Below are 49,238 nucleotides of genomic sequence, written 5' to 3'. Positions count from 1 at the left end.
CCAGTTGCTCGCCGTCGTTGCCCGTCCAGCCCTGGGATCGGGCCCAGGTCACGGTGTGCGGGCCGGAGGCCAATTCTTCGACGGTCGCGGCGGCGGCGGAGTCCTCGACCCGGTCGACGATCACCTGTCCGAGATGGCCGGCGTTGCCGGTGGCTCCGGCGATCACCCGGCCGTCGGAGATGATGCCGCCACCGACGCCGGTCGACACCACGAAGACGATGGCGTTGCGGACGCCGCGGGCCGCGCCCAGCCACAGCTCGGCCAGCGCGATGCAGGTGCCGTCCAACCGGAGCCGGACGTCACTGAGTCCGGACGACTCGCGCACCACGTCCACGATCGGGAAGTCGCGCAGCCCGGTCAGGTTGATCGGCGAGATCGCTCCCAGCGGCAGGTTCAGCGGGCCGGCCGATCCGATACCGGCGGCGGTCACGTCCGGCCACTGCGGCGAGGCCAGCGCGGGCCGCAGGGCGGAGGCGAGGCTGGCCGTCGCGGCGTCCGGGGTGGACGCGCCGGTGGCGCCCATCGCGGCCCGGCCGCGAGTCCCCTCGATAATGGTGCCGGCGGCGTCGATCAGGGCCGCCTCGACCTTGGTTCCGCCGAGGTCGATCGACAGCGCAGTCGTCATGGCGGCACCGTAGCCTGATTCGATAGCTCAGAGTAGGAGTTCGTTGTTCATCGAGCTGACCAATACCCCCCGCGACTACGCCTGGGGTTCCTACGACGGCGTCGCCGCGTTCACCGGCCATCCGGCCAGCGGCGAACCCGAGGCCGAACTGTGGCTCGGCAGCCACCCCGGATCACCCAGCCGGACGCCGCGGACCTTCCCGCCCAGCGAGGGTGGCCACGACACGCTGCGGGACTGGGTGGCCGCCGAGCCCGGGCCACTTCTCGGCGACCCGGACGCCGTCGAGCTGCCGATCCTGCTCAAGGTGCTCGCCGCCCGGACGCCGTTGTCGCTGCAGGTGCATCCCAGCCCTGCCCAGGCGGCGCAGGGTTACACCGACGAGGTCTCCCGCGGCATCGGCGTCGACGCGTTCAGCCGCAACTACAAGGACCCTTATCCCAAGCCGGAGATCATCGTCGCGGTCACCGACTTCGAGGGATTGTGCGGGTTCCGGCCCAGCGCCGAGGTGGCTGCCTTCGCCGCCGACCTGGCCCGGCTGGCGGCCGACTCCAGGCTGACGCCGTCCAGCCCGGCGCTGTCCCGGTTGCTCGGCCTGCTGGCCGAGCCCACCGCGATGGAGCCGATCGTCGACTGGCTGCTGTCCGGCGAATCGTCGGCGGCCGACGGCGTGGCGCAGGTGATCAGCCTTGCCGGCTCGCCCGAGGCCATGCACACCGCCAGTGCCGCCACCTTCCGAACCATTCGCGAACTGGCGGCGCACTATCCGGGTGACCCCGGGGTGGTGATCGCGGCACTGCTCAACCGAGTCACCCTGCGGCCGGGGGAGTGCCTGTTCGCCGCGGCCGGCGTCCTGCACGCATACCTGCACGGGGTCGGCATCGAGCTGATGACGGCCAGCGACAACGTGCTGCGCGGCGGGCTGACCCCCAAGCACGTCGACACCGGCGAACTGCTGCGAGTGCTGTCCTTCGACCAGGGCGGGCCCTCGGTGCTGGCGCCGCGGCGTCCGTCGGAGAACGTCACCGTGTACCAGCCGCCGGCGCCGTTCGCGCTGACCGTGGCCGAGGTGACCGGACGCCCCGAGCCGTTGCCCGGCGGTCCCGCCATCCTGCTCGTCGAGCGGGGCGCGGTCACGGTGACCGGCACGGACGCCACGGTCACCCTGGGGCGTGGTCAGGCGGTGTTCGTGCCCGCGTCCGAGCCCGAGATCACGGTCAGCGGAAACGGACGGCTCTGGCTGGCGACCGCCTCAGCTCGCCATTCGGGCCGCACGCTCGTCGACCGAGGAGCGCCGGCCGAGCGCTAGCGCGACCGCGGCGCTCAGGTCACCAGACCCGGCCGGTGCGCCGTCCGGTTGCTGCCAGGCGACGTGGCCGTCCGGCCGGACCAGCACCGCTCCAGTTGCGCCGAGGCGGTAGGTCTCCTCCAGCCGACCGTCGGTGTCGATCAGTTCGGCGCCCACCCGGTAGCTGACGACCGGAACGCCGGCGAGCGCCAGCTGCTCCGCGGCCGCTTGCCAGCCCTCGCCGTCCGGCCCGACCAACAGGACGAGGGTCTCGCCGACCAGGTCGAGCGTCGAGATCCGCCGTCCGCCGACCTCGATCCAGGCGTGCGGCGCACGGCTCCCCGCGAGGCTGCCGGCACCGATCACATCGGAGTCGTAGGTCACCCCGAAGTCGTGCTCGAGGGCCTTGGCGCCGCCGGTGCCCATCGCGGTGACCAGGGACGCCTCAGCGTTGGCTCGGCCGACCGGACGCCGCTCCTGGTCATAGGAGTCCAGCAGCGGCTCGCCGGCCAGGCCGCGCACCGCCCAGGCCAGCTTCCAGCCCAGGTTGTGGCCGTCGGCGATGCCCGTGTTCATCCCGGTGGCGCCGCGCGGCGTCGTCCGGTGGGCGGCGTCGCCGACCAGGAACACCGGTCCGACCCGCTGCGGGCAGACGTACGCGGCGCCGAAGTCCCAGGGGAACAGTCCCTCGACCCTCGGGTTCAGTTCGTTGCGGCCGGTGACCGCACGCAGCCGCGCGACCATCCGCTCGGCCGGCCAGTCGGCCAGCGTCTCGCCGCGTTCCGGATGCCACTCGATGTCGTAGATCCAGCGGTTCCGTTCGCCGCTGGTAACCAGCATGCCCTCGACGCCGGGCCCCACGGTCATGGTCAGCACGTGTGGCGGATCGGCCGCCAACCCGCTGAGGTCCGCGTGGAACAGCAGGCTGAGGTGATTCCCCTCCGAGCCGAGATCGATGACCTGGACCCCCAGCAGGTCCCGGACCGTGCTGCGGGCACCGTCGGCGCCGACGACGTAGCGGGCGGTGATCAGCTCGGGTCCGTCCGCGGTCTGCAGCTCGGCGGTGACCGGTCCCTGGTCGAGGCCGGACCAGTGCAGATCGGTGAGCCGGCGTCCGAACCGGGCCTCGGTCCGCCAGCCGTTCCGGGGATCCAGCAGCTGATCGAGCAGGAGCCGCTCAAGACGGTCCTGCGGGTAGACCGCCATCCCGCTCGGACTGACTCCGGCCAGGTCGTCGGCTTCCGGCAGGCCCATGTCGATCTCGTCTCCGGGCACCGGCAGCATCGGCGTGATCCGCATGGTCAACCGGGCCGGCTGCGCCTCGGTGAGCACGGTCTCCTCCAGGCCCCAGCCGCGCAGGATCTCCATGCTCCGTGGCCGTAGCCCGGTCGCCTTGGGAAAGCGGGACAGGCCCGGATGCTTCTCGACCAACAACACGGACGCCCCGTGCCGGGCCGCGCTGATGGCGGCGCTGAGGCCGGAGGGTCCGGCCCCGACGACCAGGACGTCCCAGTCGGTTGTGGTGGTGTCTTTCGACGGATTGGCGGGCATCTCGGCTCCTTGGTGATCGGTTGCGTTTGTTCGCGATCACCACTGTCCGGTTCCGGTCGAGGCTGCCGGATCCGTGCCGGGTACGGAGTTAAGGACGTGCTTCCCTACGCCGGCTCCGACTCCACTACCGCCGCCCAGGCGGTGAGCTCGGCGCGATTGGTGGTGCCCGACTTGACCAGCAGGTTGGCGATGTGGGTCTCCACGGTTCGGGTGGAGAGGAACAGCCGGCCGGCGATCGCGGCGTTGGTCGCGCCGTCCTGGATCAGCCGCAGCACGTCGACCTCGCGGCTGGTCACCCCGGCCGCCCGCAGCCCGGCGGGCACCGTCGCATCGCCGCGGCCCCGGCGGCTGGGTGCGCCGGCCGCCCGCAGCAGGTCACGACAGCGCCGCGCCAGCAGGTCCTCGCCGGCCTCCTCGAAGGCGGCCAGGTCGATCCGGAGTTGCGGCACCGGGTCGCCCCAGCCGTCCGCGATCGCCGACTCGAGGACGAGCAGGCGCAGGAACCGCCGCCACCAGGGCACCGGAGCCAGCAGGGCGTCCCCGTCGGCCAACGCCGCCTCGGCCCCCTTGCCGTCGCCGGATCGTCCGGCGACGACGGCGTCGGCGTAGCGGACGGCGCCCCGGTTGGCGCGGCGCAGGCCGGCGGTCTGATCGGCGAGGACCGAGCGCGGCTCGGTGGCGTGGCCGTGCACCACCGTCTGCACCAGCACCCAGGCTCCGAATATCGCGAGCGGAGCGGATGCCAGGTGAGCCGCGATCGGACGCATCGCCTGGTTCAGCAGTCCGGCCGACCTGGGCAGGTCGCGGCGGACCAGGGCTGCGAGGGCACGGTTGCCGACCACCTGGGAGCGGTTGTCCGGCGGCAGGCCGTCGACTTCGGCCGGGGCACCGCCGAACTCGTCGACGGGCTCCTCCCCGGTCATGGCGCGGCGGGTGCCCAGCAGGATCTGCGCGGTGCTGGCCAGGAACGGGATCCGGGCGAGGCGCCCGAACTCGGCGAGCCGGGTCGCCGGACCGGTGTCGCTGGACGGCCCGTCGTGGACGAGCAGGTGGTCGGTGAGCAGCAGGTCGGCCTGCGCCGCCCGGCCCAGCATGCCGGCGTCCAGGGCGGTGTCGCGCAACTCGGCGATGGCGTCCGGGCTCTCGTCGAGCAGCATCTCGATCGTGCCCATCCCGAACAGCGCCTCCACCCGCCAGGGCAGCAGCCCGTTCTCGCCGGCCACCTGCGCCGCCTCCGCGAAGGCTCCCCGAGCGGCCTCCGGTCGGGTGGGGCGCAACGCACGGGCGTGTGCGCACAGCGCCTCGCACAACTCGGCGGGCCTGCCCTCCCGGCGGGCGAGATCGATCGCGGCGACCGCGTGGCTCTCCGCTTCGGCGAGCCTGCCGGCCGCGTGGGCCGCGTCCGACAACAGGATCAGCGAGGGGCATCCGGGCAGGCGTCCGGCCCGGGCGACCAGCTCGCCGACTTCGTCCCATCGACCCGCTTCGACGGCAGCCCGGGCGAGCCGCAGGCACAGCTCGGCATGTTCCTCGCCGCGGGCTTCGGCGAGGACGGGTCGGCCGAGTTCGAGGGCGTCGGTGGCGTGGCCGTCCAACACGAGCAGCGCCACCCTGGTGGTCGTGGCGGCCACCCGCCGGCGTCCGGTTCGCTCGGCGTTGGCAAGCAGTTCCGCTGCCGTCCGCAGTCCGCCGACGGCCATCGCGGCACGGGCCTGGTCGAGCCACAGCTCGGCCGCCCGGTCCGGTTCGCCGGCCGTGATCAGCAACTCGGCGGCGGTGCCGGCTCCCTCGTCGGGATCGCGGGCCAGCAGTTGATCGACGACGGCGCGGGCCAGCGCTCGTCGTTCCGGCGGCAGCATCGTCGACCAGATCACGTGACGGATCAGGCCGTGCCGCCAGGCGAGCTCGCCGGCGTCAAGGGTCAGCAGGTTCAGCTCGACCGCCCGCCGGAACCCCGCCGCGGCATCGGCCGGCTCGACGCCGGCCGCGGCGGGAATCAGGTCCCAGTCCGGGTGCCTACCCATCACCGCGGCCGCGGCGAGCAGCTGACGCTGGTCGGCGGAGAGCGCGGCGAGCCGGGCATGGACGAGCGCGGCGAAACCGGTCGGCGCGAGCCGGGCGCCCGGGTCGCTGTCGGCTGCCGCGGCGGCCAGCTCGGCCGCCACCAGCGGCAGGCCCTCGGCGCGTTCGGCGATCGCCGCGACGGTCTGGGCCGGAAGGTCGCGGCCGGCGCCGATCAGGGCGGTGACGGCGGCGTCCGGCAGGCGCGGCAGGGTGAGCCGGGTGACCGCGGGGTTCGCCGCCAGCCGGTCCAGCGCCGGCGATTCCGGCCAGTCCCGGCGTCCGAGCGCGAGCAGCACCGGGTGGCCGGGGATCCGGTCCAGCAGATGCTCCAGCACCGCGACAGTGTCCGGGTCGGCGTCCGAGGCATCGTCGAGCACCAGGACGCCGAACTCGGCACCTGGCCCGATCAGGATCTGCAGGATGCCCTCGGCGACCATCAGGGCGGGGTCGACGCCGGCGTCGGTGGGTTCCTCATGGGGTGTGCCGAAGCCGGGCACCAGCCGGTCGACCGCGGCCCGGTACGGCCGGAGCCCAGGCGAGTCGCGGATCGCCGGAGACCGCCACGGATCGATCAGCGCGTGGGCCAGCGGTCGGTAGGGCCGGCCGGACGCCGCCGCGCGTCCCCACAACACCCGTCCCCCGGCGGCGGTGACGCCGGTTCGCAACGCGTCCAGCAGGGCGGTTTTGCCGATTCCCGGCTCGCCGGAGACCATCAGCGCCGAGCCGTGGCCGTGGCGGGCGTCATCGATCAGCCGATCGAGAACGGCCAGTTCAGCCGACCGGCCGACCAATGGCTCGGCGTCGGACCGCGCGGGGGATGGCCGGTCAGGCAGCTCACCGGGACTCGGGGTGGCCGACACCGGTGCGGATGCGAGCTCGACCGGCGGCGACTCGCCGGCGTTGACCCCGACCGGGGCGATGAACCGGTAGCCCCGGCCGTGCACGGTCAGGATCACCCGCTGCGCCCGGCCGTCGTCGTCCACCGCCCGCCGAGCCTGCTTGATCCGGGTGCTGACGGCGGTCTCGCTGACGAACCGGCCGCCCCAGACCTCGTCCATCAGCTCTTCCTTGCTGACCAGCCGGTCGCGGTGCCGCAGCAGATAAGCCAGGACATCGAAGGACTGCGGCTCCATCGGCACCCGGACGCCGGCCCGGCGCAGCTCGAAGCCGGCCGGGTCGAGTTCGAAGTCCCCGAACGCGACGGCGCCCGGCCCATCCGGTCGGTTCGTCGCCTGCCCGCCGTCCACGGGGAACATCTTGGTGCATTCCCCACGGAGCAGCGCAACGGCGGGAGGACGACAGACTCGTCCTCCCGCCGAGGCATCCCGCCATCCGGATGGCCGTTCAGCTCACCGCATTGGTGACCGTGACCAGCGTGTGCACGTAGTCACCGCCGGCGCCGTCGGTGTACACCCAGAACGACCGGGTGGTGTTCGGGGCGATGTCGACGTCCACCGCAGAGGTGACCGTGCTGCCGTGCCAGTAGAAGCTGAGCGCCTGGCGGTCCTTGACGTGCACCGTGCCGGTGCTGTCGGTCTCGGTGACGTAGAGGTTGTCGGTGCCGTAGGTGTCGTCGGCCTGCTTCGAGGTGACGAAGACGTTGCCCAGGTAGGAGGTCGGGTTGGCCTCGCCGGCATGGATGGACTGGGTTCCGGTGCGGTACGACGAGGCGTCCGCCTTGTGGAAGAGGTTGTTCTGATGAACGTTGAACTGGAAGCTGGCCGTCACCGTGTGCGACTTCTGGTAGGTCGGCGAGGTGGCCTGCGCCTGGCCGGCGGTGCCCAGCAGGGCGGCCGCGGAGAGGCCAGCGGTTGCCAGTGCCAGGCCGGTGCGGGCCAGCGTCTTGGTTGAGAACATGTGGTGCTCCTTGGTGTGAGCAGGCGCGCTTTCGGTCGCGTCTGCGGTCGGTGTCCCGCGGCTCTTCCGCGGCGACAGCGAGAACTCTTCCGGTCCCGGCCCGGCGGAACTTGGCGGCGGTGTGGAGAGACCGTGGCGAACTCGGGCGACGTGGGATGTGCGATAGTCCGGACGTGCGTACCGCCTTGTCCCGGATCGATCCGGTGGCCCTGGTGCTGATCGGGATCGCCTCGGTGCAACTGGGTGCGGCGTTCGCGAAGGATCTGTTCGCGCTCAGCACGCCGACCGCGACCGCCTGGCTGCGGCTCTGCTTCGCCAGCCTGATCTTCCTGACCTTCGCCCGGCCCCGGCTGCGCGGACGGCGTCCGCGCGAGTGGGCGATCGTGGCCGGCTACGGCCTGGCCCTGGCCGGGATGAACTGGGCGATCTACGCCAGCTTCGCGCGGATCCCGATCGGGGTCGCGGTCACCGTGGAGTTCCTCGGGCCGCTGGCGGTCGCGGTGGCCGGTTCGCGGCGTCCGCGCGATCTGATCTGGGTCGGGTTGGCCGGGCTGGGCGTCGCCCTGCTCGGCTTGCAGCCGATCGAGGCGGACTGGATCGGCCTCGGCCTGGCGCTGCTGGCCGGAGCGCTGTGGGCCGGCTACATCGTGCTCGCCGGGCCGACCGGACGGCACTTCGAGGGCGTCTCCGGGGTGACCGTGGCCAGCATCATCGGTGCGGTGCTGCTAGCGCCGGCGGCGCTGGTATTCGGTGACCCGGTGTTCAGCCCGCACGTCCTGTGGGTGGCGCTGGCGGTCGGGTTGCTGTCGTCGGTGATTCCGTACGGACTTGAGATGGTGGCGCTGCGGCGGATGCGGCCCGGGCTGTTCGGCATTCTGATGAGCCTCGAACCGGCAGCCGCGGCGCTGTTCGCCCTGCTGCTGCTGGGCGAGCGGCTCAGCCTGATCGAGTGCGCAGCGATGGCGTGCGTGGTCGTCGCCAGCGTCGGTGCCACCCGGTCCGCCGGTCCCGCCGTCCAGCCGCCCCGGGACTGAGGGTCGCGGTCGCGCCTCAGGGCAGCGGCGTCGGGGCGGGCAACACCCGCGGCCCCTTCACCCCGGCCTCCTTCATCGCCTGGATCGCCCCGTCGAGGATCGCCCGCTGGACCCCGCCCTGTTGGTTGGGCTGCGTCTTGGCGACGATCCGGATCGTCAGCCGGCCTGCCTCGACGGCCTGGACGCCGACCACCTTGGGCTCTTCGAGAAGCACCTGCTCCCACTCCGGGTCGGTGGCCACGGCGACGACCACGTCGTGCAGGATCCTGGTCACCTTGGCGGAGTCCTCGGAACTGTCCACCGGGATGTCGATGGTGGCCGTCGACCAGCCCTGGGACTGGTTGCCGACCCGGGCGATCTCGCCGTTGCGGATGTACCAGACCTGGCCGTCGCCGTCCCGCACCCGGGTCACCCGCAGGCCGACGTCCTCGACGGTGCCGATGACGTCGCCCAGATCGACCAGGTCGCCGACGCCGTACTGGTCCTCGATGATCATGAAGATGCCGGAGAGGTAGTCCCGGACCAGGCTCTGGGCGCCGATGCCGAGCGCGACGCCGCCCACGCCGGCGGAGGCCAGTACCGGGGTGAGTGGCACGCCCAGGGTGGCCAGCACCGTCAGCACGGTCAGCACCGCGATCACCACATTGGTGAGGCTGCGCAGCAGCGAGCCCATGGTGGCGGCCCGCGCGGCGTAGCGGGCCAGGTGCAGCGGCTCGTCCTGGCTGCCCTGCGAACGGCGCCGGTGGGTGGCCCGGTCGACGGCCAGATCGGATGCCCGGCGGATGGCCCGGACCAGCAACCAGCGGCCGACCAGCGCAATGACCAGGGTGGCCGCGATGATCAACGGCGTCTCCGGCCAGTTCCACTCGATCACCTGCGGCATCATGGCGTCCATTCTCCCGGTCGGACGCCGCCGCCAGCAAAGCGCCGCTGCCGGTACCCGGTATGCGCCCGGTAGCGTGCCGGGCATGAGTCAATCCCGGGTTGCCCTGGTCACCGGAGCCTCCCGCGGGCTCGGCGCGGTGATCGCGCGCCGGCTCGGTGCCGCCGGCTGGGCGGTGGCGGTCAACTATCGCTCGGCCGCCGAACGCGCCGAGCGGGTGGTCGGCGACATCCGGGCCGATGGTGGCCGGGCGGCGTCCTATGCCGCCGACGTGACCGACGAGGGAGCGGTCGCCGACCTGGTCGCACGGATCGAAGGCGATCTCGGCCCGGTGCTCGCCGTGGTGGCCAACGCCACCGGGCCGCAGCCGAATGCGAACCTCGACGAGCTGACCTGGGACGCCTACCTCGACCAGTTCCGGTTCTTCGTGAAGAGCCCGACGCTGCTGGCCCAGGCGGTGCTGCCGGCGATGAAGCGGCACCGGTTCGGACGGCTGGTCCTGATCGGCTCGGACATGGTCGACCGGGCCTTGCCCGGCTCGTCCGCCTATGCCGCGGCCAAGGCGGCCGAGGCCGAACTGGTGAAGGTCTGGGCCCGCGAACTGGGTCCGCACCGGATCACCGTCAACCTCGTCGCCCCCGGTTGGATCCCGGTGGAACGCCATGTCGGCGCCGACCCGTCCGGCTATCTCGGTGAGGTGCCGCTGGGACGGATGGGCACCCCGGACGACATCGCCGGCCTGGTCGCCTACCTGGCCTCGGACGCCGCCGGCTTCGTCACTGCCCAACGGGTCAGCGTCAACGGCGGCCACACCATCGGGTGACCAAGAGAACCGTCCCCGGTGACCAAGAGAACCGTCCCCCTGGTCACCGGGGACGGTTCTTCCGGTCACCGGGGACGGTTCTCCTGGTCACTTCACTCGGGGGTCAGTCTTCGCCGAGGTAGGCGCGCTTCACCCGGTCGTCGCCGAGCAGTTGCTCGCCGGTGCCGTCCAGGGTGATCTGACCGACCTCGAGGACGTAGGCGCGGTCGGAGAGCTTCAGGGCGGCGGCCGCATTCTGCTCGACCAGCAGGATCGTCACGCCCTCGGACTGCAACGCCCGGATGGTCGACATGATCCGCTGCATCATCAGCGGGGAGAGCCCCATCGACGGCTCGTCGAGCATCAGCAGCCGCGGACGGCTCATCATCGCCCGGCCGATCGCCAGCATCTGCTGCTCGCCGCCGGAGAAGGTGCCGGCCGGCTGGCTGCGCCGCTCGCGAAGGATCTCGAACAGGTCGTAGACCCGGTCCAGGTCCTCGGCGATACCGGCGGCGTCCGAGCGGGCGAACGCGCCGAGCATCAGATTGTCCTCGACGGTCAGCCGCGGGAAGATCCGGCGTCCCTCGGGCGAATGGGCCAGGCCCTTGACCACCACCTTGTGGGCGGGGGTGCGGTCGATCCGTTCGCCCTCGAACCAGATCTCGCCGGACTCGGCGCGTAGCAGCCCCGAGATGGTGCGCAGTGTGGTGGTCTTTCCGGCGCCGTTGGTGCCGAGCAGCGACACCACCTGGCCCTGCTCGACGGCGAAGCTGATCCCCTTGACCGCCTTCACCTTGCCGTAGGCGACCACCAGATCCTTGACCTCAAGCATCGTCCGCTCCGTCCTCCGAATCCGGGGATCCGATGTAGGCCTCGATCACCCGCGGATCGGACTGCACCTGCGCCGCCGTCCCCTCGACCAGAGTCTTGCCTCGCACCAGGCACAGGACGCGGTCGCACAGATTGAAGATGAACCGCATGTCGTGCTCGATCACCACGACCGCCAGCCCGGAGTCCCGGATCCGGAAGATCAGCTCCTCGGCCTGCCGGGTCTCCTGCGGGTTCATTCCCGCGGTCGGCTCGTCGAGCAGCAGCAGCTTCGGATCGGTGGCCAGTGCCCGGGCGATCTCGAGTCGGCGCTGGTCGCCGTAGGGCAGGTTCCGGGCCAGGTGACCGCCCTGGCCCTTCATCCCCACGTACTCCAGCAGTTCGGACGCCCGCTCGCGAGTCTGCGCCTCTTCCTGCCGGTACTTCGGGCCACGCAGGATCGAGGTCAACGCCATCGACGAGGTGCGGCAGTAGCGTCCGACCATCACGTTCTCGAGCGCGGTCATGTTGGGGAACAGCCGGATGTTTTGAAACGTCCGAGCCATTCCGGCCACCACGACCTGCCGCGGCTTGGGCGGCAGCAGCTGATCGGCGAACCGCACCTCGCCGCTGGTCGGCTTGTACAACCCGGTCAGGCAGTTGAAGAAGGTGGTCTTGCCGGCCCCGTTCGGGCCGATCAGGCCGACGATCTCGCCCGAATGCACGGTCAGGTCGACATCGTCGACGGCGACCAGGCCACCGAACCGCATGGTCACGTTGCGGGCGACCAGCATCTCGCGCTTGCCGACCTCATGTCCGGACGGCGCCGCCGGCGTGGGCGGCAGGCTGTCGGTGGTCATCGGCGCTCCTCCGCGAATTCATACGGCAGATCGTCGCCGATCTCGTCGACCAGATCCTCGTCGTCGGCATGGAACTCCAGCTGCCGGCGGCTGTTCGGCACCATGCCCTCGGGCCGGAACCGCATCATCAGCACCATCAGCAGCCCGAAGATCAGCATCCGGTACTCGGACAGGAACCGCAGCTTCTCGGGCAGCAGCTTCAGCAGCGTCGCACCGATCAACACACCGAGCACGGTGCCCATCCCGCCCAGCACGACCGCGGCGAGCAGGAAGGCGGACTCCAAGAAGATGTACTGCTCGGGGGTCACCGAGACGTCCACATGCGCCTTGACCGCGCCGGCCAGGCCGGCCAGGAAGGCGCCGCCGGCGAAGGCCAGCAGCTTCAGCCCGAAGACGTTGACGCCCATTGCCTCGGCCGCCTTCTCGTCCTCGCGGATGGCCACCCAGCCGCGTCCGATCCGGGAGGTGTTCAGCCTGGTGAAGACCAGCACCACGAAGGCCATCAGCAGCAGCATCAGGAAGAAGTAGTTCGAGAACCTGCCCAGCGGGATGCCGAGGACGGTGTGGACGGCGCCGAAGTCGAAGCCGAACAGGTTGAGGTCCGGGATCGCCGGGATGCCGGACGAGCCGTGCACCAGATCGGGTCCGTCGGAGCCGTCCAGGTTGTTCATGGTGATCCGGAAGATCTCGCCGAAGGCCAAGGTGACGATGGCGAGGTAGTCCCCGCCGACGCGCAGGGTCGGCGAGCCGATCAGCAGGCCGAAGGACGCCGACACCAGACCGGCGATCAGCATCACCACGATGAACGGCGGCTTCCAGTCGATGGTCGCGAAAACCGACTCGCTCAGCGTGGCCGCGGTGAAGGCGCCGGCGCCCAGGAAGGCGATGTAGCCGAGGTCGAGCAGGCCGGCCAGGCCGACCACGATGTTCAGCCCGATGGCGGTGGCAGCGAACACCAGCACCTGGGTGGCGATCGACATGTTGGCGTCCGAGCCGTTCTGGGTGAACGGGAACAGGAAGGCGACCAGGAACGCAGAGAACACCAGGACCGAGCGATGCCGGCGTCCGATGGCGCTCAGCCAGGCCCCGACGCCGGCAGTCAGGATGATCGCCACCACGGCGGCCAGCAGCACCAGCAGCACCACGAAGACGCCGCCGTCGTCCTGGTCGAGGGCGAAGGCGGCGCTGAACAATCCGATCGCCAGCAGGGCGGCGATGGCCAGGATCTCGATCCAGGGCCGGGACGCCGCCCGGTCCAGGCTGGGCGCCCGCCCGGGGTTCAGCAGCCGGGTGCCCGCCGCGGCCGCGATCGCTGCGGCCAGCGCGATCCAGGCGCCCCACTCGACGTTGACCAGGCCGCCCAGTTCGAGCGCGACGGCGACGATCACGATGCCGATGTAGCCGAGTTGTCCCCAGCTGCCGGCGCGGGCCGCGCGATTCCAGCCCACCCGGTGGATCACCCGGGGACGTCCCGACGCCCGCGGGGTGCGGGCGGCCACGATCCCGCCGGCCAATGCCAGCACGGTCATCACCCCGAGCCCCAGGCCGAGGAATTGCAGAGTGGAGGGGCCGAAGAGGTAGGTCATGTTGTCGAGCGCGTCCGACCCGTAGGCCCAGGGCAGGTAGGCCGACAGCGCGAACACCGCCGCGCCGGCCAGCGCGAGCACCCGGCCCTTCGCGCCGTGGGCACGTTGCAGTTCGGGGGTGATCAGGGTCGACATCTTCATGCCCGGTCCACCACCTTCGCGCCGAGCAGGCCCTGGGGCCGGAAGACCAGGATCAGGATGAGCAGCACGAACGCCCAGACGTCCTTCCAGGACGGTCCGCCGAACTGGCCGGGGATCAGCGTGGTCGCCATCGCCTCGACCACGCCGAGCACCAGGCCGCCGACGACAGCGCCGTTGATGTTGCCGATGCCGCCGAGCACCGCCGCGGTGAAAGCCTTCAAGCCGGCGAGGAAGCCCATCCGGAAGTCGATGTTCGCGTAGCGCAACCCGTGCGCCATCCCCGCGACCGCGGCCAGCGCGGCGCCGAGGGCGAAGGCGACGACGATGATCCGGTCGACGTCGATGCCCATCAGCCGGGCGGTGTCCGGGTCCTGCGAGGTGGCCTGCATCGCGCGTCCGAGCCGGGTGCGGTTGACGAAGTACCACAGGAACATCCAGCACAGCGCCAGCGCGCAGACCGTGAAGATGGCGGAGCGCTGCAGCGCGACCGATCCCAGTTGCACCGGCGGTCCGGTGAAGAATTCGATCTCGGGGAACGGGACGGCCGCTTTCGCGTCCGGGAAGCCGGGGACCTGGCCGAAGAACAGCCGGACGAACTCCTGCAGGAAGATCGAGACGCCGATCGCGGTGATCAGCGGGGCCAGCCGGGGCGCGCTGCGCAGCGGCCGGTAGGCGAAGCGTTCAATGAGGACCGCGGTGCTGGTGGCGACCAGCATGCCGCCGATCAGCATCACCGGAAGCATCCACCACGGCGCGACGCCGCCGTTGCGGCCGAACAGCAGCGAGGTGGCGAGGGCACCGAACGCGCCGACCATGAAGATCTCGCCGTGGGCGAAGTTGATCAGCTGGATGATTCCGTAGACCACCGTGTAGCCGACCGCGATGAGGGCGTAGAGGGCGCCGAGGGAGAGCCCGTTGATGAGTTGATCGAGGAAGGCCACCGGATGTGCTCCTGGTCCTTCTGGGGGGAGCCGCCGGAGCGGCTCCCCCCAGAATCGGTGATCGGACTACTTGGCTTGCGCGGTCTTCAGCGCCGTCCACTTGCCGTCCTTGACGACATCGACGGTCAGCGTCTTGGTGGTGGTGTCCCCGAACTCGTCGAAGGCGACCTTGCCGGTGACCCCCTCGAAGGAGACCTTGCCCAGCGCGTCGATCGTTGCCTGCCGGGCCGAGGAGACATCGGAGGTGTTGGCCAGCGAGACCTTGAGTGCGGCGATCAGGGCATTGGTGGCGTCATAGGCGAAGCCTCCGTAGATGCCCCAGCCATCCTTGTAGCCGGCCGCCTTGTAGGCCTCCACGAAGCTCTTGCCCGATTCCAGCGAATCGATCGGAGCACCGACGACGGTGGCCAGGTCACCCTCGGCGGCCGAGCCGGCGAGCTCGATGTACTTGTCGTCCACGACGCCGTCGCCACCCATCACCGGGACCTTGACGCCCTTGCCGTGCAGCTGCTGCGAGAACGGAGCGGCCAGCTGGAACTCGGTGCCGAAGTAGACCAGGTCGGGGCTCTTCGGCTTGATCAGGTCGATCACGGTGCTGAAGTCGTTCTCGTCGGCGTTCACCGTCTCGTCGGCGACGATGTCACCGCCCAGCTTCTTGAACTCGGCCGCGAAGGCCTTGGCCAAGCCCTGGCCGTAGGGCTTCTTGTCGTTGACCACCGCGATCTTCTTGTAGCCGGCCTCCCAGGCGTACTGGGCGCCGAACGGGCCCTGGACCGCGTCATTGGTGCAGACCCGGAAGTAGTTGGGGTACTGCCGCTTGGGGTTCGCGGCGTCCGGGCCCATGGTCAGCGAGACGCCGGTGTTCCCGGGCGAGATCATGGCGATCTTCGCAGTGTTCAGGATCGGCTGGACGGACTGGGCGACGCCGGAGTTCACGGTGCCGACCACGGCCGCGATCTCCTTGTCGGAGGCCAGTTTGGTGGCGGCGTTGGCACCGACGTCCGGGGTCGCGGTGTCGTCCTGGGCGTCGACCACGATCTTCCAGCCCGGCAGCGTCTTGGCATCGTTGGCCTGCTTGACGGCGAGCTCGACGGAGTTCCTGACGCCGACGCCGAACGGGGCGTTCTTGCCGGTCAGCGGGACGATGATGCCGAGCTTGACCACTTTGTCCGTGCTGGTGCTGGCGGCCGGTTCGGTGCGGCTGCCGCAGGCGGCGAACAGCAGCGACGCGCTCACCAGGGCAGCGGCGCCACCGAGCAGTTTCTTGGTACGCACTTTTCCTCCTTGTCGCTCGCGACTGCGGTCGCGATGATGCGAGAACTATTGCGGGCGAGGACGCGCGGGCGCAGCGAGATGGTCGGATCGTTGGTCGATTGTGACCAGGCTGCAACGTTCGGCGTGCGCGGCTCCGTCCGGTCGGGTGTTGCAGGCATCTAAGCCTTTGTGGAGTCCGAGCGCCAGCGTCGTGGCCGGGTGGTGAGCAGCGAATTCACGCTCGCTCAGCCCAGCAGGGCCGGGACGACCTCGACGATCGACCCACGGTGGACGCTGTGCGCAACCCGGTCGTAGTCGGTCGGTTCGGCATTCACGATGACCACCGGGATTCCGCGGCGGCATGCGTAGGGAACCAGTCCGGCGGCCGGGTGCACGGTCAGCGACGTGCCGATCACCCACAAGACATCGGCTTCGTCGACGGCTGCCACGGCGGCGTCGATGGTGGCGGGGTCGAGGTTCTCCTCGAACAGGATGGTGGTGGCCCGGACGATCCCGCTGTCGTAGGGGCAGCGCGGATCGTTCTCGCCGGCCCGCACCCGGCGCACCATCTCGGTCATCGCGCCGGTCGCCCGGCAGGACTCGCACCGCCAGGTGCGGCTGTTGCCGTGCAGTTCGATCACCAGCTCGGGGTTCGAGCCGGCCAACTGGTGCAGACCGTCGGTGTTCTGGGTGATCAGGCCGGTCAGCCGGGCGCCCTGCTCGAGGCTCACCAGTGCGCGGTGGGCGTGGTTGGGGTGCGCGTCGTAGACCGGCGATTCGGCCCGGAATCGCCAGGCCTTGGCCCGGACGTCCGGGTCCTGTAGGTACCAGGACAGGGTCGAGACCCGTTCGGCGTCCGGGTCGAGGGTCCAGCGGCCCTGCGGGCCGCGGAAGTCGCCGATCCCGGACGCGGTGGAGATCCCGGCGCCGGTGAGCACGGCGACCCGCGCTGCGTCGCGGAGCAGCGCGCGGGCTTCAGCCAGCTCGTCCATCCTTCAGTGTGAACCCGCCGGTAACGGTCCGTCGAGGGTGCGCCGCTCCAGAGGCAGAGCCGTCGTCCGGTACGCAGGCAAATATGATGCAATCATGAGTAAGACGCGGCAGATCTCGGTCACATTGCCCGAGGACCTGATCGAGGCGATCAAGCAGGCGGTTGGACGCGGCGAGGAACGCTCGGTCTCCGCCTACATCGCTCATCGCCTCGCGCCCGGTGCTGCGATGGACGCCTTGTTCTCTGAGTGGGACGCGGAGCGGGGGGCGCCGGGCGCCGACGACCTGGCCTGGGCCGGACGCGAACTCGATCGAGCGCTCGAGGCGCAGGCTGCGGCCGGCCGGGGCGGGGTGGCGTGACCGCTGCACTCGTCCTGGACGCCGGCGCATTGATCGCGATCGAACGCCGCGCCACCCGCATTCAGGCGCTGCTGATGCAGGCGCGCGCTCGGCGGGTGAGCCTCGTCGTCCCCACGCCGGTGGTCGCCCAGGTAGTTCGTTCCGGCGGACGCCAAGCGAATCTGCGCCGGTTCCTCGCCGACTCGACGCTGCGGTTCGCGGCACTGGATCTAGCCGCAGCGTTGGAGGTGGGCTCGCTGCTGGCGGGCAGCGGAAACCCGGACGTCGTCGACGGCTTCGTCGCCGTCTGCGCTCGGCGCCTGGGCGGCTGCCCGGTGGTCACCAGCGATCCGGACGACATCGGCACCGTTGACTCGGCGTTGCCGTTGATCGTGGTCTGAGGGCTCCTTCGCCCTCAGCGCGGGGAACTGATCCGGGTCAGAGCTTGACCACCCTCAGCTGCATCTCCTTGGGGCCGGTGAATTTGCCCTTGGTCACATAGGACTGGCCGCCCGCGGAGATCCGCTTGGTGACCTTGGACTGATACCGGGCGTATCCCCACTCGCAGCGGTAGGTGGTGCCCTTCTTCTGCTTGAAGGTCCGGCTCACGCCGGCCGTCAGGCTGGTGGACTTGACCAGTCCGCCGGTCACGGTCGCACTCACCTTCGCAAAGATCCACGCCTTCAACTCGGCCGAGAGCGACACCGAGACACTCCAGGACGTGGACACGGTCTGAGAGACCGTGCAGGTGCTGGTGGTGTCGACCTTGGACTTCGGCAGCAGGTAGCTGCCCATCCGCTTGAAGCCGACGCTCTTGCCACCGCTGGTGGTGACGCAGATGGTCACCGGCGCGTCCCGGTAGCACTTGGTGTAGGAAGCCGCGTCGGCCGGCGGTGCGGCCAGCGCGGTCGAGGCGACGAGCGCCATGGCGGCGGCCGATGCGCCGGTGATCGTCCTCAGTTTCATCGAAGTACCACCTTCGTACTCTCGCCCTTGACATCACGGGCCCGTCGGTCAGGCTCCTGGAGGGTAATCGGCATCGTACGACGTCCCTGCCGCGCCGGGAAGGTTGGCGGGAATAGGCTCGTCGCGCCGGACGTTGTGGCATCTAGTTGAAACAGCAACTATCTGGGAGCGGACATGCAGTTCGGAATTTTCACCGTCGGCGACATCACCACCGATCCGACCACGGGCGTCACCCCGACCGAGCACGAGCGGATCAAGGCCGCGGTCACCCTGGCCACCAAAGCCGAGGAGATCGGCCTGGACGTCTTCGCCCACGGTGAGCACCACAACCCCCCGTTCCACCCGTCCAGCCCGACCACGCTGCTCGGCTACGTGGCCGCGAAGACCGAGCGGATCATCCTGTCCACGGCGACCACCCTGATCACCACCAACGACCCGGTGAAGATCGCCGAGGACTACTCGGTGCTGCAGCACCTGGCCGACGGACGGGTCGACTTGATGCTCGGACGCGGCAACACCGGACCCGTCTATCCGTGGTTCGGCAAGGACATTCGCGACGGGATCAGCCTCGCCGTGGAGAACTACGCGCTGCTGCGCCGGCTCTGGCGCGAGCCGGTGGTCGACTGGGAGGGCAGGTTCCGCACGCCGCTGCAGGGCTTCACCCTGGCCCCGCAGCCGCTGGACGGCGTCCCGCCCTTCGTCTGGCACGGCTCGATCCGCAGTCCGGAGATCGCTGAGCAGGCGGCCTTCTACGGCGACGGCTTCTTCCACAACAACATCTTCTGGCCGATGAGCCACACCCGGCAGATGATCAACCTGTACCGGCGGCGCTTCGAGTTCCACGGCCACGGCCCCGCCGATACGGCGATCGTCGGGCTGGGCGGGCAGTTCTTCATGCGCCGCAACAGCCAGGACGCGGTGCGCGAGTTCCGTCCGTACTTCGACGTCGCGCCGGTCTATGGTCACGGCCCGAGCCTGGAGGAGTTCACCGCGCAGACCCCGCTGACCGTCGGTTCGCCCCAGCAGGTGATCGAGCGCACGCTGTCCTTCCGCGATCAGGTGGGCGACTACCAGCGCCAGCTGTTCCTGGTCGACCACGCCGGCCTGCCGCTGAAGACCGTGCTCGAACAGCTCGACCTGCTCGGCGAGATCCTGCCCGCGCTGCGCGAGGGCTTCGCGCAGGGACGTCCGGCAGGTGTCCCGGAGGCACCCACCCATGCCTCGCTGGTCGCCGCGGCGGCTGGGGAGCCGGCCGCCGAGACTGCTGCGGTTGCTGACGAGGTCACCGGACGCAGCCCGTACGCCGACGCGGGGGAGCCCCGATGACCGCCGAACTGGTGGTGGTCAGCGCCGGCATCGCCACGCCGTCGTCCAGCCAGTTGCTGGGCGATCGGCTGGCCGATGCCAGCCGCCGGTTCCTCGCCGGCGCCGGGGTTCCGGTCGCGGTCCGGCACATTCAGCTGCGCACCCTGGCCACCGATCTGGCCCATCAGCTCACCTCCCAGGTGCCGTCGGCGGCCTTGTCGGAGGCCTATGCCGCGGTCGGCCGGGCGGTCGGGGTGATCGTGGTGACCCCGGTGTTCAACGCGTCCTATTCGGGGCTGTTCAAGCAGTTCTTCGACCTGCTCGACGAAGGGGCGGTGGCGGGGCGTCCGGTGCTGCTGGCCGCCACCGGCGGCACGGCCAGGCATTCGCTGGTGATCGACACCGCCCTGCTGCCGCTGTTCCACTACCTGAAGGCGGTGGTGGCTCCGCTCGGCGTCTTCGCCGCGACCGGCGACTGGGGCGACGTGTCCGGACACCTGGGTGCCCGGATCGACGCGGCGTCCCGAGCGTTCGCCGACCTGGTCGCGCAACGTCCGGGGACGCCGGTCGCCGACGAGTTCGAGCTGGACGCCGGCTTCACCGACCTGCTGCGCCGAAGCTGAGCCAGCCTGCGATGTCGTCCGGAGTTTGGGCCGTCGCCTCAGGGGTGCTCCCAGAGGACTGAGATCGGCAGCCCCCAGATGCCTTGGGCGAGTTGAAGTGGCTCGGTCGACAAACCCAGGACAGCGCCACCGATGAACCGGTCACCGAGGCGGTCGGCCAGTTGCCGGATGCCTCGGACGTGATCGCTCCGGTACGTGGAAGACGCCTTCACCTCGATGAGGAAGACCCGACCGTCCTCGTACTCGATCACCACGTCGACCTCGAGTCCGTTCCTATCTCGGAAGTGGTAGAGGTCGTACCCGGTGGCTGACCACCCGCGTTGCTTGATCAGTTCGCTGGCCACGAACGCCTCGAGTTGAGCGCCGAAGGCGGTCGCTGCCGTCAGCGATTCGAGCGCGGCGGGACGCAGCCGGGCAAGTCTCGTCGCGAGCCCGGAGTCAGCGACCGAGACCTTGTGGCGACCGACCTCGCGCTTGGTGAGGTTCGCACCCCAGGGCGGCAGATCGTTGGTCAGATAGAGCGTCGACAGCGTGGCCAGATAGGTGTTGATGGTCGATTTGGGCATGGACAGTGCGTCGGCGAGGCGGGTGGGGACGAGTTCCCCGCCCTGGTTCGCAGCGACGAGTCGCAGCACGGCGTTCAATCGATCGCTGGACAACCCGCGCGACACGCCGTAGGCGTCACGGGTGAGCAGGCGATCGACGTAGCTGTCGAACCACACCCCGCGGAGGCGGTCGGTCAACTCGCGCACCTCGGGATATCCGCCGCGCGTCAAGGCGTCGACGTAGTCGCTCCGCGTCCAGGATGAGCGAGCCGTCGCCGGTTCGGTTCCCCATGCGCGCTCCACCCATGCAGCGAAACCATCCGGACGCCTACTGAGTTCGCCCTGACTCAATCCGTGCAGATCGACGGTGACCGCACGGCCGGCGAGCGAGTCAGGAGTGCGTGATAGGCGGAGAAGATCGGACGATCCGGTCATCACGAATCGCCCCGGTCTGCGATCGGTGTCGATCGCAGACTTGATGGCGAGCAATAGGGCGGAATCACGCTGCACCTCGTCGATCACGAGGGTGCCGGAGCCGGCCTGGGTGACGAAAGCGCGAGGGTCGAGACGCGCGGCTTCGGCGACGTCGACGTCGTCCAGACTGACCCTGACGTGGGGGCGTCCGGCGATGAGCATCTGGGCGAACGTGCTCTTCCCGACTTGGCGCGCCCCCTGAATGACCAACGCCGGGAACACTCCAAAAAGCTCTTCGGCATGAGGCAGGAGATGTCGAGGGATGAGATCGTTCACAACGGTCAGGGTAGCTTGTCTCGAACTTTTGCTGATACCTAGGTCGAACTTTTGCTGGGCCTAGGACGAACTTTTGCTGGGCCTAGGACGAACTTTTGCTAGGCCTGAGACGGGCGTTCGCTGGGCCGCGACTGACGACTGGGGCGATCCATCCGGGCATCTCGCGGCCCGGATCGACGCGGCGTCCCGAGCTTTCCGACCTGCTGCGCCGAAGCTGAGGCGGCGGCCGGCGACTACCGGTGGCCGAGTTCCTTGTCGAACGCGATCAGGCACCGGGCCGACTCCTCGATCGTCTGCTGCCAGGGACGCGGACTCCAGCCGAGCAGCTCGATCGCCTTGGCACTGGTGGCCGTCCGCCGCTGACCGAGCAGCGGGACCAGGTCGCCGATCTCAGTGTTGAACCGGCCGGCCAGTCGCACCAGCCAGTCCGGCAGCGCTCGGCGGGGAACGCGGCTGGCGTCGGCACCGAGCCGCTCGCGCAGCAGGGCGGCGATCTGCGGCAGGGAGACCGGCCCGGCGCCCCAGGCGATGAATCGCTCGCCCGCGGCCCGCGGCGATTCCAACGCCAGCGCATGCAGTTCGGCCACGTCGCGCACATCGACGATCCCCATCCCCAGCTTCGGCGCCCCTGGCATGCCCTGCAGCAGGGCACGCAGCAGGATCAGCGATGAGGTGGATTCGGGGCTGAGTGCGGGCCCGAAGATGCCGGACGGGTTGATCACCGACAGCTCGAGACCGTCGCCCTGGCGATCGACGAAGGCCCAAGCAGCCCGTTCGGCGAGCGCCTTCGAGGTGACATAGGCGCTCATCGGACCGCCGCCGACCACCGTCCAGTCCGACTCGTCGAAGGGCGTCGAACGCTCCGGACGACCGTAGTACACGGCGCCGCAGCTGGAGGTGCAGACGACCCGCGCCACCCCGGCGTCCCGGGCAGCTCGCAGCACCCGCACCGTGCCGTCGACCGCGGGCCGGATGACGGCCTCGGCGTCCCGGGTCGCGGTGAGCGGTGAGGCGACGTGCAGCACGGCCGCGCAGCCCTCGACCGCCTCCGCCCAACCGTCGTCGGCGAGCAGGTCGGCGACGGCGAACTCCAGCGGTGTCGCGTCCGCACCACCACGGGTCACGGCGGCTCGCACCGCGTCCGCCCTGTTCAGCTCGCGCACGGTGGTGCGCACGCGGTAACCCCGGCGCAGCAGGGTGACGATGCACCAGGCCGCGAGATAGCCGGTCCCACCGGTGACGAGAACGAGATCACGCATCTCCACTCCATTCATTGGCCAATCGGCTAATCAGCTACGATAGCGCCGATGACCACCAAGCGCACGCTGCAGGCGCAGCAGACCCGGCAAGCGGTGCTCGACACCGCGCGCCGCCTGTTTGCCGAGCGCGGCTACGACGCCACCTCGCTGCAGGAGATCGCGGACGCGATGGGGGTCCGCAAGGCGAATGTCTACTACTACTTCAAAACCAAATCGGCCCTGTTGGTGGAGTTGCTCGGCTCGCTCATCGCTCCGCTGACCGAGTTGCTCGATCGGGTCGCAGGAGTGCCCGATCCCGACGAACGGGCTCTCCGGCTGGCCGCCGGCTATGCCGAGGTGGTGGTGAACGCCTATCGCGGCCCAGGGCCGCTGAACCTGGGCGATCCCGGACTGCAACGCGAACCCGAGGCCGCTCGGCTGCTGGACGTGCTGGGCGAACGGGCGCTGGTGCTGCTCTTCGGTGCCACCCCCACGGTGGACCAGCGCGCCGCGTTCTGGCTGATCCTCGACCTGGGCCCGGTGCTTCGCCGACTCGGCGACCTGTCGGACGCCGAGCTGACCGACGCCGTCCAGCGGCTCTGCCTGCGGGTGATTCGTTCGGTCTGACCGCGGTCCGCCGGACGGCTTCGCCGGTCTGGCACGCTGGGCGGCGTGTCGCTCGTTCAACGGTTCTGGCTGATTCTCACGGTCGTGGTGGTGGCGACGGTGATCGCCCTGGCCACCCTCGGAGACCGGCTGGTGACCGGTGCCCCGAAGGTGGCGCCCGAGCCGGTCCGCGCGGCGTCCGGGCTGGGCGACCCCTACCTGCCCGAGGCGGGCGGGGCCGGCTACGACGTCCAGCACTACGAGGTGCGGGTGAACGCGGCCGGCCTCGGCGACGAACTGCGTGGCACCACCACGGTGACGGCGGTCGCCAGTCAGGACCTCGACGAGTTCCACCTCGATCTGCACCTGAGCGCCCGCACCGTGACGGTCAACGGTGGGCCGGCCACCTTCACCCAGCACGGTGACGACCTGGCGATCACCGCGGCCCGGCCACGTCCGGCGACACCGGCGATCACCGCCGGCCAGAGCTTCACCGTGACCGTCGGCTACGAGGGCGACCCGAGCGCAGTGAAGCTTCGCGGCGCCCCCGCCTACTACCGGGCGGGAAGCGAGTTCGTGATCGCCGGCGAGCCCGGGTCGGCGTCGCTGTGGTACGCCGTCAACGATCACCCCCGCGACGCCGCGACGATGGACCTGATCGTCACCGTGCCGCGCGGCCGGGAGGCGATCGGCGCGGGACGGCTGATCGAGCACGGCGCCGACCCCGACGTCGCGGACGCCGACCGCTGGCAATGGCGGGTGGACGCTCCCACGGTCAGCTACGCCACCTTCCTGGCGGTCGGGGACTACCGGATCGAGCAGGGTACGGCGGACGGACGACCGTTGGTCTACGCGGTCAGCACCCGGCTGTCCGCGAGCGCCCAGAACGACGCGTTGCGCTGGCTGCGGCAGACCCCGGCCGCGGTACGCAAGCTGGAGGCTCACCTCGGCCCGTACCCGTTCAGCGGCATCGGCGGGTTCGTGCCCGGGATGAACATGTACTGGGGTGGCCTGGAGACGGCGATGAACCCGGTCTACCACCGGCAGCTGATCGGCCGGGAGACCCTGCTCAACCACGAACTAGCCCACATGTGGTTCGGCGACACGGTCACCCTCGCCGAGTGGAACGACCTGTTCAACAACGAGAGCCTGACCAGCTACGCCGAATGGCTGGTGACCACTGGCAGCAATCCGGCGGAGAACTTCGACGGCAATTATCGCGGCCGGGCGTCCGAGGCCGACTACTGGGGGCCGGCGCTGTCCGATCCCGGGCTGCGCGAGCTGTTCGTGCGGGTCTACGACCGCGGGCCGACCGTGGTGCACGCGCTGCGCACCCGGATGGGCGACAGCACCTTCTTCCCCTTCCTCCGGGCCTGGGCCCAGCAACGCGGACCGCGCAGTCTGGAGGACTTCCGGCGGGCCGCCGACGACGCCACCCCCGAGGACCTCACCGGCTTCTTCGCCGAGTGGCTCGATCAGACCGACCGGCCCGAGCCGACCGAGGCGAACGGCGTCCCGAAACGCTGACCCTCGTAGGTCGAGCTTGTCGAGACCAGGCACCGCCCGCTCAACCGGCGAGCAGCTTCGGCACGTGGGCCAGCAGGGCCACGATCGACTGGCCGCCGGGTGTGTCCACTGCCTCGGCCGCGGCGTAGAGCGCCTCGTTCACCGCCTCGCGCAGCGGGCCGGGTTCGCCGCCGGCCAAGGCGATCGCCCGCCGCAGGGCCACCGTGACCGCAGTCTGTCGCTCGGTGGGCAGGAACGGCACCTGGCCGAGCGCCGTCGCAAGGATGACCCGGACCTGATCGCCGCTGCCCCGGCGAGCGGACGCGGGCAGCCGGTCCCCCGGTCGCTCGGGCGGCGGCACGGCCGTGGTTGCACCGGCCGACGTCGAGGGCGGCGGGCTCGGGGTGCCGGCCGGCGGAGCGACCGGTGAGGTCGCTGGCAGCCCGGTCAGCGGCGCCAGGGTGACCACTTCGCGGTAGCGGGGAACGACCGCGGTCAGTCCCAGCTCGCGGGTGATCCGGGCGGCCAGCCCAGCAGCGGAACCGGCTTCGCCATGCACGCAGAACACCGTGCGGGGTGGCGGTGAGAGCGACGCCAGCCAGTCGATCAGGTCGGAGCCGTCGGCGTGCACCGAGAACTCCGAGTCCTGCACGACCTCGGCCTTGACCGGTACGAACCGGCCGCGGAACTTCATCTCGGTGGCACCATCGAGCAGCGTCCGGCCGCGGGTGCCGACGCCCTGGTAGCCGGTGAAGACGACCGCGTTGCGCGGGTTGGGCAGCAGATGCTCCAGGTGGTGCAGCACCCGGCCGCCGGTGGCCATCCCCGAGGACGAGACGATGATGCACGGCTGCTCGGGCCGGTTCAGCCGCTTCGATTCCTCGGCATCGCTTACCTCGCGCAGGTTCGGCAGGTCCATGAACTCGTCCAGCTGCAAGTCTGAGCGCAGTCCGCCGGTGCGTGCGGCGTCCCTGTAGACGGCCAGCGCCGCGACCGCCATCGGCGAGTTCACGAAGATCGGGACGTCGGGGATCCGGCCCTCGCGCCGCAGTTGGGCCAGCGCCTTCAGCACCACCGGCGTCCGGTCGACGGCGAAGGCGGGCACCAGCACCGAGCCGCCGCGGCCGATGGTGCGGCGGATCACATCGGCCAGGATCTCGTGCGGCCGGCCTTGGGGATCAGGGTGTTCGCGGTCGCCGTAGGTCGATTCGATCAGCACGTAGCCGGCCCCGGGTGGGACGTCCCGGGACTCCAGCAGCGGGTGATCGTGGCGTCCGAGGTCGCCCGAGACCAGCACCGAGACGTCCCCGTGCCGCAGCGTCACACTGGCCGAGCCGAGGATGTGGCCGGCCCGGGTGAGCCGTAGCACCAGCTCCTCGCCGAGGTCGAGGTCGGTGTCGCAGGGGACGGCGCGCAGCAGCGGCAGCGTCCGCTCCACGTCGGCGACGGTGTACAGCGGCAGCGGCGTGTCGTGCTTGGAGTAGCCGCCCTCGGCCGCGTACCGCGCCTCGCGCTCCTGCAGGTGGCCGGCGTCCATCAGCACGATCTCGGCCAGCCGCGCGGTCGCTTCGGTGCACCAGACCGGTCCCGCGAACCCGCGGCTGACCAGGGCAGGGAGGTAGCCGCAGTGGTCCATGTGAGCGTGGGTCAGCACGACGGCGTCCAGCTCGCGAGGGTTCACCGGGAACTCGGCCCAGTTCAGTTCGCGCCACTTCTTCTCGCCCTGGAACATGCCGGCGTCGACCAGCACTTTCCGGGTGCCGACAGTCAGCAGGTGTTTCGAGCCGGTCACCGTGCCGGCGCCGCCCAGGAAGGTCAGGGTGATCGGTGGATTCATCGGCCTGCCCCGGTCAGCGGGTGACGACTTTGTCGTAGAGGCGGTCGAATCCGGCGATCCGTTCGCGGTAGTAGGCCTCGCGTCCGGACACCGGACTGATCACCTCGCCGTGCTCGGAGGGAACGAATCCGACGTCCGGAGCCAGGATCTCCAAAGCCTGCATCGCCGTCCCGTGCAGGGTGGATCGCCGGATCGTGATCGGCAGCACATCGACCCCGGTGGCATCGGCGAGCAGCTGCAGCAGCCCCGGCACCTCGGTGGTGACACTGCCGGTGGCCAGCACCCGCTGAGCGCCGCCGGCGGCTTCGGAGAGCTGGCTGAGCATTCGCTGGTACGACAGGGCGACCCCCTCGATGGTGGCCCGGTACAGGTCGGTGGCGGTGGTACCGGCCGAGACCCGGTGGAACTCGGCCCGGGCGTTGCCCACCCAGCCGGTGGAGCGTTCGCCGGTGAACCAGGGCAGCACCAGCGGGGTGAGCGGGGACGGCTCGGCGCGCAGCGCGGCGTCCAGTTCGTCGGCCTCGGGCAGCCGCAGCGTGGCCTGCAGCCAGCTGACCGCCCGTCCGACGTCGTTGAGCGCGCCGCCGAGCAGCGAGCGGTGCTCGTCCACCCGGTAGCACCACAAGCCGCGGGGCAGGTCGTCGACCAGGCCGTCGACCAGCACCCGCATCGCCCCGGACGTCGCCGCCGCCGCGACGATCGAGGACGAGTCAGTGCCGCCGGCACCCAGCGAGGAGGCGAAACCGTCCGCAATCGGCGGGAACCATCGGGCGTCGGCGAGGTTCGGATGCAGCGGCGGGAAGATCGGACTCAGCGGCTGGCTCGGGTGGGCGATCGGGGAGAACTGCTCGGCGTCCACGCCGACCAGGGCACATAGCTCGGCGTCCCAGGTTCCTTCGCGACGGTTCAGCATGCCCGTCCAGGCAGCGGTCGAGGTGCCGGCCGCGGTGGTGCCGATCAGCTTCAGGTAGGCGTACTCGCCCAGCGACATCCAGCGCCGGACCCGCCCGAAGGCGTCGGGATCGGTGTCCCGCAGCCACAGGAACCGGGGCGGCAGGTAGCCGGTGTGCTGGCGAGTCCCGGTGCGCTGCTGGGTGGCGTCCTCGTCGAGGACTGAACGGAGGTGGTCGACCTCCAAAGCGCAGCGGGAGTCCGCGTAGGTGAAGCACGGGGTCACTGCGCGACCGTCGGCGTCCACCCCGACCAGCGAGGAGGCGAAGGTGTCGAGGGCCACCCCGGCGACCGGCCCCGGGGCGGCCGCGGCGACGAACTCGACGATTTGGCGCAGTTCGTCGGCGACCTGATCGGCGTCGATGGTGGCGGTGCCGTCGGAGCCGGTGGTGAATGCGTGCGGAATCTTGAGCCGGCAACCCTGAACCGGTAGCCCGGACGCGTCGTAGAGACCTCCCCGGGTCCCCGTGCTCCCGACATCGAGACCGAGGACGTAGGGGGACCGGGCCTGCTGGGCCGCAACGCTGAAGCTCATGGCACAGACAACCATGCTGCGCCGAGTGGCGGCTAGCCGCGGTCCATCCGGCAGTTCGGATCCGGGAGCGCGCGAGTAGGGTGACCGCCATGGTCTCCAGCAGTCGTCACGAGGACGCCCGCCGTCGCCAGGAAATGGCTGCCGCCGCCCTGCGCAATGAGTCGATCGCCGCGCAGGTGCTCGTCGATGAGTTCGTCGCCACCGCGGCGGAGCGCGGGCTACGCCCTGAGCCGCTGCGGGCGTTGTTGATGGACGGCACCCGAGTGAAGAGCGACCAGGTCGGCTGGTACATCAACAAAGCGCAAACCCTCGCCATCGGCCCGGACGGCAGGTTCTTCCAGATGCTCACCACCGGGGGGCGGTTCGCCCGGTTCACCGGGGTGAAGCTCAGTCCCAGCCCGCCGCCGTTGGTCGTCGGCCGCGGCGGCCGCGACGGCGAGACCGGCGATCTGAAGGACTTCCTGGAACGCACCCTGCTCGCGTATGCGACGCCCTGAGGGTGACACGAGGCTGGCTGATCGACCTCATGAGACCGGAGCGCTTCCCTAAGAAGGGCTCCAGGAGGCTGCTGGACCGTCCACGCAGCCCCCTGGGCGAATCTGATGGTTGATAGGGCAACCAAATCCCCGAAGGTGACACGTCAAGTGTACGGCTCCGGCGCCCACCTGCCGACCCCCGGCGAGGGTGTTCGACGAACAGTTACCGAATTGTGTCCGGTTTTCGGCGGACAACACTGTTGCTGCTCCTGACAACACCTCGGACAACACCTGGTCGCCAGGGTGGCGGGATGAGTCACATCGCCGATCCGGTCGTCCGCTCACTCAACCAGGAGTGGGCTGAGCTGGCCCGACTCCCGGTTCCGCACAGCTGGACCGGATCCGCGGAGTTCGTCGGAGAGACCCTCGCCGCGATCGGTGACGACCCGGACGCCAGACTGGGCGACCTGCTGCGCTGCTGTGCCGGCGGCGATCAGCTGGCCGGCCGGGTCGTCCTGCAGGCGATGCTCGGCAAACTGGTCCGGCTGGCTGCCGAGGACGGGCGGCACGGCGTCGACGAGTATGTCGCGGAGTGCTGGCTCGGTGTGGCCACCTATCCCTTGGCCCGCCGCCCGCGGCGGATTGCCGCGAACCTGGCGATGGATACCCGCCGGCGGGTCCGGTCCGGGGACGATCGCCGTCCGGGAGTCCGCCTGGCCGCGGACGCCGACAGCGATGCGGTGAGGGTGCTCGAAGTGTCCGGGGTGGTCCGGGCGGCGACCAGGCTGGGCCTTATCGACCGGGCTGCAGGCGCCTGCCTCTACGCCGTGTACGGACTTGGTCTGCGTAGCCACGAGGCGGCTCGTGCACTCCGGATCAGTGCCGATCTGGTCCGGTGGCGCAATGCGCGCTCGATCCGCCGACTGGCGCCGCATGCCGCGATCCTGGCCGCGGTGGCCTGATGACAAGCAGGTATGTGCTCCGATTGGACAATCTAGATTTCGTCGTAGAGATAGCAAGAATGTTTCAGACATGGTTGGGAGTGACACCGTCTGGATGGGTGTGGGAGGCGGCTGCGTGCTGGGATAGGTTGGCGCCCTCACGACGAAGGGAGCCGAAGTGTCGCAGGCCCGAGCTGTGCGCACCCTGCGCATCGGTTGCGAGTTCAACCACGTCGCGCAGTCCGCCACACCGGCGATCTTCTTGATCCGGCCCGCGGCCGAGGCGGCGGTCGTCCGTGAACTCTGGACGTGCGATCCGGTCACCCCGGCTACGCAGTTCCGCGATCTGTACGGCAACGATCTGCGACGAGTGATGCTGCCGGCCGGTGAGTCGCTGGTCTCGTACTACGCGGTGGTCGAGGTGCCGGACGAGCTCGACGCCGCCGATCCGGGCGCGATGCTCAACCCACCCGACCAGTTGCCGGGCTCGACCCTGCCGTTCACCCTGCCGAGTCGCTACTGCCAGTCCGACATGCTCAGCGCCGCGGCGTGGGAGCGGTTCGGCGACCATGAGCGCAGCTTCGAGTTGGTCACCAGCGTCCAGGACTGGGTCTGGAACCACCTGGAGTACCGCACCGGCAGCACCGGTTCGTGGTGGACGGCGAAGGACTCCTTCGAGTCCGGCTACGGGGTCTGCCGCGACTTCGCACACCTGATGGTCACGCTGTGCCGGGCACTGAACATTCCGGCCCGCTATGTCAGTGGCTACCTGCCCGACCTGGACGTTCCGCCACTGCCGACAGCGATGGACTTCCACGCCTGGGTCGAGGTGTACGTCGGTGATCGGTGGTGGACCTTCGACCCGCGGCACAACGCGCGGCGCAAGGGCCACGTGCCGATCGCCCGGGGCCGGGACGCCGCCGACGTGGCGATGGTGACCAGCTACGGATCGCCGTGGCTGCGCCGGCTGACGGTGTGGGCCGACGAGGACCTGGCCGAACCGTGGCCGCCGGCCGATGTGTCGATGGCGGCCCGGGATCCGTTCGGGATCTGAGCCGGCTACGCCGATTCCCGGCGGACCAGACGGCTGGGCAGGATCACCGGCCACTCGGGCTCGCGTCCGTTCAGCTTCTCCAGCAGCATCTCGGCGGCGGTGCGGGCCAGTACGTCGGGGCGATTCTCCATCGTGGTGAGCGTCGGCCTGCTCTGGGTCGCGACCACGGAGTCGTCGAATCCCACGACCAGCAGGTCGTCCGGAACTCGCCGACCCAGCCGCTCGGCGGCCGCGATCGCCCCGGAGGCCATCAGGTCGGAGGCCACGAAAAGGGCGTCGATCTCCGGGTGGTGACCGAGCAGATCCTGGGTCGCGCGCTCGCCGCCGGCGAAGGTGAAGTCGCCCTCGGCGATCAGGTGACCGCTGAGCCCGGCGTCGGCGAGTTGGTGCTGGAAGCCGCGCAGCCGCTCGACGCTGGCCGACATGTCCATCGGGCCCGACACCGTGCCGATCGTCCGGGCGCCGCGGTCGATCAGATGACGGGTGGCGGCGGCGGCGGCCTTCACCTGGTCGACGTCCACGTAGGCCAGGCCGGGCACCCGGGGGTTGCCGACGAACACCACCGGTCGCGAGGCGGTCGCGATCGCTTGGGCGAACTCAGGGCCGTGGTGTGAGATGACGATGGCGCCGTCGGTGTGGTCGGAAAGGAAGAAGGCGAGCATCGGGTCGACGCCGTCTTGGGGGTGGGCCATCGACAGCAGCACGTGGATGCCGGTGTGCCGGAACGCCTCCAGGGCGCCGTGGTAGGCGCGCGGGAAGAAGGGGTCGGAGAAGACCCGCTCCTCGGTTTCGGGAACGAGCACGACCACCGCGCCGACCCGTCGGGTGACCAGGGTGCGGGCGGCCGTGTTGGGCCGGTACCCGAGTCTCGCCACAGCCTGCTGGACGGCCTCGGTGGCCGAGCGGGAGACCGGCACAGCACCGTTGATCACCCGGGACGCGGTCGCCCGCGAAACCCCGGCCGCGCGAGCCACGTCGTCCAGGGTGGGGCTGCTGCGCTGGCTCATCGCGGGCCCCTGCCTTCCATCTGCGCAGGTTCGCTCAGGCCTGCTCGGGCAGGCACAGCGTAGCGGTGCGGATCAGCTCGGAGTACCAGCCGGCGCTCGCCTTCGGCAGCCGGTTCAGCTCCTTGTCGACGGCCACCAGCCCGAACCGTTTGGTGTAGCCGAAGGCCCATTCGAAGTTGTCGATCAGCGACCACACCAGATAGGTGTCGATGCCCGCCCCCGCCGTCATCGCCTGGTGGACCGCGCGGAGGTGACCGCGCAGGTAGTCGATCCGCTCGACGTCGTCGATCGGGCCGGACGCCGGGTCGGGGTCGTCGATCGCCGCGCCGTTCTCGGTGATCGCCAGCGAACTGCCGGCGGGCCCGGTGTAGTCGCGGTGCAGCCCGATGAGCAGGTCGCGGAAGGCGTCCGGGGTCACCTCCCAGCCCATGTCGGTGCGGGCCAGATCGGGGCGCTCGACCACGACGGCGTCCGGGGCGGCGGGGTGCGGGGTGGGCTCGGCCGCATCTGCCCCGGCGCGGAACTGTTGCGAGGTGTAGTAGTTCACTCCGAGGATCTCGATCGGGGCGGAGATCAGCTCGAGGTCGCCCGCCCGGACCAGGTCTGCGGGCCAGGCGGCGCCGGCGTCCGCGATCACGTCGGCGGGGTACTCGCCGCGGAAGACCGGATCGGTGAAGATCCGGTGCGAGGTGCCATCGACGCGCCGCACCACGTCGGCGTCGGCGGGGCTGTCCGGATCGGCGGGATAGGCCGGGGTGAAGTTCAGCGTCAGGCCGAGCGTCGCGTCCGGATCGGCCGCCCGGAGCGCCCGGACCGCCAGTCCGTGCCCGAGCAACAGGTGATGGGCAGCCGCGTAAGCCTCCGCGGCGTCGGTGTGGCCGGGGGCGTGCTCACCGCCGGCATAGGACAGGAAAGAGGCGCACCACGGCTCGTTCAGGGTGGTCCAGATCCGCACCCGGTCGCCCAGCGCGTCGTGCACCCGCAGCGTGTAGTCGGCGAACGCGTCCGCGGTGGCCCGGTTGGTCCAGCCGCCCGGCAGCCACGCCGGCAGATCCCAGTGGTAGAGGGTGAGCCAGGGCCGGATGCCGGCCGCGCACAGGGCATCCACCAGGGAGTCGTAGAAGCCCATCCCGGCCGGGTTCACCGAACCGTCCGGGTTCAGCACCCGCGGCCAGGACACCGAGAACCGGTAGGTGTCCAGGCCCAGCGACGCCATCAGCGCGACATCCTCGCGGTAGCGGTGGTAGTGGTCGATCGCCACCCGGCCGTCCGAGCCGTCCGCGATCGCACCGGGCACCCGGCAGAACTCGTCCCAGATCGAGTCCCCGCGCGACTCGGCGGCGCCCTCGATCTGGAAGGACGATGTGGCGGCACCCCAACGGAAGCCGGGCGGGAACTGGAGGTCGCTCATCCTTTGACTGCTCCTTGCATGATGCCGGCGACCAACTGGCGTCCGGCGACGACGAACAACAGCAACAACGGGACGGTAGCCAGTACGACGCCAGCCATGATCAGCGCGAGATCCTTGAAGTAGGAGGCCTGCAGCAACTGCAACGCGACCGGCAGGGTCGGGTTGGACGAGCCGAGCACGATGAACGGCCAGAAGAAGTTGGTCCAGGAGCCGACGAAGGTGAACAACCCGAGCATCGCCGCCGCCGGCCGGGCCGCGGGCAGCGCGACATGCCAGAAGGTGCGGATCATCGAGCAGCCGTCCACCCGGGCGGCTTCGATCAGTTCGTACGGCAACGCCTCGGACAGGTACTGGGTCATCCAGAACACCCCGAACGCGGTGACCAGACCGGGCACGATGACCGCCTGCAGCTTGCCCGCCCAGCCCAGGTTCGACATCACGATGAACAGCGGGATCACGCCGAGCTGGGTGGGCACCGCCATCGTGCCGATGACGAACGCCAGCAACGCGTTGCGGCCGCGGAAGCGCAGCTTCGCGAACGAGTAGCCGGCCAGGGTGGAGAAGAAGATGACCGCCACCGAGGTGGTCACCGCCACCATCAGGCTGTTCAACAGTGCTTGCCAGAAGCCGATTCCCGCGTTCAACACGCGTCCGGCGTTGGCGAGGAAGTGGCCCTGCGGAACAGGTGCCGGGATGGGGTTCTGGGCGATGTCGGCGGCCGTCGAACTCGACAGCAGGAACGCGTAGTAGAGCGGGATCGCCGAGACCCCGACGAAGACGGCGAGCAGCAGGTAGGTGGCCCAGCCCGGACGCCGGAAGCCGCCGTCCATCCGGTGTCGTCGTCGGCGGGCCGCCTGGGCGGCGCCCTTGCCGGCCAGCTGTCCGGCCATGGCCACGGAGCTCATCGAGCCACCGCCTTCCGCTGTGCTCGACGGGGCCGGACGTCGCTGCTGGCGATCCGGCGGGTGATCGCGTAGTTGATCACGGCGAAGACGAGGATGATCAGGAACAACAGCCAGGCCACGGCGGCGGAGCGCCCGAGATTGCGCTGACCGGCCCAGCCGAGCTCGTAGAGATACATGGTGACCGTCATCCATTCGCGGTCGGGGCCGCCCAGGCCGAAGGTGTCGAACATCCGCGGCTCGTCGAAGATCTGCAGCCCGCCGATGGTGGACGTGATCACCACGAAGATGATGGTCGGACGCAGCAACGGCACGGTGACGTGGACGAAGGTGCGCCAGCGGTTCGCGCCGTCGACCACGGCCGCCTCGATGACGTCGCGCGGAATGGCCTGCATGGCGGCCAGGAAGATCAGCGCGTTGTAACCGGTCCAGCGGAAGTTGACCATGGTGGCGATCGCGACGTGCGACGACAGCCGATCGGCGTGCCAGCCGATCGGGTCGAGCCCGACCGTGCCCAGCAAGGTGTTGATCACCCCGGATTCATCGGCGAACACCTGGCCGAAGACCAGCGAAACTGCCACCGGAGCGACCACGTAGGGCACCAGGACGCCCATCCGCCAGAACGTCCTGGCCCGCAGATTGGCGTCGAGCACCGAGGCGATGAAGATGGCCAGCAGCAGCTGCGGCACCGTGGACAGCAGGAAGATGCTGAAGGTGTTGACCACGGCGTCGGCGAACCTGGGCTGGGCGAGCACGTAGCCGAAGTTCCCCAGGCCGATGAAGCCCTGGTTGCCGACCACCAGGCTCCAGCGGTTGAGCGCGACCCAGCCGGTGTAGAGCAGCGGGAACAGCCCGACCAGCGCGAACAGCAGAAAGAAGGGGGCGATGTAGAGGTAGGGAGCGCTGCGCACGTCCCATCGGCTGAGGCGTTGCCGCCAGGTCATGAGGGTCTCCGTTCGGTGCGACCGGACTGGGCGAGGGGCGGGGTGGCGGACCACCCCGCCCGATCGTGGAGGCATCGGCTGCGGTGGTCAGCCGAGGGCGTTGAACTCCTTCACCGCCTGCGCCCAGGAATCCTCGGCGGACTGCTTCCTGGTCACGTCGACCCGGTTGACGGCGTCGGAGAGCACCTGCCGGACGGCGAAGTACTGCGGTCCCTTGAACGGATTCACGGTCACGGCCTTCGCCCGGTCGGCGAGGATCTGACCGGTGGGCGCGTTGTTGAAGAATTTCGTCGGTGACCCCGAGCAGATCGGGGCTGCTCAGCGCTTGGCTCTGGCTCGGGAAGGTGCCCTTGGCCTTGAAGGCCTTGATCTGCTGCTCGGGTGCGGTCAGCCAGGCGGCCAACTCGCGGGCCGCGGCGGTGTTCTTGCCTTGAGCCGGCACGGTCAGGTACGAACCGCCCCAGTTGCCGCCGCCGCCGGGAAAGACGTTGGCGACGTCCCAGCCGCTGACGCCCTTGGCGTTGCCCTCGATGACACCGAGCATCCAGCCCGGGCAGAGCATCGTGGCGAACTTGCCCTTCTGGAACGCGTTGACCCAGTCCGTGCTCCACTGGGCCAGGTTCGCCGACAGCTTGTCGTCCTTTGCGGCCTTGAGAATGGACGTGTACATGTCCTTCACCGGCGCGTTCTGATCGAGCGGAATCAGCGTCTCTTCGGGCGCGGTGGAGGAGAAGGCGTTCTCGACCTGGTTGATCTGGCCCTGCAGGATCGCGTCTGCGGAATCGAACCAGGCCACGCCCTTGGACTTGGCGACGAACTGCCGTCCGACATCGAAGTACTTGTTCCAGTCCCCTTGCAGCAGCTGGGCAACCTGGTCTCGATCGGTCGGCAGCCCGGCCTTGGCGAACAGGTCGGAGCGGTAGCAGACCGCCTCGGGGCCGATGTCGGTGCCGAAGCCGACCAGCTTGCCGTCCGGTGTGGTGGCGGCGGCGGACTTCCAGTCGAGCCAGCGTCCCTTGACGTCGTCGCCGTTGAGGTCGGTGAGCTTGTCGGCGGTCTGCATGACGTCGGGCATCCAATCGACCTCGATCGCCTCGATGTCGCTGAGACCGGAGCCGGCGGCCAGCTTGCCGAAGTAGTTCTCGCGGGCCTCGTTGGAGGTCGCCGCCTTCTTGGGGGTGATGGTGACATTCGGATGGAGCGTCGTGTACGCCTTGAACAGATCCTCGTAGCCGAACTCGTTGAAGGTGGCGACCGTCAGCGTCACCGGCTCGGTGGACGCCGACGACGGTGCCGACGCGGGTGACGACGGTGCGGCTGCCGGCTGCGAGCAGCCGGTGGCGAGCAGCGCCAGGACGGCGGCCGGAACCGCCGCGGTGCGGATGAATGTGGTGCGCATGTGACTCCTTCGTCGCTTCGGCGGGCCCCTGCGGGCTCGCGTGGCGGGAGATTCCTCCCTGCCTGAGAGCGCTCTCAGTATGACTTCGATCATGCGTGAAAGCGCTTTCATGCGCAAGTGGCTTGGGGGCTGTTGAGATCAGATCGTGATGCTACTCAAGCCTTTGACGGCGTGACCGAGCGATCGGCCGGCTCAGCTGCCGGTGAGTAGCTTCGCGACGGCGGCGGCCCGGGCGGTCTTCCCGGTGACCTCCAGCTTCGCGTAGATGTTCTGCAGGTGCCGCTCGACAGTACGGACACTGAGCACCAGGGCCGTGGCAATCTCGTTGTTGTCGCGTCCGTCGGCCGCCAATCGAAGGACTTCCAGCTCGCGGGACGAAAGCACGGCGCCCACATCGACGGTGGGCCGCTCCCGGGCCAGTTCGGGTTGCATGAAGCGTTCGACCTCGTCGACGACGACCTGCCAGGCAGGCTCCTCGCTGAGAGTGATGTGATTGTTGCTGTTCAATGCCACCAGCCGGGCGCCGGCGATGTTCGAGGCGAGGAAGATGCCATCCGCGAACTCGTTCATCTTGTCCCCACGGGCATGGAGAACGAGGGTGGGCACCTGGATCTGGGCGAGTTCCGCGACTGAGTTGGCCTTGGCCCGTTCGACGAATGCCGTCATTGCGTTCTCGGTGGAGACACTGACCCGTTGCAGTTCGTCGAGCCACGACATCTGCTCATCGGTTGCCCCGGGAATCATCATCGAGGTGAAGACCCGCCGGAACTCGGACTGCGGTCGCGCCCACCCCACCTTCATCATCGCCAGAAAGGCCTGCTGCATCGCCAGGTCGTTCGGTGAAGGATCGGGAAAGGGTGCGGCGTAGCTGTTGTAGAACATCATCCGGGTGACGCGCTCGGGGTTGCGCACCGCATAGCTGATCGCGACAGGTCCCCCTTGGGACATCGCCATCAGGGCGAACTGTTCGAGGCCGAGGTCATCGACGACCGCCGCCAGGTCCGATACCCGGGCGTCCAGACAGAAGTCGTCGACCTCCCAGTCGGACAGTCCGAAGCCGCGTTCGTCATAGCGGATGATGGTGGCGAAGCGCCCGAGATCTTCGAGGAAGTGCCGCCAGACCGGGCTCTGCCAGTCGTGTTGCAGGTGGCTCAGCCAGCAGGTGCTGACCACCAGTGGGGGACCACTGCCGTGCACTGCGTAGGCAATCCTGACGCCGTCGGACGCGCGGCAGAACCGTACCTGCTGCTGGACGATGGGCGACCGCATGGCGGAGACTCTAGCCCGCGTCGCATCAGCACTTCATCGCGTGCCAGTCCGCTGCTATCAGTTCGATCGGCTCGAGACCGGCGAGGAACTCGACTTCGGCGGTCGCCGACGCCGACAACTCGCGCAGCAGTCCGCCGATCTCCCCGTCGGACCAGCGCATCGATGCCAAGGTGTCGGCCACGGCGAAGAGCCGGGCCGAGAGCCCGTCCCGGGTGAGCTCGTAGCGTTCCATCGCCCGGTCGTCGCCGTTGACCAGCGTTGCCACCAGCGCACGCGCCAGCAGCTCGGCATCTCGCAGGGCGTCGGTCAGGCCGTGCGCCGTCAGCGGATCCTTCCAGTAGCCGGCGTCGCCGACCAACGCCCAACCACGTCCCCAGGGTCGGCGGATGTACCCCGGCCGACCGGCGAACAGCCGAAGGTTGCCGACCCGCCGACCCGCCAGCACTCGTCCGGCCACCTCCGGCGACGCCTTTCGAAGCAGCGGTTCGAAGTCGGCCACGCCGATGTCGGACGTGGCGGCGGAGCCGGCGAAAACGGTGGTCAGGCCGTCATTGGTCGGAATCACGCCGGCCGTCGCCGAGGAGCGGAAGACCCAGTCGTAGCCGCCGGTGTCGACGCCGTCCCAGTGGCCGTAGACGAACGCCGACGTACTGGCCGCACGCCGGGTGATCGGTGCTCCCACGCGTTCGGCGACCACCGAGCGGACGCCGTCGGCGCCGACCACCCAGCGTGCCCACTCGGTGAACCGGTGGCCCAGCCGGTCGAGCCCGGTCACGCCGATCACCGTGCCGCCGGCGTCCCGGACGACATCGTGGACGGTGGCACCGAAGCGGGTCTCCGCGCCGGCCTCAGCGGCCGCGTCCACCAGGATCGGATCGAGCACCGTTCGGCGCGGTGCGTAGAGCGCGTCGACTCCGTAGCTCGGCGCGATCTCGACCTCTGCCCGACCGTCGCGATAGTGGAAGGTGGCCCGTCGGATAGCCGGTGTGCCGGCGGCCTGGATCGCGGTCAGCAGTCCCCAGCGCCGCAGCTGAAGCACCGCCCCTCGCATCAGAGCGTGCGTGGAGAGGGTGTCGGAGCCGTAGCGGCTGCGGTCGATCACCAGCACTCGGAGCCCCGCGCGTGCCGCCAGCATGGCGGTGGCCGCTCCGGCGGCACGCGCTCCGACGACGATCACGTCGTACATGAGGATCTCTTCCCGCTCAGCCCGCGTCCACGGCGATCGTGACCGGGACGCCGTTGGTCAGCACGTCGTAGACCGCGGATCGCCGGCGGGACTGCTCGACCACGCCGCGGAGCTTCTCGGGATCGTCGCCGCGAAGACGGATACCCACGGTGATGCTCTGGTAGCCGTTGCGCACGTCGTCCGACAGGCCGAGGATTCCGAGGATGTCGATATCGCCCTCAACACTCGACTCGACCTCGGTCAGGTTCACCCCGCGAGCCGCGGCGATGTTGGCGATTCCGGCCGTGAGGCAGGCCGCGATGGCGTGCAACAGGTACTCAACCGGAGTCGGTCCCCGATCCTGGCCGACGAGCACTGCCGGGTGATCGGAGGTCAGGTTGAACGGGCGTTCATGGACCATCTCCTGGAGTGCGCCGTGGAAGCCGTGGATGGTGGATTCGCTGTGCGTGCCGATGATCCAGCGGTTGGTGGCGCGGAACTGGAACTTCGCCATCTCCGGGGCCTGTTTCACCGCATCGATCGTCGCGAAGAGGGTGGTGGTGTCGACACCATTGGGTATCGGCTGTTGGGTGAGTGTCATGAGGTTCTCCTCTGTCTGCGCTGCACCGGTGTGCGGCGTCAGGTAGGACGCTACGATCCGCGCGGCGAGGCCCGCGTCGGCGCAGCCGCGCAACTCGAAGGATCGGTGGTGGCCTCCGGTGGCGGTCTACGCGTAGCCGGACAGCTGCTTGCAGGGGTCCACTCGACGCCGTCGGTGCCGCGCCGTAGGTTGTGGCCCATGACTGAATCAGCGGGCGTTGAGCGGCTGCCGGATGAGGAGTTCAAGCGGGTGCTCTGCGTGGTGGCGCACCCGGACGACCTCGAGTACGGCACGTCCGCGGCTGTCGCCGAATGGACCGACCGGGGCATTGAGGTGTCCTACCTGCTGCTGACCAAGGGCGAGGCGGGGATGCAGATCCCGCCCGAGGAGTGCGCCAGGATCAGGCGCGGCGAGCAGGAGCGGGCCTGTGCTCAGGTCGGGGTCTCCGAACTGGTGATGCTCGACCACCCGGACGGCATGCTGGTCTACTCACTGGAGATCCGCCGCGACATCGCCCGGCGCATCCGGGAGTTCAAGCCGGACGCCGTGGTCACCGGCGCCTGGGACCTGGAGGCGTCGTGGGGGCTGAACATGGCCGACCACCGGGTGGCCGGCGTATGCGTGCTGGACGCCGTCCGCGATGCCGACAACACCTGGGTGCATCCCGAGCTAGCCAAGCAGGAGAATCTGCCCAAGTGGGGCACCCGCTGGTTGCTGGTCGGCGGCCATCCGAAGCCGACGCACGGCGTGCCGGTGTCAGACGATGCGGTGCAGCGGGCAGTGAAATCGCTGCAGGCGCACGAGGAGTACCTGGCGGCGATCCCCGGGCATCCGGCGCCGGCGGAGTTCATCCCGGCGATGCTCGAAGGCGGTGGCAAGGCGCTCGGCGTCGAGCACGCGATGCTGTTCGGCGCCTTCGACCTGCGCGGACGTCCCGCTGGCCCGTAGGAAGGATGTTCGCTGGTCGAGCCTGTCGAGACCCCGCTGGCAAAGGGTTTCGACAGGCTCAACCAACGGGCAACTCAGCTCTTGGCCGGTTCGATGCCGTCGCGGTCGGCCCACTCCAGCAGCTGATCGATCCGGAACGCCTCGTCGTCGATTCCGGCGTGCAGGTCGCCCAGGTCGGCGAACCGGGCGGGCACGGACGCCAGGGTGAAGTCGCGCGGGTCGAGGTCGTCCAGCTCGTCCCAGAACACCGGCGTCGAGACTGTGCCGGTGGGAGTGCCGCGGACCGAATAGGCGCTGGCGATGGTGTGGTCGCGGGCGTTCTGGTTGAAGTCGACGAAGATCTTCTTCGGGTCCCGGTCCTTGCGCCACCACACCGTGGTGGCGTCGTCGCAGCGCCGCTCGATCTCGCGGGCGAAGGCCAGCGCGGCTCGTCGCACCTCGCCGAAGCCCCACTCCGGCTCGATCCGGACGTAGATGTGAAATCCCTTGCCGCCGGAGGTTTTCGGGTAGCCGATGATGCCAAGTTCGTGCAGTACCTGACGGGCCACGTGGGCCACTCGGCGGACGGCGGCGAAGTCGGCGTCCGGCATCGGGTCGAGGTCGATCCGCCACTCGTCCGGCTGCTCGACGTGGCCTCGGCGGCTGTTCCAGGGATGGAACTCGACCGTCGACATCTGCACCGCCCAGATCACCTGCGCCACTTCGCTCACGCACAACTCATCGGCGGTCCGGCCGAACCGGGGAAACCACAGTTCGACGGTCTGCACCCAGTCCGGTGCGCCGCCGGGCAGCCGCTTCTGGTGCACCTTCGGGCCGGCCAGGCCGTCCGGGAAGCGATGCAGCATGCAGGGCCGCTCGCGCAGCGCCCGGACGATGCCGTCGCCGACCGCAAGGTAGTACTCGATCAGATCACGCTTGGTCCAGCCGGTTTCGGGGAAGTAGACCCGGTCCGGGTTGGTCACCCGGACGACCCGCTCGCCCACCTCGATCTCGATCGCAGGACTCGGCATGCCCCGACCGTAGCCGGGAGCGGCGGAGTTATCCACAGATTGCCTTCGCGTGGGCCGCGGGCGGCTCAACTTGTGGCTGGATTTCCTCGAATGGTGAATGAGGTTCGCCGGACGGCTCAGCTGAACGAGCCGTCCGGATTGACCCGGAAGACGTCGACCTTCACCTCGAGCTTGGACTTCTTCGCCTCGGTGAACACGACGCCCTTGAGCGGTGAAACGTCGCGGAAGTCCCGGCCCCACGCAGTGACGATGTAGCGGGAGTCGGCGAAGTGGTCGTTGGTCGGATCCAGGTCGATCCACCCGCCGCCGGGCACCAGCACCGACGTCCAGGCGTGCGAGGCGTCCGATCCTTCCAGCTTCGGCTGCCCGGGCGCCGGTGAGGTCTCCACGTAGCCCGACACGTACCGGGCGGGCAGGCCGACGGTGCGCAGGCAGCCGGCCGCCAGGTGCGCGAAGTCCTGGCAGACCCCTTTGCGCAGGGTCAGCAACTCGGGAAGGGTGGTGCGCACCGAGGTCGCACCGAGCTCGTAGTTGAAGTCGCGATAGATGGTCGCGTAGAGCCCTTCCAGCGCGTCGCCCAGCGGCCGGTCCGGCCACAGGATGCCCTCGGCGTAGGCGCGGACCTCCGGCCCCAGTTCCACCAACTCCGACGGCAGCAGGTATTCGGCCCGCAACACCGGGTCTGCCTCCTCGGCGATCCGCGCGGCCGCCTCGGCCACGGTGTGGGCGTTCAACGCCTCCAGGTCCGGGCGCGGCCAGGCCACGTCCACGAACGCCACCTTGCCGACCACCAGTTCGCGGTGCGGGCTGCGGATCTCGACGTAATAGCTGTGGTTGCCGAAGTGGTCGACATGGTTGCTGACCACGTCCGGCTCCGGTGAGACCAGCACCTCGTGCGAGATCACCTGCTGTGACCAGGTCTGCAGCGGACGCAGGAAGCCGCGCTCATAGCAGGCCTGGACGTCGTCGTCGTAGGTGTAGATCGTGGAGTGCCGGACGCGGTAGCGCCGCGGCGCGTAATGATCGGGACGGATCGCCGGTTCAGTCATCGGCCACCTGCCACGGGCTCGCCCAATCAGAGGTCTGCGGACGCCTTGGCGCCTGCCGGAGGAAGTGCCGGGCGGCCAGGTCATCGGACAGCCGGCGGAAGTCCTGCTCGAGTTCGCTGAGTCGAGCGGTCAAGGTCGAGGCGTGCAGCAGCCGATCGACCTCAAGGGTGTCCAGCGCGTTGACCAGGAGGAGTGCCTTCGCCGCGGACGCCTCGTCACCGAGCAAGGTCAGATCGGACGCCAGCGACTGGGCCTGGTAGATCACCGAGCGCGGGTTCAGCCGGTCCAGCAGCAGCAGGTCGATCACCGACTCCAGGGCCAGCGTGGGACCGGTGCCGGCGGCGGAACGGCGGCGATGGGTGATGATCGACTCGCCGGCCCGCAGCACGCCCTCGACCACCAGATCCTCCACCTGGCGCTCGCGGGGGACGGCGAAGGCGCTGCCCAGCACCGACAGGGTGAGCTGGGCGCGCTCCATCCGGCAGCCGACGTCGAGGAAGGCCCAGGACTCGTCGCGCACCATGCTCTGCGCCATGATCCCGGCCAGCGCCAGCAACGACTCCAGCACGTCGGCCAGCAGCGGCTGCAGCTGGTCGTCGTCGTCCGGGGTCTCGTCCAGGGTCTGCTCCAGGCGGCCCAGTACCGACCAGGTGTCGACGCTGAGCAGGTCCCGGACGTGCTGGGCGGCATTGACCACCTGGTTCGCGCAGTGCCGGACGGTGCCGGTGCGGCTGATGTCGAGCACGACCCGACGCAGGTAGCTCAGCGGTGTTTCGCCGTCGCGGATCGACCCGGTCGCGGTGACCCAGGCAACGGTCTGGAGCAATGCGTCGGTGGCCAGCGCGCCGGGCGTCGCGGTGCTGCCGGAGTTGTCCTCGGCGAAGTCGTCGACCACTTTGAGCAGCCGGGCGGTGCCCTCCGCACGCTCGGCGTAGCGGCCCATCCAGTACAGGTTGTCGGCGACCCGCGGCGACAACCCGCCGGCCCGCACCGCCGGCGCGCCGATCCTGCGGTCGCGCGACGTGGGAGTCAACTGATCCGACTCGCCCGAGATCACCCAGACGTCCTTGGCCAACGCCCCGGTGTAGTTGGACACGGTGTGCTCGCCGACGCGGGCGGCCACCCGACCCAGGCCGCCGGGCAGGAAGCGGTAGCCGTCGGCGTGGGCGACGCCGAAGGCGCGCAGCACGAACCGGCGCGGCTCCAGGCCGGCCCTGGTCACCACCGGCGCGGTGGACAGCTGGAGCCGCTCCTGTCCGCACCAGGCCCATGGCTCGGCAGTGATCCGGTCAGCCAGTTCGGCCCGCTCCTGGGCGCTCAGCTGCCAGCCGTAGCGCAGCGGGCTGATGGTGCGCGAGATCGGCTTGATCACCAGCGACTCCAGGTTGGCCAGCACATGCGACCGGTCGGCATCGCGGCCGCACCACCAGGTGACCGGCATCGGCAGCGCCAACTCCTCGCCGAGCAATGCCTCGGCCGCCGCAGCCAGGTGCGCGGCGAGACCGGGATTCTCCAGGACGCCGGCGCCCACCGGGTTCACCACGGCCACGGTGCGGTTGCGGGCCGCCTCGATCAACCCGGGGATGCCCAGCTGGGAATCGCCGCGCAACTCCAGCGGATCGGAGAAGGCGGCGTCCACCCGGCGCAGCAGCACGTCCACCTGCTCGAGCCGGTCGCCGGCCCGCAGCCAGACGGTGCCGCGATGCATCACCAGGTCGTCGGCCTCGACCAGGGGAAAGCCGAGCAGGGTGGCCAGATAGGCCTGCTCGAACGCGGTCTCGCTGTTCGGCCCGGGGGTGAGAAGAACCACCCGCGGCGGCTCGGTGGCGGACGGCGAGGCGTCCTGCAGAGCGGCGGTGAAGGTCTGGAAGAAGCCACGGAGCCGGGCCAGCGGGGTGGAGCGGTGCAGCCCCGCCATCACCCGCGAGATGATCCGGCGGGTCGCCATCGCATAGCCCGGTCCGGAAGGGGCCTGGGTACGGTCCGAGATGACCGTCCAGTGGCCGTCCGAGTCGCGACCGAGATCGGTGGCGGCGATCACCAACTGACGGCGTCCGGGGGCGCTGATGCCGTCGGTCTGCCGGATGTAGCCGTCGTGGGCGAGGACCAACTCTGGCGGAATCACCCGGTGCCGGAGCAAGCTGCGCTCGCCGTAGAGGTCGGCCAGCACCAGGTCGAGCAGCCGGGCGCGCTGGGCCAGGCCGGCCTCGAGCCCGGCCCATTCGGCCGCGCCGATCAGCACCGGGATCGGATCGACCGCCCAGTTCCGGCCGCCGGGCTGGCCGGTGCCGTAGGTGACGCCCTCGTCCGAGGCGAAGGTGCGGGCTTCGGCCCGAGCCGCCTGCAGTCCGCCCATGCCCATCGCGTCGATCGCGGCGCCGAGGGCGGCCTGATCGGTGCGCAGGCCGGTCGGCGTGACCAGCTCGTCGGACGCGCCGGGGCGCAGGCGTGCCCGATAGTCATCGAGGACGCCCGACTCGACCGAGACCGCTGCGGACATGGTGGCCAACCTAGTGGACGCCCGGTGCCCATACCGGAGCCGGGCGAGGGCCGGACATCAACAGGACGAGATCGAGCGCCGGCGGGTCGGTGAAATTGGTCTGGACACGGACGTCCTGACCGCCGTCACAGCGGGGGGTCCGAGCGATCGTGGACGGGAGTCCAGAGTCGGTCGGAAAGTGACCGAAAGAACCGTCCCCGCGGTCCAGCGCCGGTCGGAAAGTGACCGAAAGAACCGTCCCCGCGGTCCACTTGGCCGTGGGTCAGGCGCGGTGGCCCGGGGTGTAGCGGCGCAGGTCGACGGTGCACGGGTACTCAGTGCCCATCGGTCCGGACAGTGCTTCTGCCGGCGGCCAGGACGCGGTGTCGATCGGTCCGCCGGTGTGGCCCTGGGGTTCGAACCGGGCGGCCCGCCGGGATTCGGCTTCCACCGCGTTCACCGGATAGGTGTCGTAGTTGCGTCCGCCCGGGTGCACCACGTGGTAGGTGAAACCGCCCAGCGAGCGGTCGTTCCAGGTGTCCACCAGGTCGAAGGTCAGCGGCGAATGCACCCCCATGGTCGGGTGCAGGGCCGAGTACGGCGCCCACGCCCGGTACCGGACGCCGCCGGCGAACATGCCCACCGTGGACGGCTCGTCGTCGCCGCCGAGAGCGGTGCCCCAGCCGCCGTTCGCGATCGGGGTGAGCGGTACCGGGACGCCGTTGCAGGTCACCACGTGGCGCCCTTCGACCAGCCCGGAGACAGCCAGCTGCACCCGCTCGACCGAGGAGTCGACGTAGCGCGCGGTGCCGGTGCCGGTGGCCTCCTCGCCGAGCACGTGCCACGGCTCGATCGCCTGCCGCAGCTCCAGGTGGACGCCGGAGGTCCGGGTCTCGCCGAGCCGCGGGAACCGGAACTCCAGGAACGGGTCCAGCCAGGCCGGGTCGAACCGGACGCCGGGAGCGACCTCGGCGAGCCACTCGTTGACGTCGGCGACCACCTCGCGCAGGTCGGACGCCGCGAACGCGGGCAGCAGGAACCGGTCGTGCAGCCGGGTGCCCCAGCGGATCAGCCGGCCGCGGTAGGGCCGAGCCCAGAACATCGCCACCAGGCAGCGCACCAGCAGCGCCTGCACCAGCGCCATCCGGGGGTGCGGGGGCATCTCGAAGCCGCGCAGCTCGAGCAGACCGAGGCGTCCGCGCTGCGAATCGGGGGAGTACAGCTTGTCGATGCAGAACTCGGAGCGGTGGGTGTTGCCGGTCAGGTCGGTGAGCAGGTGCCGCAGCAGCCGGTCGGTGTTCCAGGGCAGCGCCGGACGACCCGACGGCGGCGCGAATTTCTCCGCGTCGGCGGTCACCCGGTCGAGCTCGGCGAACGCGATCTCCATCTCGTAGAGGGTTTCGAACCGGCCCTCGTCGAACCGCGGCGCCTGCGAGGTGGGCCCGATGAAACGTCCGGAAAAGACGTAGGACAAGGCCGGATGATGCTGCCAGTAGGTGATCAGCGAGCGCAGCAGGTCGGGCCTGCGGAGCAGCGGCGAGTCGGCCGGAGTGGCGCCGCCCAGGGTGAAGTGGTTTCCGCCGCCGGTGCCGGTGTGGGTGCCGTCGAGGTCGAACTTCTCGGTGGCCAGCCGGGTCTGCCGGGCGTCCTCGTACAGGCTGAGGGTCAGGTCGCGCTGTTCGGCCCAGCTGCTGGTCGGCTGGGTGTTCACCTCGATCACGCCCGGGTCGGGGGTGACCGAGATGGTCTTGGTGCGCAGGTCGAAGGGCAACGGGTAGCCCTCCAGCACCACCGGCAGCTCGACCGCGGACGCGGCGGTCTCGATCACGCTGAGCAGTTCGAGGGCGTCCTCGAGCTTGGTCAGCGGCGGTAGGAAGACGTACAGCCGGCCGTCCCGCTCCTCGACGCACAGCGCGGTGCGGGGGGCCTCTTCGATGTCGAGCACCACCGCCGGCGGGGCTTCGCCCTCGACGATGATCGGCAGCAGCCCGGTCATCTCGAACGGGGAACGCTCGATCTCTTCGGGCATCGGGGACCAGGCGATCGAGCTCAATGGCAGCCGCAGACCCATCGGGGAGGTACCGCCGGTGAGCATCAGGTAGCGCCGGCGCGGCTGCCAGCGAGTGGTACCCCAGCGGCCCTCGTCACTGAGCCGGAACACCGGAACCACCCAGCCCCGCGGGACGCCGCGGCCGGCGTCGATCGCCGCCACCTGCTCGGCCCGGCGCTGCGCGTCGGCCAGCTCGGGGGCGTCCGGATCGGGGTCGTCGGGACGCTCACCGGCCGGCTGGACGGCTTCGTTGAGCAGTGCGGCCAGGGGGTCCTCGAAGGCCGGGACGAGGTGGCTGGTCGGAATCCCGAGGCCGCCGGCGATGTAGGCGGCCAGATCGCGGACGGCGGTCTGCGCCTCGAGCGAGCCGGACTTCACGCAGGGGTCGTCCCACGGGTTGGCCAGCAGCGAGGGGTCCTCCCAGATCGGCAGCCCGTCGGGGCGCCAGGTGATCGCGATGTTCCAGCGCGGCAGGTCCTCGCCGGGGTACCACTTGCCCTGGCCATGGTGGACGACGCCGCCGGCGGCCCAGCGCCGCTCCAGCCGGGCGGCCAGCTGCTGGGCCAGCGCCCGCTTCTCCGGGCCGTCGGCGGCGCCCTCCCATTGCGGGGTGGCGGTGTCGTCGGCGGAGACGAAGGTGGGTTCGCCGCCCATGGTGAGCCGGACGTCCCCGGCCGCCAGCAACTCGTCGACGCGCTCGCCGAGGGCGTCCGCGGCGGACCACTGGGCCTCGCTGTAGGGCTTGGTGACCCGCGGGTCCTCATGCACCCGACGGACGGTGTTCGCGTACGACATGGTCACCGCGACCGGTGCGGTGGCGCCGGTGATCGGCGCCGCGGACGACGGGTGGGGGGTTGCCGACAAGGGAATATGACCCTCGCCGGCGAACAGGCCGGAGGTTGGGTCGAGGCCGATCCAGCCGGCGCCCGGGACGAACACCTCGGCCCAGGCATGCAGGTCGGTGAAGTCCTCACTCGGCCCCGACGGCCCGTCCAGCGCCTCGACGTCGGAGGTCAGCTGGACCAGGTAGCCGGAGACGAACCGGGCGGCCAGGCCGGCCTCGCGCAGCGCGGAGACCAGCAGCCAGGCCGAATCGCGGCACGAGCCGAGGGCATTGGCCAGGGTGGTGTCAGGGGTCTGCACGCCCGGCTCCATCCGGACGGTGTAGGCGATGTCGTGCTGCAGCGCGGTGTTCACCGCGACCAGGAAGTCCACCATCCGGGGCCGCTCGTCGCCGCTCAGCGCGGCGTAGGGCTCGGTGATGTGCCGCTGCACCCACTGCCGCACCAGCGGTCCCGGGCCGCCGGCCGACGACTCATCGCCCGCCACCTCGTCGACCCGGCGCAGGTAGGGCTCCAGGTCGGCGCGCAGCGCGTCCGGATAGGTGAACGGGTAGCGCTCGGCGTACTCCTCGAGGAAGAAGTCGAAGGGGTTGATCACCGTCATGTCGGCGACCACATCGACGCAGATGTCGAGTTCGGAGACCGGCTCGGGAAAGACCAACCGGGCCAGATAGTTGCCGAACGGGTCCTGCTGCCAGTTGATGAAGTGGTCGCGCGGCGAGACCGTCAGCGAGTAGGCGGCGATCGGCGTCCGCGAGTGTGGCGCGGGCCGCAGCCGGACGGTGTGGGGGAACACCTTCACCGGCTCGGCGAAGGTGTAGGTGGTTCGGTGTTCGAGAGCTACCCGGATGGTCACCCGGAGAATGTACTCGCCGGGCGCGGGGCGGGTCACTCACCGCCAGCCTGCCGAAACCTCGCTGAAACGCAGCGGCAGGGACCCCGCTAGCCTGGTCCGGTGACTTCTCAGGTACCCGAAGACACCCCCGATGCCAGCACCGACCCCGAAACCGGCGCCGAGACCGACGCCGCAGCCCGTGCGACGACCGCCCGGCCCGGCCCGGCGCGACCCCGCACTCGATGGATCGCCGCCCTCGCCTTCATCGTGGTCGCCGGGCTGATCGCCGGCATCGCGCTGCTGCTGCGGCCGCAGCAGCCGGCGTCCATGGTGCCGGCGGCGACGCCCCAGCAGGCAGTCACCGGATACCTGGACGCCCTGGTCGCTTCGGACGCCGACCGGGCGCTGGCGTATGCGCTGAATCGGCCCACCGACACCACGCTGCTCACCCGCGAGATGCTCGAGGCGTCCCATCGGGCCGGCGCGCTCAGCGTGGTCAACGTCCCGGTGGTTGAGGGCGGCGAGTCGGCCACGGTGCCGGCCGAGGTGAAATTCGGCGAGACCGCGGCGACGATCACCTTCGCGCTCACCCGCACCGATGCCGGCTGGCGGCTCGGACAGGTCACCTCGACCATCGATCCCGGCCCGATGCCGGCTGAGCTCGGGGCCACGGTGAACGGCCAGCCGCTGACCAACCCGCAGCACATCGAGGTGTTCCCCGGGGTGTACCTGTTCGCCGAGAAGCTGCCCGAACTCAGCTTCGGCGGTGCGAGCGTCACCGTGGCCGCGGTCGGCGAGGACGTCCGGGCAGGTCTGCAGCCGACGCTCACCGAGGCGGGCGAGAAGCGGGCGAGCAACGCCGCCGCCGCCGCGCTGAAGAGTTGCCTGACCAAGAAGAGCCCGACTCCGGCCGGCTGCCCGAACAGCGTCGCCATCGGCAAGGACCAGAAGCTGGACCCGAAGACGATCAAGTGG

42 protein-coding genes and 1 pseudogene (1 of these 43 running past the window's edge) are annotated in these 49,238 nt (G+C 70.0%); 14 read left to right on the top strand and 29 right to left on the bottom strand.

All coding sequences use genetic code 11. From position 1 onward, the window contains the following. On the bottom strand, positions 1–625 hold a 625-nt coding region (locus tag QM711_RS09425; RefSeq protein WP_415098599.1), incomplete at its 3' end, for an ROK family protein. A gap of 43 nt (positions 626–668) precedes the next feature. On the opposite strand from QM711_RS09425, the gene manA reads away from it, so the two are divergent. Further along, positions 669–1,931 carry a mannose-6-phosphate isomerase, class I gene (manA, locus tag QM711_RS09420; RefSeq protein WP_415098597.1) on the top strand — a complete coding sequence of 421 codons (1,263 nt, stop codon included), beginning with the start codon at positions 669–671 and terminating at the stop codon, positions 1,929–1,931. On the opposite strand, the gene QM711_RS09415 is transcribed toward manA, so the two are convergent. The 3 genes from QM711_RS09415 to QM711_RS09405 all read right to left on the bottom strand — a co-directional run bounded on the left by QM711_RS09415 (position 1,875) and on the right by QM711_RS09405 (position 7,382). Continuing rightward, entirely contained in the window at positions 1,875–3,461 is a 1,587-nt protein-coding gene (locus QM711_RS09415) for an FAD-dependent oxidoreductase (RefSeq protein WP_415098595.1), read from the bottom strand. The genes manA and QM711_RS09415 overlap by 57 nt on opposite strands. A gap of 104 nt (positions 3,462–3,565) precedes the next feature. Further along, the gene (locus QM711_RS09410) at positions 3,566–6,772 is read right to left on the bottom strand and encodes an ATP-binding protein (protein ID WP_415098593.1); all 3,207 of its coding nucleotides are present in this window, start codon (positions 6,770–6,772) and stop codon (positions 3,566–3,568) included. Between the two features lie 97 nt (positions 6,773–6,869). After that, positions 6,870–7,382 (bottom strand): hypothetical protein, encoded by a 513-nt coding sequence (locus QM711_RS09405; RefSeq protein WP_415098591.1) that lies wholly within the window; start codon positions 7,380–7,382, stop codon positions 6,870–6,872. A 173-nt stretch (positions 7,383–7,555) separates the two neighbouring features. Here QM711_RS09405 and QM711_RS09400 point away from each other — a divergent pair, with 173 nt between their 5' ends. Beyond that, a complete protein-coding gene (locus tag QM711_RS09400) occupies positions 7,556–8,416 on the top strand; it encodes an EamA family transporter (protein WP_415098589.1) in 861 nt (286 codons plus the stop codon). A 16-nt stretch (positions 8,417–8,432) separates the two neighbouring features. Here QM711_RS09400 and QM711_RS09395 read toward each other — a convergent pair whose 3' ends face one another. Beyond that, positions 8,433–9,302: a mechanosensitive ion channel family protein gene (locus QM711_RS09395; RefSeq protein WP_415098587.1), complete on the bottom strand. Its 870-nt coding sequence runs from the start codon at positions 9,300–9,302 to the stop codon at positions 8,433–8,435. Between the two features lie 82 nt (positions 9,303–9,384). Here QM711_RS09395 and QM711_RS09390 point away from each other — a divergent pair, with 82 nt between their 5' ends. Further along, the gene (locus tag QM711_RS09390) at positions 9,385–10,122 is read left to right on the top strand and encodes an SDR family NAD(P)-dependent oxidoreductase (protein ID WP_415098585.1); all 738 of its coding nucleotides are present in this window, start codon (positions 9,385–9,387) and stop codon (positions 10,120–10,122) included. A gap of 103 nt (positions 10,123–10,225) precedes the next feature. Here QM711_RS09390 and QM711_RS09385 read toward each other — a convergent pair whose 3' ends face one another. From QM711_RS09385 to QM711_RS09360, 6 genes are all read right to left on the bottom strand, one after another. After that, on the bottom strand, positions 10,226–10,933 hold the full coding sequence (locus QM711_RS09385) for an ABC transporter ATP-binding protein (protein WP_415098583.1): 708 nt from the start codon (positions 10,931–10,933) through the stop codon (positions 10,226–10,228). Next, a complete protein-coding gene (locus QM711_RS09380; RefSeq protein WP_415098581.1) occupies positions 10,926–11,768 on the bottom strand; it encodes an ABC transporter ATP-binding protein in 843 nt (280 codons plus the stop codon). The genes QM711_RS09385 and QM711_RS09380 overlap by 8 nt, the downstream gene beginning before the upstream one ends. Beyond that, entirely contained in the window at positions 11,765–13,495 is a 1,731-nt protein-coding gene (locus QM711_RS09375) for a branched-chain amino acid ABC transporter permease (protein ID WP_415098579.1), read from the bottom strand. Before QM711_RS09375 ends, QM711_RS09380 begins: the two co-directional genes overlap by 4 nt. Beyond that, positions 13,492–14,436, bottom strand: coding sequence for a branched-chain amino acid ABC transporter permease (locus tag QM711_RS09370; RefSeq protein WP_415098577.1), 945 nt, complete (start codon positions 14,434–14,436; stop codon positions 13,492–13,494). Before QM711_RS09370 ends, QM711_RS09375 begins: the two co-directional genes overlap by 4 nt. A 66-nt stretch (positions 14,437–14,502) precedes the next feature. After that, positions 14,503–15,711, bottom strand: a complete 1,209-nt coding sequence (locus QM711_RS09365) for a branched-chain amino acid ABC transporter substrate-binding protein (RefSeq protein WP_415098575.1) — start codon at positions 15,709–15,711, stop codon at positions 14,503–14,505. Positions 15,712–15,935: 224 nt separating this feature from the next. Further along, a complete protein-coding gene (locus tag QM711_RS09360; RefSeq protein WP_415098573.1) occupies positions 15,936–16,682 on the bottom strand; it encodes an SIR2 family NAD-dependent protein deacylase in 747 nt (248 codons plus the stop codon). 94 nt (positions 16,683–16,776) lie between these two features. Between QM711_RS09360 and QM711_RS09355 the strand changes: the two genes are divergently transcribed. Both QM711_RS09355 and QM711_RS09350 read left to right on the top strand, forming a co-directional pair. After that, a complete protein-coding gene (locus tag QM711_RS09355) occupies positions 16,777–17,040 on the top strand; it encodes a hypothetical protein (protein ID WP_415098571.1) in 264 nt (87 codons plus the stop codon). Beyond that, on the top strand, positions 17,037–17,420 hold the full coding sequence (locus QM711_RS09350; RefSeq protein ID WP_415098569.1) for a hypothetical protein: 384 nt from the start codon (positions 17,037–17,039) through the stop codon (positions 17,418–17,420). Before QM711_RS09355 ends, QM711_RS09350 begins: the two co-directional genes overlap by 4 nt. A 37-nt stretch (positions 17,421–17,457) precedes the next feature. On the opposite strand, the gene QM711_RS09345 is transcribed toward QM711_RS09350, so the two are convergent. Next, complete coding sequence (locus QM711_RS09345; protein WP_415098567.1) at positions 17,458–17,985, bottom strand: hypothetical protein; 528 nt, start codon at positions 17,983–17,985, stop codon at positions 17,458–17,460. 174 nt (positions 17,986–18,159) lie between these two features. Here QM711_RS09345 and QM711_RS09340 point away from each other — a divergent pair, with 174 nt between their 5' ends. After that, positions 18,160–19,311: an LLM class flavin-dependent oxidoreductase gene (locus QM711_RS09340; protein WP_415098565.1), complete on the top strand. Its 1,152-nt coding sequence runs from the start codon at positions 18,160–18,162 to the stop codon at positions 19,309–19,311. After that, positions 19,308–19,913, top strand: a complete 606-nt coding sequence (locus tag QM711_RS09335; RefSeq protein ID WP_415098563.1) for a CE1759 family FMN reductase — start codon at positions 19,308–19,310, stop codon at positions 19,911–19,913. The genes QM711_RS09340 and QM711_RS09335 overlap by 4 nt, the downstream gene beginning before the upstream one ends. A gap of 38 nt (positions 19,914–19,951) precedes the next feature. Here QM711_RS09335 and QM711_RS09330 read toward each other — a convergent pair whose 3' ends face one another. Together QM711_RS09330 and QM711_RS09325 are read right to left on the bottom strand one after the other, a co-directional pair. After that, complete coding sequence (locus tag QM711_RS09330; protein WP_415098561.1) at positions 19,952–21,208, bottom strand: ATP-binding protein; 1,257 nt, start codon at positions 21,206–21,208, stop codon at positions 19,952–19,954. 233 nt (positions 21,209–21,441) lie between these two features. Further along, complete coding sequence (locus QM711_RS09325; protein ID WP_415098559.1) at positions 21,442–22,467, bottom strand: SDR family oxidoreductase; 1,026 nt, start codon at positions 22,465–22,467, stop codon at positions 21,442–21,444. Between the two features lie 48 nt (positions 22,468–22,515). Between QM711_RS09325 and QM711_RS09320 the strand changes: the two genes are divergently transcribed. Both QM711_RS09320 and QM711_RS09315 read left to right on the top strand, forming a co-directional pair. Then, positions 22,516–23,073 carry a TetR/AcrR family transcriptional regulator gene (locus QM711_RS09320; protein ID WP_415098557.1) on the top strand — a complete coding sequence of 186 codons (558 nt, stop codon included), beginning with the start codon at positions 22,516–22,518 and terminating at the stop codon, positions 23,071–23,073. 45 nt (positions 23,074–23,118) lie between these two features. After that, the gene (locus tag QM711_RS09315) at positions 23,119–24,579 is read left to right on the top strand and encodes a M1 family metallopeptidase (RefSeq protein WP_415098555.1); all 1,461 of its coding nucleotides are present in this window, start codon (positions 23,119–23,121) and stop codon (positions 24,577–24,579) included. 40 nt (positions 24,580–24,619) lie between these two features. Here the strand turns inward: QM711_RS09315 and QM711_RS09310 are convergent, their stop codons facing one another. Together QM711_RS09310 and QM711_RS09305 are read right to left on the bottom strand one after the other, a co-directional pair. Next, complete coding sequence (locus QM711_RS09310) at positions 24,620–26,395, bottom strand: MBL fold metallo-hydrolase RNA specificity domain-containing protein (protein WP_415098553.1); 1,776 nt, start codon at positions 26,393–26,395, stop codon at positions 24,620–24,622. A gap of 13 nt (positions 26,396–26,408) precedes the next feature. Continuing rightward, a complete protein-coding gene (locus QM711_RS09305) occupies positions 26,409–27,881 on the bottom strand; it encodes an FGGY family carbohydrate kinase (RefSeq protein ID WP_415098551.1) in 1,473 nt (490 codons plus the stop codon). An 89-nt stretch (positions 27,882–27,970) separates the two neighbouring features. On the opposite strand from QM711_RS09305, the gene QM711_RS09300 reads away from it, so the two are divergent. From QM711_RS09300 to QM711_RS09290, 3 genes are all read left to right on the top strand, one after another. Next, the gene (locus QM711_RS09300; RefSeq protein ID WP_415098549.1) at positions 27,971–28,378 is read left to right on the top strand and encodes a hypothetical protein; all 408 of its coding nucleotides are present in this window, start codon (positions 27,971–27,973) and stop codon (positions 28,376–28,378) included. Between the two features lie 290 nt (positions 28,379–28,668). Then, positions 28,669–29,319 (top strand): hypothetical protein, encoded by a 651-nt coding sequence (locus QM711_RS09295; protein ID WP_415098547.1) that lies wholly within the window; start codon positions 28,669–28,671, stop codon positions 29,317–29,319. A gap of 157 nt (positions 29,320–29,476) precedes the next feature. After that, positions 29,477–30,352 (top strand): transglutaminase-like domain-containing protein, encoded by an 876-nt coding sequence (locus QM711_RS09290; protein ID WP_415098545.1) that lies wholly within the window; start codon positions 29,477–29,479, stop codon positions 30,350–30,352. 5 nt (positions 30,353–30,357) lie between these two features. On the opposite strand, the gene QM711_RS09285 is transcribed toward QM711_RS09290, so the two are convergent. The 9 genes and pseudogenes from QM711_RS09285 to QM711_RS09245 all read right to left on the bottom strand — a co-directional run bounded on the left by QM711_RS09285 (position 30,358) and on the right by QM711_RS09245 (position 39,143). Beyond that, positions 30,358–31,359: a LacI family DNA-binding transcriptional regulator gene (locus QM711_RS09285; protein ID WP_415098543.1), complete on the bottom strand. Its 1,002-nt coding sequence runs from the start codon at positions 31,357–31,359 to the stop codon at positions 30,358–30,360. A gap of 34 nt (positions 31,360–31,393) precedes the next feature. Beyond that, positions 31,394–32,770 (bottom strand): GH1 family beta-glucosidase, encoded by a 1,377-nt coding sequence (locus QM711_RS09280; RefSeq protein WP_415098542.1) that lies wholly within the window; start codon positions 32,768–32,770, stop codon positions 31,394–31,396. Further along, positions 32,767–33,675 (bottom strand): carbohydrate ABC transporter permease, encoded by a 909-nt coding sequence (locus tag QM711_RS09275; protein WP_415098540.1) that lies wholly within the window; start codon positions 33,673–33,675, stop codon positions 32,767–32,769. The genes QM711_RS09280 and QM711_RS09275 overlap by 4 nt, the downstream gene beginning before the upstream one ends. Further along, entirely contained in the window at positions 33,672–34,616 is a 945-nt protein-coding gene (locus tag QM711_RS09270; RefSeq protein WP_415098538.1) for a carbohydrate ABC transporter permease, read from the bottom strand. Before QM711_RS09270 ends, QM711_RS09275 begins: the two co-directional genes overlap by 4 nt. A gap of 87 nt (positions 34,617–34,703) precedes the next feature. After that, the gene (locus QM711_RS09265; RefSeq protein WP_415098651.1) at positions 34,704–34,850 is read right to left on the bottom strand and encodes a hypothetical protein; all 147 of its coding nucleotides are present in this window, start codon (positions 34,848–34,850) and stop codon (positions 34,704–34,706) included. Between the two features lie 133 nt (positions 34,851–34,983). Further along, positions 34,984–36,015: pseudogene (locus QM711_RS09260) on the bottom strand (ABC transporter substrate-binding protein); the annotation flags it as partial. Between the two features lie 192 nt (positions 36,016–36,207). Continuing rightward, on the bottom strand, positions 36,208–37,284 hold the full coding sequence (locus QM711_RS09255; RefSeq protein ID WP_415098536.1) for an alpha/beta fold hydrolase: 1,077 nt from the start codon (positions 37,282–37,284) through the stop codon (positions 36,208–36,210). A 25-nt stretch (positions 37,285–37,309) separates the two neighbouring features. Beyond that, complete coding sequence (locus tag QM711_RS09250) at positions 37,310–38,470, bottom strand: NAD(P)/FAD-dependent oxidoreductase (RefSeq protein ID WP_415098534.1); 1,161 nt, start codon at positions 38,468–38,470, stop codon at positions 37,310–37,312. 16 nt (positions 38,471–38,486) lie between these two features. Next, positions 38,487–39,143: an OsmC family protein gene (locus tag QM711_RS09245; protein ID WP_415098532.1), complete on the bottom strand. Its 657-nt coding sequence runs from the start codon at positions 39,141–39,143 to the stop codon at positions 38,487–38,489. Between the two features lie 105 nt (positions 39,144–39,248). On the opposite strand from QM711_RS09245, the gene QM711_RS09240 reads away from it, so the two are divergent. Beyond that, positions 39,249–39,998: a PIG-L deacetylase family protein gene (locus tag QM711_RS09240; RefSeq protein WP_415098530.1), complete on the top strand. Its 750-nt coding sequence runs from the start codon at positions 39,249–39,251 to the stop codon at positions 39,996–39,998. Between the two features lie 74 nt (positions 39,999–40,072). On the opposite strand, the gene ligD is transcribed toward QM711_RS09240, so the two are convergent. The 4 genes from ligD to QM711_RS09220 all read right to left on the bottom strand — a co-directional run bounded on the left by ligD (position 40,073) and on the right by QM711_RS09220 (position 48,320). Continuing rightward, the gene (gene ligD, locus QM711_RS09235) at positions 40,073–41,008 is read right to left on the bottom strand and encodes a non-homologous end-joining DNA ligase (protein WP_415098528.1); all 936 of its coding nucleotides are present in this window, start codon (positions 41,006–41,008) and stop codon (positions 40,073–40,075) included. A 116-nt stretch (positions 41,009–41,124) separates the two neighbouring features. Next, positions 41,125–42,057 (bottom strand): transglutaminase family protein, encoded by a 933-nt coding sequence (locus tag QM711_RS09230; protein ID WP_415098526.1) that lies wholly within the window; start codon positions 42,055–42,057, stop codon positions 41,125–41,127. Continuing rightward, positions 42,050–44,557: a circularly permuted type 2 ATP-grasp protein gene (locus QM711_RS09225; RefSeq protein ID WP_415098524.1), complete on the bottom strand. Its 2,508-nt coding sequence runs from the start codon at positions 44,555–44,557 to the stop codon at positions 42,050–42,052. The genes QM711_RS09230 and QM711_RS09225 overlap by 8 nt, the downstream gene beginning before the upstream one ends. 262 nt (positions 44,558–44,819) lie before the next feature. After that, entirely contained in the window at positions 44,820–48,320 is a 3,501-nt protein-coding gene (locus QM711_RS09220; RefSeq protein ID WP_415098522.1) for a DUF2126 domain-containing protein, read from the bottom strand. Between the two features lie 63 nt (positions 48,321–48,383). Between QM711_RS09220 and QM711_RS09215 the strand changes: the two genes are divergently transcribed. Then, on the top strand, positions 48,384–49,238 hold the 5' portion of the coding sequence (locus tag QM711_RS09215) for a hypothetical protein (RefSeq protein WP_415098520.1). It continues 219 nt past the right edge of the window; 855 of the gene's 1,074 nt are visible here — the first part of the coding sequence; the start codon lies at positions 48,384–48,386; its stop codon lies beyond the right edge, outside the window.

The organism is Micropruina sp. (assembly GCF_047602385.1).
Taxonomy (GTDB): Bacteria; Actinomycetota; Actinomycetes; order Propionibacteriales; family Propionibacteriaceae; genus Micropruina.
This window is presented reverse-complemented; position numbering and strand designations above follow the sequence as displayed.

Excerpts from the sequence above, each read along its gene's own strand:
- QM711_RS09345 (WP_415098567.1), bottom strand. The coding sequence starts at position 17,985 with ATGAAACTGAGGACGATCACCGGCGCATCGGCCGCCGCCATGGCGCTC.
- QM711_RS09280 (WP_415098542.1), bottom strand. The coding sequence starts at position 32,770 with ATGAGCGACCTCCAGTTCCCGCCCGGCTTCCGTTGGGGTGCCGCCACA.
- QM711_RS09380 (WP_415098581.1), bottom strand. The coding sequence starts at position 11,768 with ATGACCACCGACAGCCTGCCGCCCACGCCGGCGGCGCCGTCCGGACAT.
- QM711_RS09305 (WP_415098551.1), bottom strand. The coding sequence starts at position 27,881 with ATGAGCTTCAGCGTTGCGGCCCAGCAGGCCCGGTCCCCCTACGTCCTC.
- QM711_RS09270 (WP_415098538.1), bottom strand. The coding sequence starts at position 34,616 with ATGACCTGGCGGCAACGCCTCAGCCGATGGGACGTGCGCAGCGCTCCC.
- QM711_RS09300 (WP_415098549.1), top strand. The coding sequence starts at position 27,971 with ATGGTCTCCAGCAGTCGTCACGAGGACGCCCGCCGTCGCCAGGAAATG.
- QM711_RS09375 (WP_415098579.1), bottom strand. The coding sequence starts at position 13,495 with ATGAAGATGTCGACCCTGATCACCCCCGAACTGCAACGTGCCCACGGC.
- QM711_RS09335 (WP_415098563.1), top strand. The coding sequence starts at position 19,308 with ATGACCGCCGAACTGGTGGTGGTCAGCGCCGGCATCGCCACGCCGTCG.
- QM711_RS09325 (WP_415098559.1), bottom strand. The coding sequence starts at position 22,467 with ATGCGTGATCTCGTTCTCGTCACCGGTGGGACCGGCTATCTCGCGGCC.
- QM711_RS09275 (WP_415098540.1), bottom strand. The coding sequence starts at position 33,675 with ATGAGCTCCGTGGCCATGGCCGGACAGCTGGCCGGCAAGGGCGCCGCC.
- ligD (WP_415098528.1), bottom strand. The coding sequence starts at position 41,008 with ATGCCGAGTCCTGCGATCGAGATCGAGGTGGGCGAGCGGGTCGTCCGG.
- QM711_RS09385 (WP_415098583.1), bottom strand. The coding sequence starts at position 10,933 with ATGCTTGAGGTCAAGGATCTGGTGGTCGCCTACGGCAAGGTGAAGGCG.
- QM711_RS09255 (WP_415098536.1), bottom strand. The coding sequence starts at position 37,284 with ATGCGGTCGCCCATCGTCCAGCAGCAGGTACGGTTCTGCCGCGCGTCC.
- QM711_RS09405 (WP_415098591.1), bottom strand. The coding sequence starts at position 7,382 with ATGTTCTCAACCAAGACGCTGGCCCGCACCGGCCTGGCACTGGCAACC.
- QM711_RS09295 (WP_415098547.1), top strand. The coding sequence starts at position 28,669 with ATGAGTCACATCGCCGATCCGGTCGTCCGCTCACTCAACCAGGAGTGG.
- QM711_RS09415 (WP_415098595.1), bottom strand. The coding sequence starts at position 3,461 with ATGCCCGCCAATCCGTCGAAAGACACCACCACAACCGACTGGGACGTC.
- QM711_RS09390 (WP_415098585.1), top strand. The coding sequence starts at position 9,385 with ATGAGTCAATCCCGGGTTGCCCTGGTCACCGGAGCCTCCCGCGGGCTC.
- QM711_RS09395 (WP_415098587.1), bottom strand. The coding sequence starts at position 9,302 with ATGATGCCGCAGGTGATCGAGTGGAACTGGCCGGAGACGCCGTTGATC.
- QM711_RS09225 (WP_415098524.1), bottom strand. The coding sequence starts at position 44,557 with ATGTCCGCAGCGGTCTCGGTCGAGTCGGGCGTCCTCGATGACTATCGG.
- QM711_RS09340 (WP_415098565.1), top strand. The coding sequence starts at position 18,160 with ATGCAGTTCGGAATTTTCACCGTCGGCGACATCACCACCGATCCGACC.
- QM711_RS09310 (WP_415098553.1), bottom strand. The coding sequence starts at position 26,395 with ATGAATCCACCGATCACCCTGACCTTCCTGGGCGGCGCCGGCACGGTG.
- QM711_RS09285 (WP_415098543.1), bottom strand. The coding sequence starts at position 31,359 with ATGAGCCAGCGCAGCAGCCCCACCCTGGACGACGTGGCTCGCGCGGCC.
- QM711_RS09360 (WP_415098573.1), bottom strand. The coding sequence starts at position 16,682 with ATGGACGAGCTGGCTGAAGCCCGCGCGCTGCTCCGCGACGCAGCGCGG.
- QM711_RS09250 (WP_415098534.1), bottom strand. The coding sequence starts at position 38,470 with ATGTACGACGTGATCGTCGTCGGAGCGCGTGCCGCCGGAGCGGCCACC.
- QM711_RS09240 (WP_415098530.1), top strand. The coding sequence starts at position 39,249 with ATGACTGAATCAGCGGGCGTTGAGCGGCTGCCGGATGAGGAGTTCAAG.
- QM711_RS09230 (WP_415098526.1), bottom strand. The coding sequence starts at position 42,057 with ATGACTGAACCGGCGATCCGTCCCGATCATTACGCGCCGCGGCGCTAC.
- QM711_RS09320 (WP_415098557.1), top strand. The coding sequence starts at position 22,516 with ATGACCACCAAGCGCACGCTGCAGGCGCAGCAGACCCGGCAAGCGGTG.
- QM711_RS09355 (WP_415098571.1), top strand. The coding sequence starts at position 16,777 with ATGAGTAAGACGCGGCAGATCTCGGTCACATTGCCCGAGGACCTGATC.